57 protein-coding genes, 1 tRNA gene and 1 pseudogene (2 of these 59 running past the window's edge) are annotated in these 54,993 nt (G+C 64.3%); 38 read left to right on the top strand and 21 right to left on the bottom strand.

What is annotated here, in order from left to right; genetic code table 11:
* Positions 1–718: the 5' portion of a LysR family transcriptional regulator gene (locus tag ACM42_RS31335; protein ID WP_271531545.1), read on the bottom strand. It extends 170 nt beyond the left edge of the window; 718 of the gene's 888 nt are visible here — the first part of the coding sequence; its start codon is at positions 716–718; its stop codon lies beyond the left edge, outside the window.
* Between the two features lie 179 nt (positions 719–897).
* Here ACM42_RS31335 and ACM42_RS31330 point away from each other — a divergent pair, with 179 nt between their 5' ends.
* The 6 genes from ACM42_RS31330 to ACM42_RS31305 all read left to right on the top strand — a co-directional run bounded on the left by ACM42_RS31330 (position 898) and on the right by ACM42_RS31305 (position 8,417).
* On the top strand, positions 898–1,872 hold the full coding sequence (locus ACM42_RS31330; protein WP_271531544.1) for an NAD(P)H-dependent flavin oxidoreductase: 975 nt from the start codon (positions 898–900) through the stop codon (positions 1,870–1,872).
* A gap of 31 nt (positions 1,873–1,903) precedes the next feature.
* Positions 1,904–3,082, top strand: coding sequence for an ABC transporter substrate-binding protein (locus ACM42_RS31325; protein ID WP_271531542.1), 1,179 nt, complete (start codon positions 1,904–1,906; stop codon positions 3,080–3,082).
* 23 nt (positions 3,083–3,105) lie between these two features.
* The gene (locus tag ACM42_RS31320) at positions 3,106–4,632 is read left to right on the top strand and encodes an acyl-CoA synthetase (protein ID WP_271531540.1); all 1,527 of its coding nucleotides are present in this window, start codon (positions 3,106–3,108) and stop codon (positions 4,630–4,632) included.
* A gap of 160 nt (positions 4,633–4,792) precedes the next feature.
* Positions 4,793–6,556 carry a flavin-containing monooxygenase gene (locus ACM42_RS31315; RefSeq protein ID WP_271531538.1) on the top strand — a complete coding sequence of 588 codons (1,764 nt, stop codon included), beginning with the start codon at positions 4,793–4,795 and terminating at the stop codon, positions 6,554–6,556.
* Positions 6,557–6,678: 122 nt separating this feature from the next.
* Positions 6,679–7,656 (top strand): peptidyl-alpha-hydroxyglycine alpha-amidating lyase family protein, encoded by a 978-nt coding sequence (locus ACM42_RS31310; protein WP_271531536.1) that lies wholly within the window; start codon positions 6,679–6,681, stop codon positions 7,654–7,656.
* A gap of 203 nt (positions 7,657–7,859) precedes the next feature.
* Complete coding sequence (locus ACM42_RS31305) at positions 7,860–8,417, top strand: HNH endonuclease (RefSeq protein WP_028134115.1); 558 nt, start codon at positions 7,860–7,862, stop codon at positions 8,415–8,417.
* 17 nt (positions 8,418–8,434) lie between these two features.
* Here ACM42_RS31305 and ACM42_RS31300 read toward each other — a convergent pair whose 3' ends face one another.
* Complete coding sequence (locus tag ACM42_RS31300) at positions 8,435–9,316, bottom strand: DMT family transporter (protein WP_271531531.1); 882 nt, start codon at positions 9,314–9,316, stop codon at positions 8,435–8,437.
* Positions 9,317–9,463: 147 nt separating this feature from the next.
* Here ACM42_RS31300 and ACM42_RS31295 point away from each other — a divergent pair, with 147 nt between their 5' ends.
* From ACM42_RS31295 to ACM42_RS31265, 7 genes are all read left to right on the top strand, one after another.
* Positions 9,464–9,685, top strand: a complete 222-nt coding sequence (locus tag ACM42_RS31295) for a dodecin (protein WP_124161345.1) — start codon at positions 9,464–9,466, stop codon at positions 9,683–9,685.
* Positions 9,682–10,383, top strand: coding sequence for a phosphoribosylanthranilate isomerase (locus ACM42_RS31290; RefSeq protein ID WP_271531529.1), 702 nt, complete (start codon positions 9,682–9,684; stop codon positions 10,381–10,383). Before ACM42_RS31295 ends, ACM42_RS31290 begins: the two co-directional genes overlap by 4 nt.
* 313 nt (positions 10,384–10,696) lie before the next feature.
* Positions 10,697–11,824: a TRAP transporter substrate-binding protein gene (locus ACM42_RS31285; RefSeq protein WP_271531527.1), complete on the top strand. Its 1,128-nt coding sequence runs from the start codon at positions 10,697–10,699 to the stop codon at positions 11,822–11,824.
* 116 nt (positions 11,825–11,940) lie between these two features.
* On the top strand, positions 11,941–12,543 hold the full coding sequence (locus tag ACM42_RS31280; RefSeq protein WP_271531525.1) for a TRAP transporter small permease subunit: 603 nt from the start codon (positions 11,941–11,943) through the stop codon (positions 12,541–12,543).
* Positions 12,540–13,889 (top strand): TRAP transporter large permease, encoded by a 1,350-nt coding sequence (locus tag ACM42_RS31275; protein ID WP_271531523.1) that lies wholly within the window; start codon positions 12,540–12,542, stop codon positions 13,887–13,889. The genes ACM42_RS31280 and ACM42_RS31275 overlap by 4 nt, the downstream gene beginning before the upstream one ends.
* A 31-nt stretch (positions 13,890–13,920) precedes the next feature.
* Positions 13,921–15,321 carry an amidase gene (locus ACM42_RS31270; protein WP_271531521.1) on the top strand — a complete coding sequence of 467 codons (1,401 nt, stop codon included), beginning with the start codon at positions 13,921–13,923 and terminating at the stop codon, positions 15,319–15,321.
* A complete protein-coding gene (locus tag ACM42_RS31265) occupies positions 15,318–15,491 on the top strand; it encodes a hypothetical protein (protein WP_155251853.1) in 174 nt (57 codons plus the stop codon). The genes ACM42_RS31270 and ACM42_RS31265 overlap by 4 nt, the downstream gene beginning before the upstream one ends.
* Before the next feature lie 45 nt (positions 15,492–15,536).
* Here ACM42_RS31265 and ACM42_RS31260 read toward each other — a convergent pair whose 3' ends face one another.
* The 6 genes from ACM42_RS31260 to ACM42_RS31235 form a co-directional block, all read right to left on the bottom strand.
* A complete protein-coding gene (locus ACM42_RS31260; protein ID WP_271531519.1) occupies positions 15,537–16,505 on the bottom strand; it encodes an ABC transporter ATP-binding protein in 969 nt (322 codons plus the stop codon).
* On the bottom strand, positions 16,502–17,497 hold the full coding sequence (locus ACM42_RS31255) for an ABC transporter ATP-binding protein (protein WP_271531517.1): 996 nt from the start codon (positions 17,495–17,497) through the stop codon (positions 16,502–16,504). The genes ACM42_RS31260 and ACM42_RS31255 overlap by 4 nt, the downstream gene beginning before the upstream one ends.
* Positions 17,497–18,414: an ABC transporter permease gene (locus ACM42_RS31250; RefSeq protein WP_028178492.1), complete on the bottom strand. Its 918-nt coding sequence runs from the start codon at positions 18,412–18,414 to the stop codon at positions 17,497–17,499. The genes ACM42_RS31255 and ACM42_RS31250 overlap by 1 nt, the downstream gene beginning before the upstream one ends.
* Positions 18,380–19,339, bottom strand: a complete 960-nt coding sequence (locus tag ACM42_RS31245; RefSeq protein WP_271531515.1) for an ABC transporter permease — start codon at positions 19,337–19,339, stop codon at positions 18,380–18,382. The genes ACM42_RS31250 and ACM42_RS31245 overlap by 35 nt, the downstream gene beginning before the upstream one ends.
* 29 nt (positions 19,340–19,368) lie before the next feature.
* Positions 19,369–21,159, bottom strand: a complete 1,791-nt coding sequence (locus tag ACM42_RS31240; RefSeq protein WP_271531513.1) for a peptide ABC transporter substrate-binding protein — start codon at positions 21,157–21,159, stop codon at positions 19,369–19,371.
* A 261-nt stretch (positions 21,160–21,420) separates the two neighbouring features.
* Positions 21,421–22,839 carry a M20 family metallopeptidase gene (locus tag ACM42_RS31235; RefSeq protein ID WP_271531511.1) on the bottom strand — a complete coding sequence of 473 codons (1,419 nt, stop codon included), beginning with the start codon at positions 22,837–22,839 and terminating at the stop codon, positions 21,421–21,423.
* A gap of 278 nt (positions 22,840–23,117) precedes the next feature.
* On the opposite strand from ACM42_RS31235, the gene ACM42_RS31230 reads away from it, so the two are divergent.
* The 3 genes from ACM42_RS31230 (at position 23,118) to ACM42_RS31220 (ending at position 25,475) form a co-directional block, all read left to right on the top strand.
* On the top strand, positions 23,118–24,089 hold the full coding sequence (locus tag ACM42_RS31230; protein WP_271531510.1) for a S1C family serine protease: 972 nt from the start codon (positions 23,118–23,120) through the stop codon (positions 24,087–24,089).
* A 27-nt stretch (positions 24,090–24,116) separates the two neighbouring features.
* Positions 24,117–25,187 (top strand): phospholipase, encoded by a 1,071-nt coding sequence (locus ACM42_RS31225; RefSeq protein ID WP_271531508.1) that lies wholly within the window; start codon positions 24,117–24,119, stop codon positions 25,185–25,187.
* Positions 25,188–25,268: 81 nt separating this feature from the next.
* The gene (locus ACM42_RS31220) at positions 25,269–25,475 is read left to right on the top strand and encodes a hypothetical protein (RefSeq protein WP_018316294.1); all 207 of its coding nucleotides are present in this window, start codon (positions 25,269–25,271) and stop codon (positions 25,473–25,475) included.
* 81 nt (positions 25,476–25,556) lie between these two features.
* On the opposite strand, the gene ACM42_RS31215 is transcribed toward ACM42_RS31220, so the two are convergent.
* The 5 genes and pseudogenes from ACM42_RS31215 to ACM42_RS31195 all read right to left on the bottom strand — a co-directional run bounded on the left by ACM42_RS31215 (position 25,557) and on the right by ACM42_RS31195 (position 28,354).
* Positions 25,557–26,213, bottom strand: a complete 657-nt coding sequence (locus ACM42_RS31215) for a DsbA family protein (protein ID WP_271531505.1) — start codon at positions 26,211–26,213, stop codon at positions 25,557–25,559.
* A gap of 87 nt (positions 26,214–26,300) precedes the next feature.
* Positions 26,301–27,023, bottom strand: coding sequence for an LrgB family protein (locus ACM42_RS31210; protein WP_271531503.1), 723 nt, complete (start codon positions 27,021–27,023; stop codon positions 26,301–26,303).
* Positions 27,020–27,403: a CidA/LrgA family protein gene (locus ACM42_RS31205; RefSeq protein ID WP_271531501.1), complete on the bottom strand. Its 384-nt coding sequence runs from the start codon at positions 27,401–27,403 to the stop codon at positions 27,020–27,022. Before ACM42_RS31205 ends, ACM42_RS31210 begins: the two co-directional genes overlap by 4 nt.
* A 34-nt stretch (positions 27,404–27,437) precedes the next feature.
* A pseudogene (locus tag ACM42_RS31200) lies at positions 27,438–27,922 on the bottom strand (PaaI family thioesterase).
* A gap of 3 nt (positions 27,923–27,925) precedes the next feature.
* Positions 27,926–28,354, bottom strand: a complete 429-nt coding sequence (locus ACM42_RS31195) for an acyl-CoA thioesterase (RefSeq protein ID WP_124161330.1) — start codon at positions 28,352–28,354, stop codon at positions 27,926–27,928.
* A gap of 107 nt (positions 28,355–28,461) precedes the next feature.
* On the opposite strand from ACM42_RS31195, the gene ACM42_RS31190 reads away from it, so the two are divergent.
* Positions 28,462–29,010: a TetR/AcrR family transcriptional regulator gene (locus ACM42_RS31190; protein WP_271531498.1), complete on the top strand. Its 549-nt coding sequence runs from the start codon at positions 28,462–28,464 to the stop codon at positions 29,008–29,010.
* 102 nt (positions 29,011–29,112) lie between these two features.
* On the opposite strand, the gene ACM42_RS31185 is transcribed toward ACM42_RS31190, so the two are convergent.
* The gene (locus ACM42_RS31185) at positions 29,113–29,601 is read right to left on the bottom strand and encodes a hypothetical protein (protein ID WP_271531496.1); all 489 of its coding nucleotides are present in this window, start codon (positions 29,599–29,601) and stop codon (positions 29,113–29,115) included.
* Positions 29,602–29,801: 200 nt separating this feature from the next.
* On the opposite strand from ACM42_RS31185, the gene ACM42_RS31180 reads away from it, so the two are divergent.
* Complete coding sequence (locus ACM42_RS31180; RefSeq protein ID WP_271531494.1) at positions 29,802–30,104, top strand: PsiF family protein; 303 nt, start codon at positions 29,802–29,804, stop codon at positions 30,102–30,104.
* A 99-nt stretch (positions 30,105–30,203) separates the two neighbouring features.
* The gene (locus ACM42_RS31175) at positions 30,204–31,289 is read left to right on the top strand and encodes an AbrB family transcriptional regulator (protein WP_271531492.1); all 1,086 of its coding nucleotides are present in this window, start codon (positions 30,204–30,206) and stop codon (positions 31,287–31,289) included.
* Positions 31,290–31,412: 123 nt separating this feature from the next.
* Here ACM42_RS31175 and ACM42_RS31170 read toward each other — a convergent pair whose 3' ends face one another.
* Positions 31,413–31,955 (bottom strand): disulfide bond formation protein B, encoded by a 543-nt coding sequence (locus ACM42_RS31170; protein ID WP_271531490.1) that lies wholly within the window; start codon positions 31,953–31,955, stop codon positions 31,413–31,415.
* A gap of 155 nt (positions 31,956–32,110) precedes the next feature.
* Between ACM42_RS31170 and ACM42_RS31165 the strand changes: the two genes are divergently transcribed.
* From ACM42_RS31165 to ACM42_RS31145, 5 genes are all read left to right on the top strand, one after another.
* A tRNA-Leu gene (locus tag ACM42_RS31165) sits at positions 32,111–32,195 on the top strand.
* A gap of 171 nt (positions 32,196–32,366) precedes the next feature.
* Positions 32,367–32,669 carry a hypothetical protein gene (locus tag ACM42_RS31160; RefSeq protein ID WP_271531488.1) on the top strand — a complete coding sequence of 101 codons (303 nt, stop codon included), beginning with the start codon at positions 32,367–32,369 and terminating at the stop codon, positions 32,667–32,669.
* A gap of 953 nt (positions 32,670–33,622) precedes the next feature.
* On the top strand, positions 33,623–33,856 hold the full coding sequence (locus ACM42_RS31155; RefSeq protein ID WP_271531486.1) for a hypothetical protein: 234 nt from the start codon (positions 33,623–33,625) through the stop codon (positions 33,854–33,856).
* Positions 33,857–34,107: 251 nt separating this feature from the next.
* Positions 34,108–34,542 carry a serine hydrolase gene (locus tag ACM42_RS31150; RefSeq protein ID WP_271531484.1) on the top strand — a complete coding sequence of 145 codons (435 nt, stop codon included), beginning with the start codon at positions 34,108–34,110 and terminating at the stop codon, positions 34,540–34,542.
* Entirely contained in the window at positions 34,517–35,191 is a 675-nt protein-coding gene (locus ACM42_RS31145; RefSeq protein WP_271531482.1) for a serine hydrolase domain-containing protein, read from the top strand. Before ACM42_RS31150 ends, ACM42_RS31145 begins: the two co-directional genes overlap by 26 nt.
* Before the next feature lie 606 nt (positions 35,192–35,797).
* On the opposite strand, the gene ACM42_RS31140 is transcribed toward ACM42_RS31145, so the two are convergent.
* A complete protein-coding gene (locus ACM42_RS31140) occupies positions 35,798–36,037 on the bottom strand; it encodes a hypothetical protein (protein WP_028180112.1) in 240 nt (79 codons plus the stop codon).
* A 701-nt stretch (positions 36,038–36,738) separates the two neighbouring features.
* Positions 36,739–36,948: a cold-shock protein gene (locus ACM42_RS31135; RefSeq protein ID WP_028180113.1), complete on the bottom strand. Its 210-nt coding sequence runs from the start codon at positions 36,946–36,948 to the stop codon at positions 36,739–36,741.
* 980 nt (positions 36,949–37,928) lie between these two features.
* On the opposite strand from ACM42_RS31135, the gene ACM42_RS31130 reads away from it, so the two are divergent.
* Both ACM42_RS31130 and ACM42_RS31125 read left to right on the top strand, forming a co-directional pair.
* Positions 37,929–38,612 carry a response regulator gene (locus ACM42_RS31130; protein WP_271531479.1) on the top strand — a complete coding sequence of 228 codons (684 nt, stop codon included), beginning with the start codon at positions 37,929–37,931 and terminating at the stop codon, positions 38,610–38,612.
* Positions 38,609–40,546 (top strand): sensor histidine kinase, encoded by a 1,938-nt coding sequence (locus ACM42_RS31125; RefSeq protein WP_271531477.1) that lies wholly within the window; start codon positions 38,609–38,611, stop codon positions 40,544–40,546. The genes ACM42_RS31130 and ACM42_RS31125 overlap by 4 nt, the downstream gene beginning before the upstream one ends.
* Positions 40,547–40,682: 136 nt before the next feature.
* Here ACM42_RS31125 and ACM42_RS31120 read toward each other — a convergent pair whose 3' ends face one another.
* Positions 40,683–40,973 (bottom strand): hypothetical protein, encoded by a 291-nt coding sequence (locus ACM42_RS31120; RefSeq protein WP_060737488.1) that lies wholly within the window; start codon positions 40,971–40,973, stop codon positions 40,683–40,685.
* Positions 40,974–41,208: 235 nt separating this feature from the next.
* Between ACM42_RS31120 and ACM42_RS31115 the strand changes: the two genes are divergently transcribed.
* Positions 41,209–41,433 carry a cysteine rich repeat-containing protein gene (locus ACM42_RS31115; RefSeq protein WP_271531473.1) on the top strand — a complete coding sequence of 75 codons (225 nt, stop codon included), beginning with the start codon at positions 41,209–41,211 and terminating at the stop codon, positions 41,431–41,433.
* Positions 41,434–41,695: 262 nt separating this feature from the next.
* On the opposite strand, the gene ACM42_RS31110 is transcribed toward ACM42_RS31115, so the two are convergent.
* A complete protein-coding gene (locus tag ACM42_RS31110; protein WP_271531471.1) occupies positions 41,696–42,118 on the bottom strand; it encodes a GFA family protein in 423 nt (140 codons plus the stop codon).
* A 91-nt stretch (positions 42,119–42,209) separates the two neighbouring features.
* The gene (gene mddA / locus ACM42_RS31105) at positions 42,210–42,998 is read right to left on the bottom strand and encodes a methanethiol S-methyltransferase (RefSeq protein WP_271531469.1); all 789 of its coding nucleotides are present in this window, start codon (positions 42,996–42,998) and stop codon (positions 42,210–42,212) included.
* Between the two features lie 133 nt (positions 42,999–43,131).
* Here mddA and ACM42_RS31100 point away from each other — a divergent pair, with 133 nt between their 5' ends.
* Positions 43,132–44,679: a winged helix-turn-helix domain-containing tetratricopeptide repeat protein gene (locus ACM42_RS31100; protein WP_271531467.1), complete on the top strand. Its 1,548-nt coding sequence runs from the start codon at positions 43,132–43,134 to the stop codon at positions 44,677–44,679.
* A 19-nt stretch (positions 44,680–44,698) separates the two neighbouring features.
* Here the strand turns inward: ACM42_RS31100 and irr are convergent, their stop codons facing one another.
* Entirely contained in the window at positions 44,699–45,187 is a 489-nt protein-coding gene (gene irr, locus ACM42_RS31095) for a Fur family transcriptional regulator Irr (protein ID WP_271531465.1), read from the bottom strand.
* Between irr and ACM42_RS31090 the strand changes: the two genes are divergently transcribed.
* The 10 genes from ACM42_RS31090 to ACM42_RS31045 form a co-directional block, all read left to right on the top strand.
* Positions 45,186–45,443, top strand: coding sequence for a hypothetical protein (locus ACM42_RS31090; RefSeq protein ID WP_271531463.1), 258 nt, complete (start codon positions 45,186–45,188; stop codon positions 45,441–45,443). The genes irr and ACM42_RS31090 overlap by 2 nt on opposite strands.
* A 285-nt stretch (positions 45,444–45,728) precedes the next feature.
* Positions 45,729–47,279: an ABC transporter substrate-binding protein gene (locus ACM42_RS31085; RefSeq protein WP_271531461.1), complete on the top strand. Its 1,551-nt coding sequence runs from the start codon at positions 45,729–45,731 to the stop codon at positions 47,277–47,279.
* Positions 47,280–47,562: 283 nt separating this feature from the next.
* Complete coding sequence (locus tag ACM42_RS31080; RefSeq protein ID WP_271531459.1) at positions 47,563–48,534, top strand: ABC transporter permease; 972 nt, start codon at positions 47,563–47,565, stop codon at positions 48,532–48,534.
* A complete protein-coding gene (locus ACM42_RS31075; RefSeq protein ID WP_035669824.1) occupies positions 48,531–49,370 on the top strand; it encodes an ABC transporter permease in 840 nt (279 codons plus the stop codon). Before ACM42_RS31080 ends, ACM42_RS31075 begins: the two co-directional genes overlap by 4 nt.
* 1 nt (position 49,371) lies before the next feature.
* Entirely contained in the window at positions 49,372–50,991 is a 1,620-nt protein-coding gene (locus tag ACM42_RS31070) for an ABC transporter ATP-binding protein (RefSeq protein ID WP_271531457.1), read from the top strand.
* A gap of 372 nt (positions 50,992–51,363) precedes the next feature.
* Entirely contained in the window at positions 51,364–51,531 is a 168-nt protein-coding gene (locus ACM42_RS31065) for a hypothetical protein (protein ID WP_271531455.1), read from the top strand.
* A 6-nt stretch (positions 51,532–51,537) separates the two neighbouring features.
* Entirely contained in the window at positions 51,538–51,747 is a 210-nt protein-coding gene (locus ACM42_RS31060; RefSeq protein ID WP_028178134.1) for a hypothetical protein, read from the top strand.
* Between the two features lie 197 nt (positions 51,748–51,944).
* Complete coding sequence (locus ACM42_RS31055; protein ID WP_271531452.1) at positions 51,945–52,265, top strand: hypothetical protein; 321 nt, start codon at positions 51,945–51,947, stop codon at positions 52,263–52,265.
* A 226-nt stretch (positions 52,266–52,491) separates the two neighbouring features.
* Positions 52,492–53,217, top strand: coding sequence for an outer membrane protein (locus ACM42_RS31050; RefSeq protein WP_271531450.1), 726 nt, complete (start codon positions 52,492–52,494; stop codon positions 53,215–53,217).
* A gap of 164 nt (positions 53,218–53,381) precedes the next feature.
* On the top strand, positions 53,382–54,993 hold the 5' portion of the coding sequence (locus tag ACM42_RS31045) for a methyl-accepting chemotaxis protein (protein WP_271531448.1). It continues 545 nt past the right edge of the window; only the first 1,612 of its 2,157 coding nucleotides appear in the window; it begins with the start codon at positions 53,382–53,384; its stop codon lies off the right edge, out of view.

Below are 54,993 nucleotides of genomic sequence, written 5' to 3'. Positions count from 1 at the left end.
CGAAGCAAGAGAGCGCCGAAATTCCGATCCCGGCGCGGACCGCCGCCAGCATGTCCCCCTGCGACGAGCAGCGCATCACCACCCTCGCCTGCCGCGTGACGACGTCGCTCCAGCGCGCAAGCTGCGCATTGGATGACTGGTCGGCGAAGCCGATGACGCTGTGCTCCTTCCAATCGCCGCGCCGTTCAGGCAAGGGCCGCCCGGCGGCATAATCGCGCGAGGCATAGAATCCCGTGCCGAGACGGCCGATCTTGCGGCCGACCAGGTTCTCCTCGCCGCTGTCGAAGGGCCGCAGCACCACGTCCGCCTCACGCCGGCGCACGCTCGCCGGGAACGGATGGGTGATGATCTCCAGCTGGATATGATCGTGCGCACGCAGGAAGGCAGGCAAACGCGACATCAGCCAATGCGAGGCCAGCGTCGCGCCGATCGACAGCTTGACGATGCCGCGCGCCTTGTGTCCTCCCGCCGCGACCGCGGTCTCAGCCCGTAGCGCCGCGGCCGCCATTGCCTCGGCGTGTTCGCGCAACGTCCGTCCATCCGCAGTCAGCGCCAGGCCGTCGGCGGCGCGCGCCACCAATCGGGTGCCGAGCTGGGCTTCCAGCGCCGCGATCTTGCGGCTGACGGTGGGATGGCTGGTGTGCAGGCGGCGGGCGGCGGCCGTGAAGCTGCCGGTATCGGCGACCGCGACGAAGGTCTTGCAAAGGTCCCAGTCCACCGGCAGCCCCGTTCATATCTGAATGACGATCAGTTCATTATTGAACGGCCGGAGCGCGCCGTCCAACCTTATAGTGGGATCAAATCCGCCAACGCGGTCGGCAATCCGCCCGCGCGACAATCAACAGGGAAACGCCTCGTCATCCGCCCGCCGGCGGGGCCGCGTTTCAGGAGGACATGATGGCGCTGCCCACTCGCTTGAAGGATTCGCTCGAGCTGCCCGTGGTCGGCTCGCCCCTCTTCATCGTTTCCGGGCCGGAGCTGGTGATCGCCCAGTGCAAGGCGGGCGTTGTCGGCTCGTTTCCCGCGCTCAATGCCCGTCCGGTCGAGAAGCTGGACGAGTGGCTGAGCCGCATCGAGGACGAGCTCGGCGAATACAAATCGCGCAATCCCGGCAAGAAGGTTGCCCCCTACGCCGTCAACCAGATCTGCCATGCCTCCAATGACCGGCTGATGAAGGACATGGAGACCTGCGTAAAGCACAAGGCGCCCATCATCATCACCTCGCTGCGGCCGCCGGCGGAGATCGTCGAGGCCGCGCACTCCTATGGCGGGCTGGTGTTCCACGACGTCATCAACGTCAAGCATGCGCGCAAAGCCGCCGAGCAGGGGGTCGACGGCCTGATCCTGGTCTGCGCCGGTGCGGGCGGGCATGCCGGCACGCTGTCGCCCTTCGCGCTGGTGCGCGAGGTCAAGCAATGGTTCGGCGGCGCGATCCTGCTGTCGGGCGCGATCAGCGACGGCTTCGGCATCGCCTCCGCGCTGACGCTGGGCGCCGACCTCGCCTATATGGGCACGCGCTTCATCGCGACGCAGGAAGCCAATGCCGACGCAGCCTACAAGTCGGCGCTGACGCAGCACGCCGCGCACGACATCGTCTACACCAACCTGTTCACCGGCGTGCACGGCAACTATCTCGGCCCCTCCATCGCCGCCGCCGGATTGGACCCGGACAATCTCCCGGCCGCCGACAAATCGAAGATGAACTTCGGCTCCGGCGGCAACATGAAATCGAAAGCGTGGCGCGACATCTGGGGATCGGGCCAGGGCATCGGCCAGATCACCGATGTCCCTCCCGTCGCGGAGCTCGTCGACCGGATGAAGAGTGAATTCGATCAGGCCCGGCAGGATTTCCTGATGCGCGCGAGCGCCTGACGTCTCGGACTGGCAAGAAAGGGAGGATGCAATGAAGCTGGCAGCCGCACTGATCGGCCTGTCCCTGCTGGCGCTCGCCGGCGGGAGCGCCCATGGCAGCGACGAGATCCGTATCGGACAGACCCTGCCCTACAGCGGGCCGGCATCCGGCTTCGGCGCGATCGGGCGGACGCAGGAAGCCTTCTTCGAGAAGATCAATGCCGATGGCGGCATCAACGGCCGCAAGGTCAAGTTCATCACGCTGGACGATGCCTACTCGCCGCCGAAGACGGTCGAGCAGACCCGCAAGCTGGTGGAGCAGGACGAGGTGCTGATGATGTTCGGCTCGCTCGGCACCGCCACCAACAGCGCCGTGCAGCGCTACCTCAACGGCAAGAAGGTGCCCCAGCTCTTCGTGCTCTCCGGCGCGACGAAATGGGCCGATCCGCAGAAATATCCATGGACCATGCCCGGCATGGCCGCCTACGAGTCCGAGGGCGTGGTCTATGCCAAGCACGTGCTGCGGACCAAGCCCGGCGCCAAGATCGCCATCCTGTCCCAGAACGACGATTTCGGCCGCGACTATGTCGCCGGCTTCAAGCGCGCGCTCGGCGACAAGGCCGCGAGCATGATCATCGCCGAGCAGACCTACGAGACCAGCGCACCGACGATCAGCTCGCAGCTCTCGACCCTGAAGGCATCGGGTGCCGACGTGCTGTTCGGCGTCGTGCTCGGAAAGTTCACCTCGCAGATGATCAAGGGCGTCGCCGAGATCGGCTGGAAGCCCGAGCTGTTCTTCGTGCCGACCTCGGCCTCGTCGATCTCGTTCCTGGAGCCGGCAGGGCTCGACAACGCGGTCGGCCTGATCTCGTCGAGCAATCAGAAGGACACGATGGACCCGCAATGGGCCAGCGATCCCGGCGTGAAGGAGTACTTCGCCTTCATGAAGCAATACATGCCGAATGCGGACCTCTCCAACTCCAACTACGGGGCCGGCTACCACTACGCGACGCTTCTCATGACCGTGCTGAAGGCGTGCAAGGATGATTTCAGCCGCGAGAACATCATGCGCCAGGCGGCCGCGTTGAAGGACGTGAAGCTGCCGCTGCTGCTGCCGGGCATCACCGTTTCGACCGGGCCAGACGACTATCTGCCGTTCCAGCAGCTTCAGCTCCGGCGCTTCAACGGCAAGAGCTGGGTAGGATTCGGCGACGTGCTCGACGATCGCTGACTCCAGCAGAATAAGGACAGACCATGATCATCAGCGGCGAACGCCGGATCGGCTATGACGAGATCCAGGCGCGCATCAAACGCGCCGCGAGCGGGCTTCGCGCTCTCGGCGTTGCCGAAGGCGCGCCGGTCGCGATGATGCTGCGCAACGACTTCGCCCTGTTCGAGGTGGTTGCGGCCTCGGCCGCACTGGGCAGCCCGGTGGTGCCGATCAACTGGCACCTCAAGGCCGAGGAGGTCCGTTACATCCTGACCGACAGCGGCGCGACGATTCTTGTCTGCCACGCTGATCTGCTGCCGCAGATTTGCGGCGGCATTCCGGAGGATGTCCGCCTGCTCGTTGTCGCGACCCCACCCGAGCTCGCGGCAACCTTCGCAATTCCCCCTGAGCTGACCGAGGTCCCGGCGGGGTCGATGGATTGGGACCGCTGGCGCGATGGCCATCCGGAATCGCAGGAGCCGCCGCGCCGGGCCGCCGCGATGATCTACACCTCGGGGACCACCGGCATGCCGAAAGGCGTGCGGCGCATGCCGATGCAGCCCGAGCAAGCGGCCGCTTCCGAGCGCGTCGGCGCAATCGCCTATGGCATCAAGCCGCGCGAGGACCAGGTCGTGCTGATCAACGGGCCGATGTATCATTCGGCGCCGCATTCCTACGGCATGATGGCCTTTCGCAACGGCTGCACCATCGTTCTCCAGGCCCGGTTCGTCGCCGAGGAGCTCTTGGCGCTGATCGAACGCCACCGTGTGACGCATATCCACATGGTGCCGACCATGTTCGTGCGCCTGTTGCGTTTGCCCGAGGCCGTCAGGCAGCGTTACGACCTGTCGTCGCTGCGCTTCGTCGTGCACGGCGCGGCGCCCTGCCCGCCCGAGGTGAAGCGGGCCATGATCGAGTGGTGGGGACCGGTCATCAACGAATATTTCGGCTCGACCGAGACCGGCATCCCGGTGTGGCACTCGGCCGAGGAGGCCCTGAAGAAGCCCGGCACGGTCGGCCGCGCCATCGAAGGCGGCATCGTCAAGATCTTCCGCGACGACGGCAGCCTCTGCGGCGCTGGCGAGGTCGGCGAGATCTACATGCGCCAGACGGCGGTGCCCGATTTCGACTATCACGGCAAGGCGCAGGCGCGCGCCGAGGCCGGCCGCGACGGTCTCGTCAGCGTGGGCGACGTCGGCTATCTCGACGAGGACGGCTATCTGTTCTTGTGCGACCGCAAGCGCGACATGGTGATCTCGGGCGGCGTCAACATCTACCCGGCCGAGATCGAGAATGTGCTGATCACCATGCCCGGCGTGCGCGATTGCGCCGTGTTCGGGATCCCGGACGCGGAATATGGCGAGCGGCTGTGCGCCTGCATCGAGCCCGATTCGGCCGAAGAGCTCTCCGCCGCTGCAGTGCAGGCTTTTCTGCGCGAGCGATTGGCCAATTTCAAGGTGCCGAAGGAGATCCAGTTCCTGGATGCGCTGCCACGGGAGGCAACCGGGAAGATCTTCAAGCGCAAGCTGCGCGATCCCTATTGGGCGGACCGGAGGCCGGGCGGGCCTTAGCCGGCCGCCACCGAATCCGGGCTTGAAGCATCCCCCGGCATATTCCGTCCAAGCAGGGCCGCATGCCTGCCTCGCTCGGGTCGCCCGCTTTTGGCGGTCCGCGAAACCGTATAGCGTCGGCCCCAGAGGAAACGCCGCGAAGACGGCCATGAGGTCGCGCATGCTGGACAAGACCAAGGATATTTCCGTCTCCGCACAGGCCTGGCTCGATGAATTCGAGCGCGCCCTGGGCAAGCCTGATAGCGCCACCCTGAGCCGCCTCTTCCTCGCCGACGGTTTTTGGCGCGATGTGCTGGCGTTGAGCTGGAACCTGCAAACAATCGCAGGCAGCGATACGATCGTGCAGCAGCTGACGGCGCTCGCGCCCAAAGCTGCGCCGTCTCATTTCACGATCGCGCCCAACCGCGCGCCGCCGCGCTGGGTGACGCGCGCCGGTACCAACACCATCGAAGCCATCTTCGATTTCGAAACCGCGCTCGGCCGCGGCAGCGGTATCCTGCGGCTCGTACCTGACAGCACCGACGGCGACCGGTTGAAAGCATGGACGCTGCTGACAGCGCTCGATGAGCTCAAGGGCTTCGAGGAGCAGCTCGGCACCTCGCGGCCCCGCGGCCAGGCCTATTCGCGCGACTTTCGCGGGCCGAACTGGCTCGACCTGCGCAACGCCTCGCGCGACTATGCCGACCGTAATCCAGCCGTGCTGGTGGTCGGCGGCGGCCAGGCCGGGCTCGCGATTGCGGCGCGGCTGAAGCAGTTGAAGGTCGACACGCTGATCGTCGATCGCGAGGCGCGGATCGGCGACAACTGGCGCAGGCGTTACCACGCGCTGACGCTGCACAATCAGGTGCAGGTCAATCACCTGCCCTACATGCCGTTCCCGCCGAGCTGGCCGACCTATATTCCAAAGGACAAGCTCGCCAACTGGTTCGAAGCCTATGTCGATGCCATGGAGCTGAACTTCTGGACCGGCACCGAGCTCGAAGGCGGCGCCTATGACGAGGCCAGCGGCCACTGGACAGTGACGCTGCGGCGGGCCGACGGCAGCCGGCGCACCATGCATCCGCGCCACGTGGTGATGGCGACCGGCGTCAGCGGTATCGCCAATGTGCCCGACATTCCGACCCTCGACAATTTCAAGGGCGCGCTGGTGCATTCCAGCCGCTACGAGGACGGCGAGAACTGGACAGGCAAGCGCGCCATCGTCATCGGCACCGGCAACAGCGGCCACGACATCGCGCAGGATCTCTATTCCAGCGGCGCCGAAGTGACGCTGGTGCAGCGCTCGTCGACACTGGTCACCAATATCGAGCCGTCGGCGCAGCTCGCCTACGCGACCTACAATGAAGGCACGCTCGAGGACAATGATCTGATCGCGGCCTCGATGCCGACGCCGCTGGCGAAGAAGACGCATGTGATGTTGACCGAGCAATCCAGGCAGCTCGACAAGGAGCTGCTCGACGGCCTCCGTCGCGTCGGCTTCAAGCTCGACTTCGGCGAGGCCGGCACCGGCTGGCAGTTCAAGTACCTCACCCGCGGCGGCGGTTATTATTTCAATGTCGGCTGCTCCAACCTGATCGTCGAGGGCAAGATCAAGCTCAGACAGTTTTCCGACATCGAAAGCTTCGTCACGAACGGCGCGCGGATGAAGGACGGCTCGACCATTGCAGCCGACCTCATCGTGCTCTCGACCGGCTACAAGCCGCAGGAATATCTGGTGCGTCAGCTGTTCGGCGATACCATCGCCGACCGGGTCGGTCCGATCTGGGGCTTTGGCGAGGGCTTCGAGCTACGCAACATGTATGCACGTACGAAGCAGCCCGGCCTCTGGTTCATCGCCGGCAGCCTCGCACAATGCCGGATCAACTCGAAATATCTTGCGCTCCAGATCAAGGCGGTCGAGGAAGGGATTTTGGGGCGGACCTAGCCACAGCCGTCATTCCGGGGCGCGCGTCAGCGCGAGCCCGGAATCCATTCATCCGCGAAATGCCGTAAGATGGATTCCGGGTTCACGCTTCGCGTGCCCCGGAATGACAAGAGGAGAAATCAATGCCAGCCATTCTCGGCAGCGGCGAACACCGCTACCGCGTCGTCGAAAACTTCGCGAAACTTCCCGACGGCTGGCAGCTCACCGACGTCGCCTCGGTCGCGGTCGACAGCAAGGATCGCGTCTACGTCTTCAACCGCGGCGCCCATCCGATGGTGGTGCTGGACCGCGACGGCAATTTCCTGCGCAGCTGGGGCGAAGGACTGTTCTCCCGTGCGCATGGCCTGCACGTCGATGCCGACGACAACCTCTATTGCACCGATGACGGCGACCACACGGTGCGCAAATGCACCACCGACGGTAAGGTCCTGCTCACGATCGGCATCCCCGCAAAGCCGGCGCCGTTCATGAGCGGCGAGCCGTTCCACCGCTGCACCCACACCGCGCTGTCGCCGAGGGGCGAGATCTACGTCTCCGACGGCTACGGCAATGCGCGCGTGCACAAGTTCACCCCTGACGGGAAGCTGATCAAAAGCTGGGGCGAGCCCGGCACCGACCCCGGCCAGTTCAACATCGTGCACAATATCGCGACCGATGCCGACGGCTGGGTCTATGTCGCCGACCGCGAGAACCATCGCGTGCAGGTCTTCAACGGAGAGGGCGAGTATGAGGCGCAGTGGAACAATCTGCACCGGCCCTGTGCGCTGTGCTGCGGCGGCGGGGCTAAGAGCCCGACCTTCGTCATCGGCGAGCTCGGCCCCGGCCTCGCCATCAACCGCAAGGTGCCCAATCTCGGCCCGCGACTATCGATCGTCGACGCCAAGGGAAATCGCATCGCGCGACTTGGCGGCGAGGAGGGCCCGGGCGTTGCCAGCGGCAAATTCCTGGCGCCGCACGGCATCGCGCTGGACTCGAAGGGCGATATCTATGTCGGCGAGGTCGGCGTCACCAACTGGGAGACGAGCTTTCCGGACGAGGAGATGCCCGCCGCGGTGCGCATGACGCGGTGCCTGCAGAAGCTGGAGCGGGTACGGGAGTAGCTGTCGCGAAAGGGCGATCACGACGTTGGGGCGGGCGGTTCCGCGCCCCCCGGATCGCGGCATTTTGAGCGCTTTTGCCACCCCGCCGCCGCATTGCTTGCGCCTGAATAAGTCGCTCAACGGGCTTCACAATCCCGTCACGCTGCATGTAGTATGTCAGTACATGCTGCTTCGCAGCGTATATTGGAGGCCGGGAGCGTTACTTGAACGCACATGTCTCGCAAGGCAGTTGGCCGGTATTGGTGCTGAATGCGGACTTCCGGCCGCTGAGTTACTACCCACTGTCGTTGTGGTCGTGGCAGGACGCGATCAAGGCGGTGTTCCTCGACCGCGTCAATATCGTCGCTCACTACGATCAGGCGGTCCACAGTCCCACCCTGCAGATGCAGCTGCCGAGCGTCGTCTCGCTCAAATCCTTCGTCAAGCCGACCACGCACCCCGCCTTCACCCGGTTCAACGTGTTCCTGCGCGATCGTTTCGCCTGCCAATATTGCGGCTCGCCGGAAGACCTCACTTTCGATCACATCATCCCGCGCAGCAAAGGCGGCCAGACCACCTGGGAGAACGTGGTCGCGGCGTGCTCGCCGTGTAACCTGCGCAAGGGCAATCTCACCCCGGCCCAGGCAAAGATGTTTCCGCGCCAGAACGCGTTCGCACCCACCGTGCACCAGCTGCACCGCAACGGCCGTCTCTTCCCGCCGAATTACCTGCACGATAGCTGGCTCGACTATCTGTACTGGGATACGGAACTGGATCCGTAGGCGCGAACCTCCGCGCGTTATCCCCGCTGCAACGCCAGCGTCACGCCGCCGAGCGTGAGCGCCATCGCCGTCCATTCGCGCAGGCCCAGCGGCTCGCCCAGGATGATGGCGGCGGAGACCACGCCGATCACGGGAACGATCAGCATGCCGGTCGAGGCCGAGGTCGGTGGCAGACGGCGCAGCGTCTCGAACCAGGTGACGTAGCAGATGCCCATCGGCACCAGCGTCATATAGACGAAGCAACCGAGCCCCAGCGGGGTAATCGCGGTGATATCAGGACGCTCGAACAGGACGCCGAGGATCAGCATCGCGGCGCAGCCGAGACCGACCTGCCAGGCGACGACGACCAGCGGCGGCATCGGCAGCGGCTTGCGGTTGAGCACGTTGCCGAGCGCGAACAGGATGGCGCAGAGCAGCGCCAGCACGATGCCCAGCAGCTTGTCGGCGCCGAACGCAAAGCCGTTGCCGCTCAGGAGCAGCGTGACGCCGGCAACGCCAAGGATCAGCCCGAAAATATCCCGTGCGGCCGGCCGCGTATGCAGCGCCGGCCAGGCAAACAGCATCGCCCAGATCGGCATTGTATAGGCGAGCAGAGCGCCCTCGCTCACGGTCACATACTTCATGGCGACCGTGCCGAGACCCATCCAGGCAAAGACGTTGGTGAAGGTCGCGAACAGCAGCCGCGGGACCGCCTCACGCGGCACGGCGAACGATTCCTTCCGGCTCAGCACCAGGGCGCCGAGAATGAGGGAGGCGCAGACCCCGGCAAGGCCACGTGCGAACAGGGGCGGCCATTGCTGGAGCAACAGCTTCATGAGCGGCCAGTTCAACGCCCAGCCGAACGCCGTCACGCAGAGGCAGAGAGAGCCGATCGTCCTGTCGCGCCGCGCCGAATCCATGGATAGCGCTTAGCAGGCGGACGCCGGCCGCTCCACCTCGGCTGGTGCATGCGGGCCATCGCGCAGGACGGAACCGGACCGCCTGGCGCTCGTTCAGATGGGAGCCCACGCGACGACGCGTGCCGCAGCGCAACCAGGGAGGCCATCATGCCTGCAGCCGAGAAAGACCATGTCTACAAGATCCTGGACCTGGTCGGATCGTCCGAGACCTCGATCGAGGACGCGATCAAGAACGCGATCAGCCGCGCGTCGAAGACCATTCGCGAGATGAAATGGTTCGAGGTGGTGCAGACGCGCGGCCACATCGAGAATGGCGCGGTTCGGCACTATCAGGTGACCTTGCGTGTCGGATTCACGCTGGAAGAGTGATTTCATCTTCGCTGTTGCGGCCGAACTTCACCATGCTGACCCAGATCTACGAAATTTCCAGCCCGGACGAAGCACGCGCCGTCTCGGAGATCGGAATTGATCACGTCGGTATCCTGGTCGGCGACGGCGAATTTCCGCGCGAGCAGCCGCTCGCTCTGGCGGCGGAGATCGCCGCTGCGATCGTGACGCCGGCAAGATTTTCGGCGCTGTTTCTCACGGCGCGAGCGGCGTCGATCATCGAATGGGCAAGGATGTTGAAGCCTGCGATCGTTCATCTCGGAGCGGCACCTGAACTGCTCGGGCCCGCAGAGGTCGCCATGATCAAGGCCGCGCTGCCCGATCGTCAGATCATGCGGAGCGTGCCGGTTTATGGCGAGGAGAGCGTCGAGATTGCCCGGAGCTATGAGCACATTGCGGACTATCTTCTGCTGGACAGTCATCGCCCCTCCGACAGGCAGATCGGTGCGATCGGCGTGCCGCACGACTGGAGCATCAGCCGCCGGATCGTCGAGCTGGTCGGCATCCCCATCATCCTGGCCGGAGGCTTGGGTCCTGACAACGTCGCACAGGCCATCCGCGTGGTCGGGCCGGCCGGCGTGGATTCGAAGACAAGGACAGACAAGGAAGGCACGCACGCCAAGGATCTGGCGCGCGTGCGGCTATTCCATGAAGCTGCACGAGCGGCCGGGGAAAATTAGTCAGCCAACCCTTCCGTCCCGCCTGCCGCGCTTGCGAGCTTCTCTTCGGCGGTGCACGCAGCTTTCCGAAGCTGAGAGTCCGAAGGTTGAGAGAACGTCTGCATATTTGCTGCGCTGCGACACGCGACGACTGTGCGGCTCCTGCAAACCAAAAGCTCGCCGACATCCAAAATGCGACATCGCGCAGCTTGTCGGATGCCGACAATGCGTCCAAACTGTGATCAAAGTCGCTGGATTGCGGCATACCCCCAGCGGTTAAAAACGAAGCGCACCGAAACGCGTTCGAACAACCAGGCCGCCAGGGAGGACGTCCATGACTGCTAAGTCTGAAAAGACCAGAACAACTCGTCGCAAATTCCTGCTGGCCGCCGGGGCGACCGGCGCTGCTGTCATCGCCATGCCGCAAGTCAGCCGGGCGCAGACGGTGACCATGAAGATGCAGGGCTCGTGGGGCAAGGCCGATGTCTTCAACGAGATGGCCGAAGACTACGTGAAGCGCGTCAACGATATGGCCGGGGGCCGGCTCCGCATAGACTATCTGGTCGGCGGCTCAGTCGTGCATCCGTTCCAGGTGTTCGACGGCGTTCATGGCGGCCAGATCGACGCGGCACATACGGTGACGGTCTACTGGTACGGCAAGCACAAGGCAGCATCGCTGTTCGGGACAGGTCCCGTGTTCGGCTTCAACGCCAACGAAGGCCTCGGCTGGATCCACAACGGCGGCGGCAAGGAGCTATTCGAGGAGCTCCAGACCAAGATCATGAACGTCAACATCAAGAGCTTCTTCGCCATGCCGATGCCGACGCAGCCGCTCGGCTGGTTCAAGAAGCCGATCACCAGCGACGCTGATCTCAAGGGCTTGAAGTATCGCACGGTGGGCCTTGCCGCCGATCTCTTCCAGGCGATGGGTGCATCCGTCGCGCAGCTGCCCGGCGGCGAGATCGTGCCCGCGATGGAGCGCGGCGTGATCGACGGATTCGAGTTCAACAATCCGACCTCGGACCGGCGCTTCGGCGCGCAGGATGTCGCAAAGAACTACATGATGGGCAGCCATCATCAGGCGACGGAATATTTCGAGATCATGTTCAACCGGACCAAATTCAACGCGCTGCCGAAGGAACAGCAGGCGATCCTGCAATATGCCGCCGAAGCCGTGTCCTCCGCCAACGAATGGAAGGCCATGGACTATTATTCCAAGGACCTGCAGGAGCTGATCAACAAGGACAAGGTCAACGTCCAGCGGACGCCGAAGTCGGTGTTCGACGCGCAGATCAAGGCGTGGGACGGTCTGATCGCCCAGCTCGGCTCCGATCCGTTCATGAAGAAGGTGATGGACTCGCAGAAGGAATGGGTACGCCGCGTGGTTTACTACAACATGAACAACGCGACGGACTACCGCGGCGCCTTCGAGCATCACTTCCCGGGCGTGCTCAAGGTCTGACGGCCGTCGCGACGCATCGCGTGAGGCCGTATCGTGAGGGGCGGCGCAATTGAAGCGCCGCCCGCGAGTTGGGAGGGGGACATCCGGATGTACTGCTCGCAGCGAGTTCAGCTCGCATGACGAAATTCCTGTTCTTCATCGATGAGCTCAGCACGTGGGTCGGCAAGGCGTTCGCCTGGCTGATTCTCGTCCTGACCCTGGGTGTCAGCTACGAGGTGTTCGTGCGCTACGTGCTGCGTGCGCCGACCACCTGGGCTTTCGACATCAGCTACATCACCTATGGCGCGATGTTCCTGATGGCCGGCGCGTATACGCTCTCGCGCAACGGCCATGTGCGCGCCGACGTGGTCTACCGCCTCTGGTCGCCGCGCACCCAGGCGACGATGGACCTCGTCCTGTATATCCTGTTCTTCCTGCCGGCGATCGCCGCGCTGATGTATTCGGGCTGGAACTACGCCCAGATGTCGGTGCGCTTCCGCGAAGTCAGTATCTTCAGTCCGGCCGGCGTGCCGGTGTTTCCGCTGAAGGCGCTGATCCCGCTCACCGGTTTCCTTCTGTTTCTGCAAGGGTTCGCTGAAATCATTCGCTGTGTGCTGTGCATCCGCACCGGCCGATGGCCGCAACGACTGCACGACGTGGAAGAGACCGAGAGCCTCATCATCCGCGAACATCAGCAGCACGCGGCTGAGCCGCAGAGCGAGAAGGGACCAGGCGCATGACCGATCCTCAACTCGGCATGCTGATGCTGGGCCTCTTCATCTTCATCATCATGCTCGGCTTCCCGATCGCGTTCACGCTGATGGCGATGGGCGTCTCGTTCGGCTACTATGCCTACTACACCCCCGGTCAGGACTTCTTCCAGAACCGCGTCTTCACGCTTCTGGTGCAGAAGACGTTCGAGGTGACATCCAGCGATGTGCTGGTTGCGGTTCCGCTGTTCCTGTTCATGGGCTATTTGATCGAACGCGCAAACATTCTCGACCGGCTGTTCTACTCGCTGCAATTGTCGATGAAGAACGTGCCGGGCGCGCTGGCGGTGGCAACGCTGATCACCTGCGCGATGTTCGCGACCGCGACCGGCATCGTCGGCGCGGTTGTCACGCTGATGGGCCTGCTGGCCTTGCCGGCGATGCTGCGCGCCGGTTACGACGTCAAGCTGTCGGCAGGCGTCGTCTGCGCCGGCGGCTGCCTCGGCATCCTGATTCCGCCGAGCATTCTGCTGATCGTCTATGCGGCAACCGCCGGCGTTTCGGCGGTCAAGCTTTATGCGGCCGCTTTCTTTCCGGGGTTCCTGTTGGCCGGCCTCTACGTCCTCTATGCGATGGCGCGCGCGATCATCAATCCCGCGCTGGCGCCGAAGCTGCCGCCCGAGCAGACCAACGTGCCGCTCAGCACGGTAATCTGGGCGCTCGCCACATCGTTCCTGCCGCTGGCGTTGCTGATCGTTTCGGTGCTCGGCGCGATCCTGTTCGGCCTGGCGACGCCATCCGAGGCGGCCGCGGTGGGTGCCCTCATGAGCATCGTTCTGGCCGCCGCCTATCGTTCGCTCAACTTCACGATGATGCGCGAATCGGTCTATCTGACCGTGCGTGCCACCGCGATGGTCTGTTACCTGTTCATCGGGTCGTGGACGTTCTCCGCGGTGTTTGCCGTCCTCGGCGGACAGACGGTGGTCGAGCAGTTCTTCGCCGCGATGAACCTGTCGCCGATCGGGTTCCTGCTGTTGACCCAGGTGATCATCTTCCTGCTCGGCTGGCCGCTGGAATGGACCGAGATCATCATCATCTTCGTGCCGATCTTCCTGCCGCTGCTGCCCCAATACGGCATCGATCCGATCTTCTTCGGCATCCTGGTGGCACTGAACACGCAGACGGCGTTCAACACGCCGCCGGTCGCGATGGCGGCCTTCTATCTGAAGGGCGTCGCGCCGCCTCAAGTGAAGCTGACCGACATCTTCTCCGGCGCGCTTCCCTTTGTCGGTCTGGTCTTCCTCACCATGGCACTGGTCTACATCTTCCCGGGGATCGCATTGTGGTTGCCCACCTATCTCTATGGATCGCGATGAGCGCGCCCGGCAAACCGCCGAAAGGCTGCGCATGAGTCTCAACGCGCTCGGCCTCATGGAAGCTGCGGCCGGCATCCGCGACGGCCGGCTCAGTTCGGCGGAGCTCGTCGGCGACTGCCTCAAGCGCGTCGATGAGATCGATCGCGATATCCATGCGTGGGCGTTTCTCGATCGCGACCACGCGATGCGGCAGGCCGAGGCTGCTGACGATCGTCGTAAGCAGGGCAAGGCTGTCGGCCCGCTGCATGGCGTGCCCGTCGGCATCAAGGATATATTCGACACCGGCGACATGCCGACGGAATTCGGATCAGACCTGTGGGCCGGACGCACGCCGCGGCGCGATGCGGCGGCCGTGGCGCGTCTGCGGGCGTCCGGCGCCGTGATCCTCGGCAAGACGGTGACCACCGAGTACGCGTACTACAATCCGGGCAAGACCCGAAATCCGCACAACCCAGATCACACGCCCGGCGGATCGTCCTCGGGCTCCGCCGCGGCCGTCGCGGCGCTGATGGTGCCAGGTGCCGTCGGCTCGCAAACCAACGGCTCGGTGATTCGTCCCGCCGCCTTCTGCGGCGTGGTCGGTTTCAAGCCTTCGCATGGCCTCATTCCGCGCAGCGGCGCGCTCGAACTGTCGCGCACACTCGATCATGTCGGCGTGTTCGGGCGCAGCGTGGAGGACGTGGCCCTGCTGGCCGAGGTCATGGTCGACTTCGACCGGGAGGATCTGGACACGCGGCCTGTTGCGCGCCCGCCATTCTCTGCGGTAGCGGCGAGCGAGCCGCCGTTGCCGCCGCGATTTGCCTTCGTGCGCTCTCCGGTCTGGGATCAGGCCGAGCCAGTGACGCGTAAGGCCTTTGCTGAGCTTGTCGAGGCTTTGGGCGAGGCGTGCAGCGAAGTCGAGCTTGGGCCGAGCTTCGATAGAGCCGTCGATATGCACCGTATCATCATGGAAGTTGATATGGCGCACAATCTGCGGCGCGACTACCAGCGAGGCGGCGACAAGCTGAGCACGCGTCTACGCCAGGCGATCGAGCGCGGCCGCGCACATCTTGCGGTGGATTACTGCGGCGCTCTGGCCGGGATTGCGCCGCTCAACCAGGCTCTGGACCATATTTTCGACGAATACGACGCCGTCTTGACGCCTGCGGCGCCGGGTGCCGCGCCCGGCATTGAAACGACCGGCAACCCGGTTTTCTGCACGCTCTGGACCTATCTCGGCGTGCCCGCCATCAGCCTGCCGTTGATGCGTTCCGAAGCCGGCCTTCCGCTGGGCGTCCAGCTCGTCGGCCGCCGCGGCAACGATGCCCGCCTCTTGCGCACGGCGCACTGGCTCGTCAGGAATATCGGGCGCACTCGTGGCAGCGCTCGGCGCAACGTCCCGAGCGCTGGGTCGAACTCGGCTCCCGGCGCGGAGAAAAGGAAAGTGCGATGACCAATCTGATCACCGGGCTCATCGGCCTCGCGCTGATGATGACATTCCTTGGAATCCTGGTGGTCTGGATCAAGGCCATCCCGCTCATCGTCATTGTGGTTGGCGTGGTGATCCTGGCGGTGGTCGATTTCGTCCATTCACTGCGGACGCCGAACGGCACGCTTCGCTGAGTGCCAGCGCAAAATCGTCCTCGCATGGCATGTCGCGCCGCACCATCACACCAGATGGCACGCCACGAAGTGGCCGTTCGCCCCCTCCTTCAGCGCCGGAGCGCTTTCCGCGCAGCGCGGCTGGGCGATCGGGCAGCGGGTGTGGAAGTGACAGCCGGAGGGCGGCTTCATCGGGCTTGGCACGTCGCCCTTGAGGCGGATGCGCTCGCGCTTGAGCTTGGGGTCGGGCACCGGCACCGCCGACAACAGCGCCCTGGTGTAGGGATGCTGCGGGTTGCGGTAGAGGTCGCTCGCCTTCGCCAGTTCGACGATGCGGCCGAGATACATCACCGCGACGCGATCGGAGATGTGCTCGACCACCGAGAGATCGTGCGCGACGAAGAGATAGGTCAGGTTCAACTCGGCCTGGAGATCTTCCAGGAGGTTGATCACCTGGGCCTGGATCGACACGTCGAGCGCGGACACCGGCTCGTCGCAGACGATCAGCTTCGGCTCGACCGCGAGCGCGCGCGCGATCACGATGCGCTGGCGCTGACCGCCGGAGAATTCGTGCGGATAGCGCCGCATGTGCTCGGCCTTGAGCCCGACCTTGACCAACAGGCTCGCGACGCGCTCCTCGCGCTCCTTGGCGGAGGTCGCGAGATTGTGGATGGTGAAGGCCTCGCCGAGGATGGCGCCGACCGTCATGCGCGGATTGAGCGAAGCGAAGGGGTCCTGGAACACCAGCTGCATGTTCCGCCGCATCGCGCGCAGATCGTTGCCGCCGAGCTTGCGCACGTCCTGGCCGTCGAAGGTGACCTCGCCGTCGGTCGGCTCGATCAGGCGCAGCACGCAACGCCCCGTCGTCGACTTGCCGCAACCGGATTCGCCGACGAGACCGAGCGTCTCGCCGCGATTGACCGAGAACGACACGCCGTCGACAGCATAGACGGTGCCGACCTGGCGCGACAGCAAGCCGCCGAGCACGGGGAAGTGTTTCTTCAGGCCGCTGACGCGCAGCAACGGTTCGCTCATGCCGCGCCTCCCAGGCTGGTATCTCCCAAGTGACAGGCCATGCGATGGCCGGGCGCGACCTCGCGCAGCAGCGGTTCCTTCTCGCTGCAGACGTTCATCGCGAACTTGCAGCGCGGGGCAAAACGGCAGCCGACCGGCGGATTGATCAGGATTGGTACCGAGCCGCCGATCGCCTCCAGCCGCGTCTTGTGCTCGCTGTCGAGGTCGATGCGCGGGATCGAGCGGATCAACCCTTGCGTATAGGGATGGCGGGGATCGCCGAAGAGCTCGTCGACGGCCGCCTCCTCCACCACCTTGCCGGCATACATCACGACGACGCGCTGCGCCGTCTCGGCGACGACGCCCATGGCATGGGTGATCAACATCACCGCCATGCCGAAGCGTTCCTTCATGTCCTGCAAGAGGTCGAGGATCTGCGCCTGGATGGTGACGTCGAGCGCGGTGGTCGGCTCGTCGGCGATGATCAGCTTCGGCTTGCAGGCGAGCGCCATCGCGATCATCACGCGCTGCCGCATGCCGCCGGAGAACTGGTGCGGATAATTGTGCACGCGGCCTTCGGCGTTGGGAATCTGCACCAGCTTCAGCATCTCGATGGTGCGTTCCAGGGCCTGTTTTCTCGTCACCGCCTCGTGGCGGCGCAGGCTCTCGGCGATCTGCTCGCCGATGGTGAGCACCGGATTGAGCGAGGTCATCGGCTCCTGGAAGATGAAGCCGATCTCCTTGGCGCGGATCTCGTCGAGCTGATTGCTGGTCAGCGGCACGAGATCGCGACCCTCGAAAATGATCTGGCCCGCCGCGATCCGGCCCGGCGGCATCGCGATCAGCTTCAGGATCGACATTGCGGTGACGGTCTTGCCGCAGCCGGACTCGCCGACGACGCAGAGCGTCTCCCCCCTGTTGATGGAGATGTCGACGCCGTCGACGGCCTGGAGGATGCCGTCGTCGGTTGAAAAGTGGGTTTTCAGGCCCTTGATCTCGAGCAGCGGTGCCATCAGATCACCCGTCGCGCATCGAGCGCGTCACGCAGGCCGTCGCCGATGAAGTTGATGGCGACCACCGCGATGAAGATCGCGCCGCCCGGAAACAGCGCCCAGTGCGGGCCGATATCGAGGAAATCCTTGGCATCGTACAGCAGTCGGCCCCAGGTCGGGGTGTCAGGCGGGAAGCCCAGGCCGAGGAAGGACAGCGTCGATTCCGCGATGATGGCGGCCGCAACGTCGATGGTGCCGGCGATGATCACCGGACCGAGCGCATTTGGCAGGATGTGCTTGACCACCTGCCGCAGCGGACTTGCACCGAGCGCACGTGCAGCCTCCACGAATTCCTTTTCGCGGATCGACAGGAATTGCGCGCGCACCAGGCGCGCGACCGGCATCCAGCGGAGCCCCCCGATCACCAGCACGATCAGGATGAAGATGCCGCCCTCGGGGCCGAACACCTGCTTCAGCCCATCGCGGAAGAGATAGATCAGCAGCAAGAGCAGCGGCAGTTGCGGCAGCGACAGGAACAGATCCGTGAGCCACATCAGGCCATGGCCGAGCGCGCCGCGCGACATGCCGGCCAGCGCGCCGATCAGCACGCCGATAAAGACCGAGACCAGCATCGCGGCAAGGCCGACGGCGAGCGAGATGCGCCCGCCATAGATCATGCGGGCGAGGATGTCCTGCCCGAGATCGTCGGTGCCGAACGGATGGGCCAGCGACGGCCCCTGCATACCCGCCACAATGTCGATCTCGTCGATCTTGACCCGCCAGACGAACGGACCGAGCACCACCGCCAGGACAAGAACCAGGAGCAGGAACGCGCTGACAACGGCAAGCTTGTGGCGGCTGTAGCGCCGCCACGTCTCGCGCCAGGGCGAGTAGACCCGCCGCTCAGCGGAGGGAGATGCGAGGGTCAAGCCAGCCATAGAGGACGTCCGCGATGAGATTGAACAGCACGACCAGGCACGCGAAGACGAAGGTGACGGCCATCACCACCGGCGTGTCGTTGGAAAGGATGGAGGAGATCAGCAGCGAGCCGATGCCGGGAATGCGGAATATCTGCTCGGTGACGATGGCGCCGCCGAACACCGCGGGCATCTGCAACGCAATCAGCGTCACGACCGGGATCATGGCGTTGCGCATCACGTGCTTGACGATGACCGTGGCCTGGCCAAGCCCCTTGGCACGCGCCGTGGTCACGTAATCGAGCCGGATCACGTCGAGCATCGCCGAACGGACAAAGCGCGTCATTGACGCCGCCTGGAACAGACCGAGCACCGCCACCGGCATGATCGCCTGCCTGATCATCTCCAGCACCCAGCGGATGCCGGTTGCCTTGATGTCGGTCGTATAGACGAAAGGCAGCCAGTCCAGCGTGACCGAAAAGATCAGGATGAACAGAATGCCGGTGAAGAAGGTCGGCAGCGAGAAGCCGACGAAGGCGAGCGTATTCGCGATCTGGTCGAACAGCGAATACGGCTTGGTCGCGGCATAGACCCCGACGGGGATCGCGATCAAGAGCGCCAGGATCTGCGCCGAGCCGATCACGTAGAGCGTGGCCGGCAGGCGCTGGAGGATCAACTGGTCGACGTCCATCCGGCTCACGAAGGAGAAGCCCCAGTCGCCGTGCAGCATGGCGTTGAGCCAGTGCAGGTAACGAAGGTAGATCGGATCGTCGAGGCCGAACTTGGCCCGAAGCGCGGCCTGCACTTCGGGGGGCACGTTCGGGTTGGTCGCCAGTTCAGAGAACGGATCGCCGGGAGCGAGCGCAAGCACGACGAACAGCACGACCGAGATTCCGAGCAAGCTCGGAATCGCGATCAGGAGGCGACGCAGGACGTATTGACTCATGAGGGAAGGCCCCGTCTAGAGCTGGGGGATCATTCCTCGCGGTACCAGTCGAACAGGTTGTCGGTCTCGTTGGCCCACCCCGAGATCACCGGACGCAGCGAGTTCGACGCCGCTTCCACCTTGAGCCGGTGCTGCGCCGGAATGAACACGGTCTCCTGGAACAGGATGTCGTTGGCCTTGATGTAGAGCGCCACACGCTTCACCGGATCCATCTCGCCGTCCGCGGCATCGATCGCCGCGTCATAGTCCTTGTTGACAAAGCGCGGGAAGTTCGTGCCCTGCCACTTGTTTTCCTTCGTCGCGACGTTGCTCGAATGGTAACGGCGCATGTGCTGGGCCGGATCCGGCTGGCTCATCGGGATCTGGAACATCTCGATGTCGGCGTAGAACTTCGCATAAGTGTCGGGATTGGCGACGTCGGACGAGAAGAACACCGAGGCCACGACCGACTTCAGTTCGACATCGATGCCGGCCTTCTGGCAGGCCTGCTTGACGATCGCCTGCGTCTTCTGGCGCGGACCGTTGATCGAGGTCTGATAGAGCAGCTTCAGCTTCTTGCCGTCCTTCTCGCGGATGCCGTCCGCACCCGGCTTCCAGCCGGCATCGTCCAGAATCTTCGAGGCCTTCTCGACGCTGAACTCCCACGAGGTGTTCTTGGAGACGAACTTTTCGGGTCCGTTGAGGAAGTTCGCGGTGGTGCGGCCGGCGCGGCCGTAGATCGCCTTCTTGATCGAATCACGATCGACCAGCAGCGACAGCGCCTTGCGCACGGCGGGGTCGGAGAACAGCGGATGCTTGGTCTTCATCGAGGAGCGCTCGCCATCGACCTCGGTGTTGGGATCGGTGAAGTTGAGCGCGATGAACTCGGTGTCGCCGCCGACGGCGTAGATGGTCTTGCCCTTGCCGCCCTTCTCCAGGCGCAACAGCACGTCGTCCTCGACCTGGATGTTCCAGCCGAAATCGTATTCGCCGGTCTGGATCACCGCACGTGCGGCCGAGACCGCGTCGCCGCCGCCCTTCATCTCGAGCGTGTCGAAATAGGGCCGGTTCGGCATGTGATAGTCTTTGTTGATCTCGCCACGGATCAGATCGCCGGGCTTGAACTCAAGGAACTTGTAAGGGCCGGTGCCGACCGGCGCGAGGTTGTTCGGTGCTTCGCGGGACTTGGATCCCTTGTACTCGGCGAACAGGTGCCTGGGCAGAATTTGTCCGGTTGCACCGACGAAGGCGTCCGCCCAGAACGGCGTCGGCTTCTTGAAGGTGATGCGGACCGTCAGGTCATCTACCTTCTCGACCGTGATGTCGCGGTAGGTCGCTACGGTGATCGCGGCCGTCGCCGGATCGCTGATGTACTGCCAGGTGAAGACGACGTCGTCGGCCGAGAACGGCTTGCCGTCATGCCACTTCACGCCGGGCTTCAGCTTCCACGTCACCGACTTGCCGTCGGCGGCTAGCAGGCCGTTCTGGGTCGAGGGAATTTCGGACGCCAGCACCAGCTTCATGTTGCCGTCCGGATCCCAGCAGGCGAGCGGTTCATAGAACAGGCGCGAGCCGTCCTGGTCCTTGGTGCCGGTGGCGAAATGCGGATTGAGCAAGGTCGGGCCCTGCCACCACAACAGCTTCAGCGCACCGCCGCCGCCGCGTTTGGTAGGCTTGTAGGTGGACGCGCCCTGGGCCATGGCGACACCGCCGAGCGCGAGGATCTGGTTGGCCAGCGGTGCGGTCAGGCCAACGGCGGCCATGCGCTGGATGAAGGCGCGGCGGTTCATCCGCCCGTCCTTCACCTGGCCGATCATCGAACGCAGTTCTTTATCCAGCATGGTTGTCCCCCCGTCTGGTTCCGACATGGATGCAGGCGGCCGCAGGAGGCGACCGCCGGGTTTGGCTGGCGGTAGATGGCACACCGAATGGGGTGCACGTCAACTGGGACCGTGTGTATGCAAACGGTCTTCTGGCTGTCGGTTGGGCAAAATTGCGTTCCGCAGCCCATCCGTTCGGCAATCCAGCGTCAAAACGTGCTGGATTGCGCGCTGCAGTGCGGAAAATTTGTTCGCTGCATCCGACGAAGTATCGAGGTGAAATTACCCGACGGACATGTCGAGCGGCGGCGCGACGTGATCCGGCAGCGGACAGACGTAAGGTGTCTTGGCCGTCCGCTTTTGAAGGTCCGCCTTGGCAGCCTTGATCAGCTCCGGTTCCATCAGCGCCTTGATGCCGAGGCCGGCCATCGCCTTGGCCGCCTGCACCATGGCCTTGTGGGCATGCGGGCTCTTGCCCTGCGCCACCACCTGCCAGGTGTGGAAGGGCGTGCCAATCGCAACCGTGGGTGCGTGCACCTGCGCGGTCGGCACCACCCAGCTCACGTCACCGACATCGGTCGAGCCGACCAGCGGGTTGCGCTTGGCATCGAGCGGCACCAGGAAGTCGGCCAGCGGCCGATCGGTCGGCTCCATGCCGATCGCGTAATAGACGGACGCGACGTCCTTGTCGGTGAGCGTCGCACGGATCTGGCTGGCAAAGCTCTTGTCCGCGTCGTCGAAGTGCGGCGGTCCGAGTTCTTCCATCACCTGGTGCAGCGCCTGTTCCAGCGGCGCATTCGGCAGGATGTTGGAGACCGCGGAGATGATCTTCATCTCGACTTTGGTCTCGGTCATCAACGCGGCGCCCTGCGCGATCTTGGACACGCGCTCGACCAGCTCGTTCATGCCGGGAAGGTCACGGGCGCGAATCGAATAACGCACGCGCGCATGCGCCTGCACCACATTCGGCGCGATGCCGCCGGTATCGAGCAAAGCGTAGTGCACGCGGGCATCGCTCGGCATGTGCTCACGCATGTAGTTCACGCCGACATTCATCAATTCCACCGCGTCGAGCGCCGAGCGGCCGAGATGCGGCGAGGCGGCCGCATGCGAGGTACGGCCGGTGAAAATGAAATCCGCGCGCGTGTTGGCGAGCGACGGCGTCACCGCGACTTCCCAGAAGCTGTGCGGATGCCAGGTGATGGCGATGTCGGCGTCCTCGAACGCGCCGGAGCGCACCATGAAGGCCTTTGCCGCGCCGCCTTCTTCGGCGGGGCAGCCGTAATAGCGCACGCGGCCCGGCACCTTGTTCTCGGCCAGCCAGTCCTTCACCGCGGTCGCGGCGAGCAGTGCGGCGGAACCGAGCAGATTGTGACCGCAACCATGGCCATGGCCGCCGGTCTCGATCGGACGATGCTCGGCGACACCCGCCTCCTGGCTGAGGCCCGGCAGCGCGTCGTATTCACCCATGAAGGCGATGACAGGACCGCCCTCGCCCCACTCGCCCATCACCGCAGTCGGGATGCCGGCGACGTTCTCGGTGATCCGGAATCCCTGATGGCGCAGCTCGGCGAGATGCTCGGCGGCGGACCGCGCCTCGGTGTAGCAGACCTCAGGCATGCCCCAGACCCTGTCGCTGAGGTCGATGAAACGTGCCTTGATCGTATCGATGCCACGCCAGATGTCGCTGCGGTTGTCCATGCTTGTCGTCCGTGATCCCAAGGTCAAACGAAGCGGCAATGGTTAGCAGCTTCGCTATGCGGCGCCTAGCATTCCGCCGGACAGCAGCCATGCGGCCATGCCGGATCGCACGGACGCCCAACCCGCGAGGTATCTCTCGCGCCTTTCGAAGATTTCACGCGGCGTTCTCCGGAATAGTTGGCAACGAGGCTTTCAAGACGGCCTGCTCCGGCCTAAATTATGCTTGCTCGTCGTTCCGCTAGCCATGCCGGAGCGATGCTCTCAGCCAGGAGAACTCCATGCCCGCTCTGACCGAATGGAGAGTGCCGCCGGCGAACCAGCCGCGGGCGAGCGACTACGGCTTCGATCTCGATCGCGCCCTCGCGTCCATCGTCGGCCTGCACGCCATCGTCCCGCCGGACGCTTTCAGCGCGGAGACGCTGGGCACCGAGCGCGCCGGCAACGGCGTCGTGATCGACGACGGGCTGGTGCTCACGATAGGTTATCTCATCACTGAGGCAGAGACGGTTTGGCTGCACCGCGCCGATGGACGCGTGGTGGAGGGTCATGCGCTCGGCTTCGATTCCGAGACCGGGTTCGGGCTGGTGCAGGCGCTCGGCCAGCTCGACGTCGCGCCGCTATCGCTCGGCTCGTCGGCGGCAACCCGGATCGGCGATCGCGTCGTGGTCGGCGGCGCCGGCGGGCGCACGCGCTCGGTCGCAAGCCAAATCGTGGCCAAGCAGGAATTCGCCGGCTACTGGGAATATCTGCTGGATGAGGCCATCTTCACCTGTCCCGCACATCCGAACTGGGGCGGCACGGCCCTTCTCAACGAACGTGGCGAGTTGATCGGCATCGGCTCGCTCCAGCTCGAGCGGGAACGTGACGGCAAGGCCGAGCACGTCAATATGATCGTGCCGATCGACCTCTTGAAGCCGATCCTCGAGGACTTGCGCAAATTCGGCCGCGTCAACAGGCCGGCGCGGCCCTGGCTCGGGCTCTTCTCGACCGAGATCGACAACCGCGTGGTGGTGATCGGGATCTCCAACAACGGCCCGGCCGCCCGCGCCGAGCTCAAGACCGGCGATGTCATCCTCGCCGTGGACGGCGAGAAGGTCACGAGCCAGACCGCGTTCTACAGAAAGATGTGGACGCTCGGCGCCGCCGGCGTCGACGTGCCGCTCACCGTGCATCATGAAGGCGTCACCTTCGACGTCACGGTGACGTCGACCGATCGCTTCAAGCTCCTGAAGGCGCCGAAGCTGCACTGACCCCAAGGCTTGAGGAAGAAGCGGGCGATGACCGAGGCCGTGGTGGACGACATCGTTGCCGTGCTGCCACCACTGCTCAATGCGCTGGAAGCGCTCGGCTTCTTCCAGCGGCATTTGCACCCGCCGGCCTTCGCCTCGGTGATGAACGCAATCGGCACACCGGACGAGGCGCTGCAAGCAGCACGAGCGGCGATCGGCGACTGGCCTGAACAGTTCGCCGGCTTGCGCGAGCGGCTCGATCGCGCCTGCGACGAGGCCCTCGCCGCCTTTGCCGGCATCCGCGAGGTCGAGCGTGGCAATGGCGACCTCGTCGCGGTGTTCCGGGCCCTGCGCCATGTCCCGCGCGCGCAGGAAGCGCTCTATCCGCTGGCGGTGCAGTTCCCGCCCGTGAGCGGCTTCTTTCTCAACGCCGCCAATCGCGAGAATCACGATCTGCTGTCGCGACTGGAAGCCGGCGCAGGCGAACACACCAGCGTCTTCCACGATCACAACGAACCCGGTAGCCGCGGCGGCTTCTCGGTCTATGTCCCGGAATACTACACGCCCGATCGCGCCATGCCGCTGGTGATGGCGCTGCATGGCGGCAGCGGCAACGGGCGCGGTTTTCTGTGGAGCTGGCTGCGCGACGCGCGCAGTCTTGGCGCGGTCCTTGTGGCACCGACCGCGACCGGCCCGACCTGGGCGCTGATGGGCGACGACACCGACACGCCGAACCTCATGCGCATCCTCGAGACGGTGCGCGGACGCTGGAGCATCGACCCCTCGCGCATGCTTCTGACCGGCATGAGCGACGGCGGCACCTTCTGCTACGTCACCGGGCTCGACGGCGCCTCGCCCTTCACCCACCTTGCGCCTGTTGCGGCGACCTTTCATCCGCTGATGGCGGAAATGGCGGATGCAAGGCGCCTGCAAGGTCTGCCGGTCTTCATCACTCACGGCAAGCTCGACTGGATGTTTCCGGTGCAGACCGCACGGCAGACGCAGGCGGCGCTCTCCGCCGCCGGCGCCAATGTCACCTATCGCGAGATCGACGACCTCAGCCACACCTATCCGCGCGAGATCAATGCGGAATTGCTGCAGTGGCTGAATGGAGAATGAACGACCTCTCCTTAGATGCGCCGCATGGCCGGGGAACCATCGCTCCGGGCGCACGTTATCGCCCGTCATCGGAGGTTCGCCATGCAGACTTTTTTCGGAATGATCCTGGGCGCACTGCTGCTTGCGGGCGGCGTTTATGTCTATGATTCCATGCAGACGTCGTCGGTCGCCAATGGCGAGGTCGCAACCACCAATCGCACCATCGTGAACTGGGATGTCGCCAAGGCCGATTGGGACGCACTGCGCGACCGCGCGCACAAGGACTGGGTCCGGATCTCGTCGAAGTAATATCGCCCCGACCACGTGAATGAGGCGCCGTCGCGAACTCCGCGGCGGCGCCTTTGTGTTGACTGCGATCGACGAAACGCGTCAGTTCATCTTGGCCTTGCGGGCGTCGGCGATGACCTGCTCGAACTCGGCCATGCTGAGCACGCCGGGTACGCGGTACTTGCCGACGATGAATGACGGGGTGCCACGGAAACCGAAAGCTTCAGCCTGCTCGTTGTTGCGCTTGAGGATGGCGTCGATGTCCTTGGCATGGCCGGTGAGATCGCGCTTCAACCGGTCCATGTCGACGCCGGCGGCCGCGAGCAGCTCGTTGATGCGCGGCTCGGTCAGGCGCGAGCTGACGCCCATCATGGCGTCATGGGCCTGATGGTACTTGTCCTGGAATTTCGCCGCTAGCGCAGTCCGCGCCGCCGTGACCGAAACCGGCCCGAGGATCGGCCAGTCCTTCATCACCAGCCGCACCTTCCCATCGTCCTGGACGACCTGGCGCAGCTCGGGCTCGAGCTTGCGGCAATAGGGACAATTGTAGTCGGACCATTCGACGATCGTGATGTTGCCGTCGGGATTGCCTGCGACGGGCGTGTCGGGATCGCGCAGCACCTTGGCTTCGGTCAGCACCTCGTCCCCGCCCGTCGCCGCGCGCGCCGAAGTGACCTCACCCATCGCGAGCGCACCTGCCCCGATCAGCGCCAACGCCGCGCGCCGCGTCGCAAGGCCATTGTTCACAAATCCAGTCATATTTCGTCCCGTTCCGGCCCCATCTACGTACATACGCCGGGGGATCGGCGGTTGTTACGGATCATATAGAGTGTTGCGACGGTCATGTCATCGCACCAGTAGTGTGACCGCCAGAGGGACCAGGAACGAGGTCACCAGGGCGTTCAGGCTCATGGCGATGCCGGAAAAGACGCCGGCAATCTCGTCGACCTGGAACGCGCGCGCGGTGCCGATGCCGTGTGCGGCAAGGCCGGCGGCAAAGCCGCGAGCCCGGTAGTCGGTGACGCCGGTGCGGTTCATCAGCGGCGTCACGATGATGGCGCCCATGATGCCGGTGAGGATGACAGCGACCGCCGCGAGTGAAGGATCGGCATGCAGGGATTCGGCGATGCCCATGGCAACGCCGGCGGTGACTGATTTCGGCGCCAGCGACAGCACCACGTCGCGCGGCAGGCCGGCAAGCTCGGCCAGCAGCACGACCGACACTACCGCGGTGACCGAGCCCGCGACCAGCGCCACCAGCATCGGAACGATCGATGAGACGACGCGCCTGCGGTTCTCGTAGAGCGGGACCGCGAGCGCGACTGTCGCCGGCCCCAGCAGGAAGTGCACGAACTGTGCGCCGGCGAAGTAGGTCGTGTAGGAGGTGCCGGTCAACAGCAGGAACGCGCCGATGATCCACATCGCATGCAGCACGGGATTGGCCAGCGGATGACGCCGCGTCGCCAGCGAGACCGCGTCCGTCGTTGCATAGACCAGCAGCGTCACGGTCAGCCAGAGCAGCGGCGATTGCGAGAGATAGACCCAGAGCGAGAACGGATTGTCCTTCATCGCGCGTCCTGTTGCTTCAGCAGGCGGCTGACGAGGCGAAAGGTCAGCACGGTCGCGAGCAGCGTGACGACCACGGACAGCGCGAGCACGAGGACGATGGCGATGCCGTGAGACGCGAGCAGATCGAGCTCCTGCACGACGCCGACGCCGGCCGGTACGAATAGTAACGAGAGATGGGCCAGCAGGCCCTTGCTCGCCGTCTCGACACCGTCATTGCGCAGCGGCCCGTGCGCGAGCAGCGCAAAGCGGTCGCGGGCGAGCAGCAGGACCAGAAGCAGCAGCAGACCGAGCACGGGTCCCGGCAACGGCAGGCCGAGACCGCGCACGACGGCTTCGCCGATCAATTGGCAGAGCAGGATGAGGCCGAGACTTGCAAGCATGGCCATCGCATCAAGGGATGCGCTGGCATGCTTGTCAATCGCCGCCATGCGCAGACGTGCGCGGCACGTCCGAGGCCGCAATGCGGGGCAGCATCGCCATCAAGGTCCCGGTCATGGTCGCGATCAGCGTGGTCTTGCCGTCATGCTCGGCAAACGCCTTGGCCTCGCAGAAAGTCAGCGTGCGGCCGGGCTTGACGACTTCGGCCCTGAAGACGAAGAGCTCGCCCCGGGCCGGCGCAAGCAACGTGGTCTTGAACTCGACGGTGAGGATGTCGGCCTCACGCGGCATCAGGGTGAAGGCGGCGACGCCGCAGGCATTGTCCAGGCCAGCCGTGATGATACCGGCGTGGACAAAGCCGTTCTGCTGCGCAAAAGCGGACGCATACGGCATCGCCAGTTCGACCTGGCCCGGCCCCAGAGAGACGATCGATATGCCCAGCGTGCGCATGGCTGGCTGGGCGGCGAACATCGCGGTCGCGGCCGTGCGGTCTCGGGGTTTCTCGGCTCGAATGTGGCCATCGCTCATGCCTCCGCCGGCTCGGAAAGGTGCTTCACGGCGATCTCCCGGATCGCATCGGCGAATGGTGCGGACTTCCGCAATTGACGGTCCATGTGCACGCCGGTGATCTCGCACGTCGCTGCGAGTTCGCCGGTCTCCGCATTCGTCATGTCGTGCCGGAAGCGGATCGACTTGTCGCGAAGCTCGAGCAGATGGCTGCGGATCTCGACGATGTCGCCGGCCAGCAGCTCGCGCCGGTAGGCGATATTCTGCTGCACGGCGGCCATGCCGCGACCGGAGCTGCGCAGATAGCTCGGCGTCAGGCCCAGGCGGGCGAACAGATTCCAGTTGGCTTCGTCGAACTTGCCGACATACCACATGATGTTCATGTGGCCGACGTGATCGCATTGCCACGGATAGACCGTGCCGCGATAGGTCGCCTCCTGCTCCATCGCACTTCCTCCCGCAATTTCGTCTTTGATCGTTGATACGGTAGCGTATCAAACCCGTGTCGCGTTAGCAATACGGTACCGTATCAAGAGCCGGTGGGGTTTCCTTCATGAGTGACGGCAAGGGCGATGTCTGGGTCGAGGCAGGGTTTGCCGAGCTCGCCCGCGCGGGGGTCGAGGGCGTGCGGGTCGAGGTGCTCGCCAAGAATCTTGGCGTCACCAAGGGCGGCTTCTACCGCCGCTTTGCCGACCGCGCCGCGCTGCTCGATGCCATGCTGGAAGGCTGGCGCGAGGGACGCGTCGCCGCAATCGCGCAGCAGACGAGTCTCGACGGGCAAGAGCCCCGCGAACGGTTGAGAGCGGTGATCCAGCTCTATTCCGAGCGCCTCAATCCGGAGGGCATGGCGATCGAGCTCGCGATCCGGCAATGGGCCCGCTCGGACGCGAACGCCGCGGCGGCGGTGGCGAGCGTCGACGCGGCGCGGCTCAAGCACGTCAGCGAACTCTATCGCGCGACCGGCCTTGCGGCCGAGGAGGCCGAGGCGCAGGCCTTCCTGTTCTACTGCTTCATCTTCGGCCAGAGCTTGTTGTTCGTCGAGAGCGGTCCGCGGAAGCGGTCGCAGCTCGTGGCGAGGTCGGCCGAGAAGCTGCTCGACTGAGCATAATCCGGAAAAGTGTGCAGCGGTTTTCCGGAAGATTGTGCTCGAACAATTCAAGCAAATGGCCGGAGCGCTGCTCCGGCCATCGTCTCGATTCGAAGCTCAGGCGGCGCCCTTCAGCTTCTTGGTGCATTCGCTGTAATAGCCGCCGCCCTTCTGGATCCACTTCAAGCCGCCATTGCCGTTGGTGGCCTTGTTGGCATTGTACTGGTCGACGCAGGTGTGCAGCCGCGCCTTGCCGGGGGTCTCCTTGGCATATTTCGGATCGACAGCGTTCGGATAGACCGCCGGTCCGGCCGGCAGGGCCGGCGCGGCGGCGGGTGCCGCCTCCTTCGCCGCCTGCTTCGGCTCAGCAGGAGCCGCGGCAGCCGGAGCAGCTGCCGCCGGTGCAGCGGCGGGCTTCGCATCGGCACCGCACTGGGCCTTGCGGAAGTCATTCCACTTCATGGTCCCGAGCGAGCCGTCCTTCTTGGCGGCCTGATATTTCGCGCTGCACTCCTGCGCGGTCAGTGCCTGCGCCGGCGCGCTCGCCAGCAATGCCGCAACACCGGACGCTGCAATCGCGCACAACAATCTTGTCTGAATGATCATCCCTGGGTCTCCTGCTTGGTCTTCCCCGACGGAAGTGAAACGAGGATTGCTATCCTAGCGTGTCGGCCGCTTGCGACAAGGATGCGATGGCGATCGCCGGCAAAATATAGTGATCCCATCGCTCAGCTCATTCATGTCGCGTTCAGCAATGCAGGCCGACGTTCCAGCCCTTCGCCATTCTCCCAAGCAGAGTGCAACACATGACCTTCACGTCTCGCCTCGCCGCCGTCGCCCTCGCCTCCCTGCTCGTCACCGGCACCGCCTTTGCACAGACCGCAGCGCCGGCTGCCAAGACCGAAACAAAGACCGATGCCGCTGCCACCGCCGACAAGAAGGCGCCGAAGGAGCGTTCGGCCGAGTCGCTCGAATGCTCCAGGCAGGCGGACGCCAAGGGATTGAAAGGCAAGGAGCGCAAGAAGTTTCGCCGTGAGTGCAAGAAGGAAGCGAGGGCCGGCACCGTGGCTCCCGCCGCGCCCACCGCCCCCGCCGCAGACAAGAAATAAGTCCGTCACGATCCTCCGCGAGCATCCGCGAGAGGCGCGCGCATTGCGGCATGACGAGCCTGCAATTGTGCGCCTCCCGCCGATTTGCGATAAGGTGGCGTGAAGCAGATCACCGCCTCCCTGACGTTCGAATGGCCGAGCCGTGCCAGCATATTGAGCACGGTGGAGACGCTCGTCATCGGCACCGCCGGCGGCCTCGTGTTTCTCGTCGCGAACCTTCCCGGCGGGCTGATCTCGGGCTCGATGATCGCGGTCGGGATCGCCGCGATCGCCGGCCGCCAGCTGACGCTGCCGCCGATCCTGACCCAGACCGTGCTGGTGCTGCTCGGCATCTCGCTGGGCTCGGTCGTCTCGCGCCATTTGCTTCAGCAGGTCGGCGCCTATCCCCTCACCATCGGGCTGCTCGCGCTCGCCACCTTCTGCTCGACGTTCGGCTCGAGCTACTATCTCCAGCGGATCCATGGCTGGGACCGCACCTCGGCTTTCCTGGCCGGCAGTCCCGGCGCGCTGTCGCAGATCACCATCCTGGCGGTCGAGCGCGGCGCCGACCTGCCGGGCATTGCGGTGGTGCAGACCATGCGCGTCATCATCCTGACCGCCGCGCTGCCGATGGTGCTGGCGATTGCGGGCGTGGCGTCCTCTGCTGCGCCGTCGCTGACGACGACGATCGCCTCGCCGCTGGACCTCCTCGAGCTGGCCGCGGCCTCGCTGGCCGCTGCGCTCGTCTTGCGGCTGATCAGGTTTCCGGCGAGCTGGATGTTCGGCGCGATGATCGCCTCCAGCGTGCTGCACGGTGCCGGATGGGTCGAGGGCGGCCTGCCGGACTGGGTCCGCGGCGTGGCGCTGGTCGGGATCGGCGCGCTGATCGGCAGCCGTTTCGCGCGGATGCGGATCAAGACGCTCGCCGGCCACCTCAGCGCGGCACTGGGCTCGTTTGCGGTGGCCATCGCCGTCTCCGCCATCTTCGTCGGGATCGTGGCGGTGACCACGCAGGTGAAATTCTCCGACGTCGTCGTCGCCTTCGCGCCGGGCGCGATGGATGCGATGCTGGCGCTGGCGCTGACATTGCACATCGACCCGATCTTCGTCGGCGCCCATCACTTGTCGCGTTTCGTCTTCGTGACGATCGCGACGCCGGGCATCGTGCACCTGTTCGGGCGCACGCAGGACGACGTGGACGATTGATTGCTCTCCTCAGCCTGAGGAGCGAGCTCCTGTAGGGTGGGCAAAGCGAAGCGTGCCCACCAACGACTGATGCGAACATCGATAAATGGTGGGCACAGCGCGCCTTTGCCCACCCTGCCGCAGCTATGTCCGCCTCGTCGTCCGTACCAATCCCCACGCCGCGATCGCGGCCATCAGCAGCGAGATCAGCACGTTGTAGCCGGCGAGCGAAAGGCCGAGGAAGCGCCACTGCACCTCGTCGCAGCGCACCACCTTGACGGTGTCGAGCTTCGACAGCAGATCAGCGGCGCTGCCGAGATTGACGACGGGCCCGGAGCAATCGGTCGGCCCTTTCCAGAAACCCCATTCGACGCCGGCGTGATAGGTGCCGAGGCCGGCATTGGCGAGCGTCGCCAGCGCGAGGATCGCGAGCCCCGCCAGCAGCAGCGGCCGCGGCGCGCCGTTCCTCGTCGCCAGCGCCGTCAGCGCACCGAGCGGGATCGCGAGGTAATAGGCGTAGCGCTGCTCCAGGCAGAGCGGACAGGGCAGGATCTCCAGCACGAGCTGGAAGAACCAGGCGCCGGCGATCGTGACTGCGGCGATCAGCGTGACCAGCAGCGAGGCGGTCAGCGCGGGGCCCGCACTGGCCTGCTTGAACGCTGGTATGGCGGCACTCTGGGTCGTCACGGCAGCCTCTTTCCGGTGGTCGCACCCTCAAGCCTCTAGCCCCGGCCCATGCGGCTGTCGAGAACGGCCGGGATCACTTTGGCGCGGGTTGACCCCGTCTTGTCCATGGCTATAGTCCGCCGGCTTCGCGACGCCCCCTTTAGGGCCGACCGGGGGCCCCTGTGGCGGAACTGGTAGACGCGCTCGACTCAAAATCGAGTTCCGCAAGGAGTGCTGGTTCGATTCCGGCCAGGGGCACCACGCTTCGCCCTTCGGGCTTCGCGTGGCGCAGCCATGCTAGACCGAAGGGCGAAGCGTGTCCGTCCGGCGAAGCCACTTGGCGAAGACGGACTGGCGACAATCCCTCCCTAGCCATCTCCCCATCCCCCCTGTATAAACCGTCAGCTTCTTCCGTCACTCGAAGGAGCTCACATGAACGACCTGCACGCGTGGCTTTCGCAGCAACACCACGGCTTGCGGACCTTCCAGACCTTTCAGCAAAAGCTCGAGACGCTCGGCCGGGACGATCCCGCCCAGCGCGGACTATGCCGTCTGTTGAGCGGCCTTGTCGGCACCTATGTCGAGGCCTTTGACGAGGCCCCGCTGCCGGTCGACGTCGCCGATCGCGCTTACCGACGCCTGCTGACACTGCTCGACAGCCTCGATCCGCACGGAAACGCCGACCGCCGCCTCGCCGACATCAACCGCGTGGCGACCTGCGAGTTGTGGCGGTGATCGGCAGGACGAGCTGGCACAGCTCTATTTTCAAGCAACAAGACACGCCAGTACAGCCTCGCGACGCATGACGCCCGAGCCTTGTGCTTCTCTCGACGCCCCTTCGTTGGAAAGGGCGCAGGGAAGACCAGGCGCCGGCTGGCACCCGCGGTCCGCTGTGCGCAAATTGCGCGAAGACAGATGCACAGCGGCATACAGGGCAGCCTGGACATCCCGGCCTTCCCTGCGCAGTGGTTTGACGGCTTATGGCGCGCTCTCCCCGGGGAGCGATGCACTATTGCCCCCGTCGCCTTGCGGATGACTGATGCGCGAGCCCGGTCGGGCCGCCACATCACCGCAAGCCTTGACGCACAGACCCCGGGCGTCAGGACCACACGCTTTTGCCGTACGCTGGAATCGCACCGGTCGCGTGCGCGCCGCTCAACCGCTCACGGGCCAAACCCGCCCTGCGATTGCATGCGCGCCGATGCGCTCCACGCCCACCGCCACCCGGCCCGCGTATCGTGACGATCGCGAAACGCCCCGTCTTTGGGCCGGGGTACGCGACACATACGATATTTCCGAATTTCGGTCAATCGGAATTTTCGAGTCACGAAGCGGCGAGCGTTCGGACAGACCTTGTTCCGGCTGAGAATCATCTTCTGCAGCCCGATAGCTTCATTCTTGCCCCCGCGTGTCTCCGTCATTGCGAGCGCAGCCACGCAATCCAGGAATGCATCCGCGGAGATAGTCTGGATTGCTTCGTCGCAGAGCTCCTCGCAATGACGAGGAGGAGAGATTACGCGTCCGACTGCCGTGTCGGCGCGGAGACCCCCCAGGAGCGAAGTGAGCACCTGCTGCTCGAGCGTCGAACTATCGATAGGGATTAGATGCCGTACCGCCGCGAGGCATTCGACTTCTCACGGCCGCTCCCTATATCCTCTCGCAAACGATGGATGCAGCGGACAGCTTTGATGGCCAGGCGACGCACGACGGACAGGGACGCTGACGACCTTCCCCGCTATTTCGTCTGGGTTCGAGGGCTCGAAGGGCCCGAGCCGCAGAAATGGACGGCGATGGATTTCGGCATCGGCGACTGGAAGCGGCCGCTGGTGCTGGCTTATCTGGAGCTGCCGGAAGACGAGCGGCGTCTATCCCTGTCGGTGTTGGCCCGGCGCTATCCGCCGCCGCGGGTGGATCTTTCGTGAGCGGGGCTAAGGTGTGTGCTCACAAACGTCGGCTCTGCAAGGCAAAGCGGAAGTCACCTCGCTTGAGCGTGATCGACGGCTTGTGTGAAGGGCTTCGGATGCCGGCCGCGCGAGGGACGGCGCCGCGAGTTCTCTCACCCGAAGCGGACATTCACGGGTAGGCCCTCGCCTGATATAGAGGGTCCTTCCCAGATGGGGTGTCGCCCGTGCTAAATCGTCGCCAGATGCTCTCAGGATTAGGAGCAGCAGCAATGGGTTCGCCGATCCTGCCTGTTTTGGGGCAGCAACGGCCTCCGCTCGTTCCAGAAAACTTCGCCGCTGACGTGATCCGACGACTCGATCAAGCGGTCGCCGAGCGGCGCGTATGGAATATTCATGGTCTTGTTGTTCTCCAGAACGGAAAGCTGATCGTCGAGCGCTATTTTGCTGGTCAAGATCGCGAGAGAGGCGTCGGCGACCTGGGGACGGTCACGTTTTCGGCGGAGACGCCCCATGATCTGCGATCCTGCTCGAAGAGCGTCGTGGCCTTGCTTTATGGGATCGCTCTTCAGCAAGGTAAGGTGCCCGCGCCGGAGACGAGCCTGCTTTCCAGTTTCCCGGAGTATCGTGATCTTGCCAACGAGGAACACTCGCGTGTGACCATCCCACCATGCGCTCTCAATGACCATGGGAACGGACTGGGATGAGAGCACCTTACCTTATGGCGATCCTCGCAACAGCGAAACGGCAATGGACGACGCTCCCGACCGTTATCGTTACATTTTGGAGCGCCCGGTCGTCGATAGGCCCGGTGCGCACTGGACCTATTGCGGCGGAGCAACAGCGTTGCTCGCCCGCTTGATCGCAAAAGGGTCAGGCAAGTCACTGCACGACTTCGCACGTGAGTCTCTTTTCGATCCGCTCGGGATGGGACCAACGCAATGGGCCGCCGGGCCTGATGGCGAGCCATTTGCCGCTTCAGGCGCCCGGATGTCGGTTCGCGACCTGTCGCGGATCGGAACGTTGATGCTCTCCGATGGGCAGCTCGACGGCAAACAGATCGTTCCTGCGGAGTGGATCATGCGTTGCACGACGCCGGTGGTCAGTTCCGACGAGCTGCGTCGCTACGGCTATCAATGGTTTCTTCTCGACGTGGCCTTCGGCAGGCCGAAGGGATGGGCTCCCGGGCGCTTGGAGCGCATGTGGATGGCGCAAGCGGAAGGCGGCCAACGCCTGTTCATCATTCCCGCCTTGCAGCTCGTCATCGCTTTGACCGCTGGAAACTACTCTTCCGAAGATCAGTGGATTCCACCAACCCGCGTGCTGCGGGAGATTGTTTTGGCAAGCGTCTCCTAGCTTGCCATGTGTCGGCAGTTGGCCCGGGGCTGACTTCCGTTCTTGGTCTAACGCTGTCCGCTACCCTGAGCTGAGCGGAACACCGTCATAGAGCCGCCGAAGCCAGCCGTTGACCCATTGCAGACGATCGGTGTTCATTCAAAATTGAGCATCTGGTGGGCCGGCTGATTGACCCGCCAGCGTGCCGCCACGTCCGAAAAGGGTAAACCGGATCTCACAGATGCCGTCCAAGTCGGCCCGAATGACCCCGAGACCACATCCGCCCCCCGTCAGAATCTCTTGTCAGGTGTTGTTTCGGTCGGAAGGTTATTGAAAATGCGAAAGTTGATCTTCCGTAACGACTCGCTCGATCTTCTCGGACTTGCCCCTGATGCGGTATCGAACTCGTCCATCGGACTCGATGGGCATATGTTGAATGATGGTATAGATCATCGGCGGTTCAGCGGTGGCACGTCCTTGTGGACCTTGGGGTTGGTGGCGAACGTCTTCATTCAACTTATAAGCATACGACATGTGTGACCTCAATGTTTGCTGCTGCTAGCTTGGAGTGACGTAACGCGTACTGTCGCCTTCGGCTCTGGCTCGTAAAATCGAATCCGAGATGCTCTAGTCCTCGAGAATGGACTTTGTACCCTCGAATATCTGCTCCGCTGTGCCTTTGATCGTGCCCTTGGCCCAGGCCTGAAACACGGTCACGTAGGCGTTCTTGTAAGCCTCTTCGTCTGCAGAGAAGTAGACCTCATCTGTGGCGGTATCTAAGACAAGCGCTCCTTTATCGATGCAAATTTCTTCGATCAGAACCAGTCGCTCTTCTTGCTCGGCGAGATGCCGCTTGACAATGCTCATTGAATCTCCTGCTTTGCGCGGATCCACGTTCTTCGGATGCACCGCCGCCCAATGCATACGCGAATGACTTCATAGAGAGCTGCAACAAGTCGCTGCAGAAGTGAGCGACATCACTTAAGGAATGACGCGCCTAGCACGAGACAAACATGGGTCAGCCGAGGGAGTTGGCGGACGAATGCGCCATGAACGTCCGATTGCCGGCTACTGGTCCAATCTGCCAGTTGCATCATCCTTCGGACGGGGAATTCCGTACGGGACCGACAATCAACCTGTAGGTGGGCACCGAAGCAGAGTTCCACGATACTAGGGTCGTGCTGCAAACCGAGCACTCGAAGCCGGCGATCTGCCGACTGGGGCTATTTCCTCGGTTCGACCAAAGACGGCGCCGCTCCGACAGGATCGGTGATTAGATTCGAGCATGCCGGTCTATGCGCACGAGAGACAAAATAAGCCACTTCGAAATTCGATTTGGCTATTTAGCTCCGAGACCGAGACACGCCGTCGTTTTACCTTTTCGGTCCGTTCAAGTTTTTAGCTGAGCAACCGCCGGGCCGAATGTCGAAGACAAGCCACGGCAAGCTCACTTGACGATCGCCTTCACGGATTGAAGCAAAAACCCCGCCCCTGATGACTCAGGCGCGGGGGACCACAAGCTCTGCCAGTACATCCGTGGCTAGAGCGACAGGTCTGTCGTGCCTCAACTAAGCAGCACGAAGATTTTCGGCAGCGGACTTGCCCGTACGGCGGTCTGCGACGACGTCGTAAGACAGCGTCTGACCTTCGTTCAGGGTGCCCATTCCGGCGCGTTCGACCGCGCTGATATGAACGAAAACGTCGTTGCTGCCGTTTGCCGGCTGGATAAAGCCGAAGCCCTTTTGGGTGTTAAACCATTTCACTGTACCTGTGTTCATCGGGTCTTCCTTTCGCATACGCGCGGGAGCTGGCGCGCGGACTTGCGGCCAGTGTTCCAGTTTGTCGATGTTGGAGAATGTCTGAAACGTGCGCGCCGTCAGGACGTGAGGCGAAAGCGGAACAGTTGTTCGGCCAGTATCGATGCTTGAGACCATACATCAGTAGTTGCGAGACCACAAGAAGAAGCCAATAGCTCTTCTCATCATGGTTGGTGTATTTGTCCGTAGCTGAAGCCCGTGGTAACTGATGCGGAAGCGACCTCGTGCGCTCGGAATTATAAAAGGCTCTTCCTCTGCCCGACAGAACTAACCGCCGGCCGGGGCTGGCGACTAGTTGCTCGAAATGCTTCCCTCAGGTTCCCTTTTCGCGCGCTTTCCTGCATAGTTCGGCATGGCAAAAGTAAAAGTGAGCTTCAAACCACTCCGTAACTCAGAGGGCGACTGGACTATTGTTGCCGAGTACCCCGGCGCAGAACCCCGAGAAATCACGGGCTTCACGAGCAAAGCCGAAATCGATGATTGGATGAACGGGGAGCGCCGTATCGCTTGGCTCCGATCACAGGGCTACGCGAAGTGACATGATGATCCTTTCTTCCAGCCATCGCGTTGTCACTTTCGGCTTGTGGTGAAGGTCTGGCCGTCATCTCTATTCTAGCCTGCTTAATTGGCTGGCGTTATCGCTGACGGTCGAAGTTCTCGTCGCGGCAAGGTAGGCGCATCACCGCTTCTGGCCCAACGGACATCTGGTGAGATGCCTTAATGGGCCGGTGCCAGAGGCAGAGCAGACCGCATACGCGCCCCGAGTACAGCGCGGATTATGAGCACGCGCTCTAGCTTAGATGCAATCCTACGATGGCCCATCCGCGCCTGGCGCGGGACCAACTTATCGCCGCCCCCATGATTATGGGTGTCACGGCATCAGCGCTGCGGTTAAACTTGCTTCGCGCCGCGGGGGACACGCGGGTCGCGGGACGATGATCATGACCGAACAGGGCGAGATGGGTGAAGCCATCACCATCCTCCTCGTCGAGGACGACGCGCCGACCTGCTGGCGGCTCCAGGACGCGCTGGTCAAGGCCGGTTACGAGGTGCGAAGCGCCGGTACGCTCGCGGAGGCGCGGCAGGCGCTGAGCGTCGCCGCGCCGCGCGTGCTGCTGACCGACCTGCGGCTGCCCGACGGCCACGGCGTCGAGCTGATCCGCGAGACCCGGCGGCGCCTTCCCGACACGGAGATCATGGTGATCTCCGCGCTCGGCGACGAGGAGAGCGTGATCTCCGCGATCACGGTCGGCGCCACCGGCTATCTGCTCAAGGACGCCTTCCCCACCGACATCGCCACCACCGTGCGCGACCTGGTCGCCGGCCATTCGCCGATCTCGGCCTCGATCGCCCGCTTCATCGTGCGCAGAACGCAGGGTGCCGCACAGAATTCGGCGGAGCCGCCGCCCGGGCCCGCGCTCAACACGGCCAGGCTGACCCCGCGCGAGATCGACATCCTGTGGGGCATCGCGAAGGGCTTCAGCTATGCCGAGATCGCGAGCCATCTCGGCCTATCCAGGCAGACCGTGCCCGGCCACATCAAGAACATCTACCGCAAGCTCGAAGTGCACACGCGCAGCGAGGCGGTGTTCGAGGCGGTGCAGCAGGGCCTGATCAAGCTGTGAGCGAGCTCGCGGCCAAAGCACCTACGGAGGCACCGGCCACACCCGCGCGGCGCCGGCTGCTGGCCTCGCGCCTCGTGCCCTATCTGCTGTTCCAGGCGCTGATCGTGATCGCCACCATTCTCGGCTTGCGGCTGCTCCAGCCGAGCGACCCCGAGGATTTTGCGCTCAGCGGATTCGCGCTGCGGGAGGACGGCGTGACGCGCTCCGTGACGCTGCCGCATTTCACGTCGTCGCGCTACTCCCTGGCCGACCCGCCGTTCTACACCGGCACCTTCGCCTTCCGGAGCGACGATGCGGCCTCGGGCTGGTCGGCGTTCCTGCCGCGCTTCAGCAACGCGGTGGAGGTCGCCGTCAACGGCGTCGTCGTGCTCGACTCCCGGCGCGATGCCAACGCCAACCGGCCCGACCGCAACACGCCGCAGATCGCACTCATCCCCGCTTCGCTGCTGCGCGAGGGCGGAAACGAGATCACGGTGCGGCTGTTCGTGTGGGGACCGCTCAAGGGCTTCCTCGACACCGTCTATGTCGGACCGGATGCCGCCTTGCGCCCGGCCTATGAGACACGCACGCTGCTGTTCGTCACACTGCCGGTGGTGTTCTCCGCCTGGCAGGCGATCCTGGCCGTCATCCTCGCGATCATGTGGCTGATGCGGCGCCGCGAGCCGGTCTATGGCGTGCTGGCGGTGGCGATGGTGCTCGGCGTGGTGCAGGCATTCGCGCAGGCGCCGGTGCCGCCGGCCACCGCATCCCGGCTCGCCGCGGTGCTGCTGGCGTCCGCGCCGATCGAGAGCGCGCTGGTCGTCGTGTTCGGCGTGCTGTTCTTCGGCTGGCGCTGGCCGCGCTACGGCACGCTGCTGTTCGCGCCCGGCGTCGTCGTGTTCGTGGTCGGGCTGATCGGGGGCCCGCCGCTGCCGCGCATCCTATTCCTGGTGCTCGGCATTCCCACCGTCGGCCTCTGCCTGTTCCTGATGGCCTGCGTCACGGCAGCCGCGGTGGTACGGCGGCAGGACGCGGCGAGCTTCATGATCGGCTGCGCGGTGACGATCGTGCTGGTCTGCTGGATCCAGGACATGCTCACAGTGCTCGAGATCGAGACCAACGATCGCATCTTCGTCTCGCGCCTGTCCTATTCGGCGATGCTGGTCGCGATCGGCGCCGGGCTGACCTGGCGCTTTGCCCGCGCGTTGAACCAGGTCGACAGCTTTGCCGGCCAGCTCGTGACGCGCGTGCGTGAAGCCGAGGAACGGCTGAAGGCGAGCTTCGCCCGCGAGGAGGAGCGCGCCCGCGCCGCTGCGCTCGCCAACGAGCGCACGCGCCTGATGCGGGACCTGCATGACGGCCTCGGCGGGCAACTCGTGAGCATCGTCGCATTGTCCGAGCGCGGCAGTGAGGGCACGACCATTACGGACGCCGCCCGCGCGGCGTTGAAAGATCTGCGCCTCGTCATCGATTCCATGGACGACATCGGCGGCGACCTGATGCTCGCGCTCGGCTCCTGGCGCGAGCGCGCCACGGCGCAATTGCGGCCGCACGACATCGCGCTCGACTGGCGCGTGGCGACGCCGCAGGGCCTGCCGCTGCATCCCGAGCTCAGGCCGTGGCACGTCATCCAGATCGTGCGTATCCTCGACGAGGCCGTGACCAACGCGGTCAAGCACGCACAGGCCCGCCACGTCGCGGTCACCATCGAGACGCATGACGGAAGCCAGGGGCCTTACGGCGTGATCAGCGTCACGGACGACGGCCGGGGGTTTGCGCTGGCCGGCAATTGCGAGGCCGCGAGCGCGGGCCAGACCGCGCGCGGCCTGCGCAACATGAGAAGCCGTGCCGCGCGCTGCGGCGCGGTGCTTGACCTGAGCTCGGATGCCTCCGGCACGCGCGTGCGGCTGCAATTGCCGCAGCGTTTTCCCGACAGCGACATGGCTGCAGGCTGAAAGGCCCCCTCTCCGGACGTGTGGGGCGCACGGAGAGAGGGGACGGGCCGGGTGATTGCCTGCGGAGGACGGGGGGTGTTCGTCCGCAGGCTCCGTTGGCCCGAAGCAATGCAATCAAAATCAATCGAATGAAATATCAGCGCACGCCGACGCGATTGACCGGGCCGCCGCGATTCATCGGCGTACCCGCGCGCACGCCGACGCCGGGCGCGCCGACACCGGGGGTCGCGACCGCAGCCCGCGCAACCGGAGCTCCCGGTGCGACCACTACCGCCGCAGTCGGCCGCACCACGCAGCCCTTGGGCACCCCGACGGTCTTGCAATAGACCACCGCCTGCGCCGGGCTCGTGCCCAGTGAGACCATCGCCGCGCCCGCCAGGGCCATGATCGTCAGCCCGGCGCTCAGCGCTCCAGCTCTCTTCGACATCTTGCTCTCCTGCTTCCCGTTCGGCGTCCCGGTGCAATCACCGGGTTTCGCAGCCGAGGTGCAGCCTGAATGGCAAAAGTCGGCGCTGGGATACATGCCATGAAGATGGGGGTACGGCGCTCGGGACACCGAGCCGGTGCCATGAATATGGCATGGACCCACGCCTGGGCTTCGCGAGATGGTCCGGCCCGCGTGATCCCGGTCGGGACCAACGACGATTCCAAAGAGGTGCTTTATGAAGATTTCGGTTCTTGCCGCGCTGCTGCTCACTGCTGCCGCCCTGCCCGCTGTTGCACAGTCCGGCCCATCGATCCAGGAGCAAATGGCCTGCCGCGGCGACGCCAGCAAATTCTGCGCCGAACATGTCGGCAAGCCGCCGCAGATGAACGCCTGTCTGCGCGAGAACAAGTCGAAGCTCTCGGACTCCTGCCGCAAGGTCGTTGAATCCCGCGGCGGCTAGTCCTTCGTCCTTCTCCCATTGGAGAAGGCAGCGAGGGCGGCGCTCTGCCGCCCTCTCGAGAGACAGCTTCGGCATTGGGAGAGGCCTCAACGCACGCCTCGTCCTTCGAGACGGCGCTTACGCGCCTCCTCAGGATGAGGCTCATCGGCGCGGGCGCCCGTTGAAGCTGCTGCCGTACACTCCGTCCTCATCCTGAGGAGCCCGCCTGAAGCGGGCGTCTCGAAGGATGGCCGCAGGGAGGAGCCTTCAACTGAAGGCGCCGCTACTCCTGCATCATCTCGCCGCTGCCGCCGAACTCGGCCGGAAAATCCTTCAGCTTGGGCAGGCCGTCGCGCATCGGCAGCACGGTTTCGGCATAGTTGACGTGGACGCCGGGCGTGAACGCGAGCGTCGGGATGGTGGCGGCGAAGACGTCGACCAGACCGAGCGGCGGATGGTTGGTCATGAGATGGCCGCCGCACTTCCTGCAATATTTGCGCTGGCTGGCCGGCGTCTTGACGAAGGTCTCGACATTCTGGGCACCTTCGGTGATGCGCACCGCTTCCGGCTTCCAAAGGCTGAAGGCGTTGACCGGACCGCCCGACCAGGAGCGGCAGGAGCGGCAATGGCAATAGCCCATCGCCTCCGGTGCACCCGTGGCCTCGACCGTGACCGCGCCACAGAAGCAGTTTCCGACATGTTTCATTTGGGCGTCTCCGTTCTTTTTTTGGGATCATCATTGCGCGTCGGCGCCCCGCGCGTCCTCCTTTCGGTGGACGCGCGGGACGAGGCCGAGACTATACCGACCGGCGCCAGGGGATAAGCATGGAGACGCGTTGCCTGTATTGCCGATACTCCTCGCCGAAGAGATCGACGAGATCGTTCTCCTCAAGCGCGATGCCGACGAAGATGTAGAGCGTGGTCACGGCCGCGAACAGCAGATGGCCCGCGGTCATGGTCGGCGCCGCCCAGAACGCGATGATGAAGCCGAGATAGATCGGATGGCGGACGAACTTGTAGAGCAGCGGCGTCTTGAAGCGCGGCGGCGCCGTCTCCTTGCCGGCGAGATGGTCGGTCACCTGATGCAGTCCGAACAATTCGAAATGGTTGATCATGAAAGTCGAGGTGAACACCAGCACCCAGCCGGCGAAGGACATGGTGACCAGTGTCACGGCAAGATCCGGATTCTCGACGTTCCATATGACCGACGGCAGCGGGCGCCATTGCCAGAACAGGAGCAGCAATGACAGGCTCGCGAACAGAACATAGGTCGAGCGCTCAACCGCCTTGGGCACGAATTGCGTCCACCAGGCCTTGAACTGCTTGCGTGCCATCACGCTGTGCTGAAGGGCGAACAGCGTCATCAGGAGGAGATTGACGATGAGGGCCTCGACCGTCGACGAGTCGCTTCCGGTGTCGATGGTCTTGGGCACCATCACTCCCATGACGAAGCCGATGGCGTAGAGAATGGTGACGAAAAACACGAGATATGCCGCAATTCCGTACAGAAAGGCGATGAACTTGAAAATGCGAGAGCCCGTCACCTCCGGGCCGATGGAATGAACGTTTTGATCAAGTTGGGTCATGAAATGCTCCGTTGTGCCGAGACATCGACACGGTTTGGTCGTCGCACCATGCCGGATCGGACGTCCCGGGACTTTCGCGGACGGTTGATTTTCGCCTGAGACGACTTTGATTTTTGCTTGAGACGACGAAAACGTGCGATTTCGCTTTGAAAACAACGTGCTCGACAGTGACCTGCGGGAGCTCACTTGCGACGGGGCGGCCGTTCCATTGCAGCCGCAAGTGTTCGATCTGTTGCTTTATCTGGTCGCGCAACGCGCGCGTATGGTCAGCAAGGATGACCTGATCAGCCAGATCTGGGCCGACCGCATCATCTCGGATTCCGCCCTGAACAGCCGGATCAACGCCGCGCGCAAGGCGATTGGCGACGACGGCGCGACCCAGCGGCTGATCAAGACCATTCCGCGCAAGGGCTTTCGTTTCGTCGGCGAGGTCCGGGAAGAAGCGGCAGCGTCCCCCGCGCGGGCGGGAACCAAGCTCACTCCCCCGCGCGCGGCGGACCGCCCGGCGATCGCGGTGCTCGCCTTCGAGAACATGAGTGGCGATCCCGCGCAGGACTATTTCGGCGACGGGATCAGCGAAGACATCCTCACCGCGCTGTCGAAGCAGCGCTGGTTCATGGTGATCGCCCGCAACTCGTCCTTCACCTACAAGGGACGCGCGGTCCACATCAGGCAGATCGCCGAGGAGCTCGGCGTCCGCTACGTCGTCGAAGGCAGTGTGCGCAAGGCGGACAACCGGGTGCGCATCACCGCGCAGCTCAACGACGCCGTGTCGGGAAATCATCTCTGGGCGGAGCGCTATGACCGCGAGCTCGTCGACGTCTTCGCCGTGCAGGACGAGATCACCAACGCGATCGCCGCGGCGATCGAGCCGCAGATCCACGCGGCGGAGAATTTTCGTGCCCATCGCAAGCCGCCTGCGAGCTTGGACGCCTGGGATCTGCTGATGCGCGCGCTGTCGCATTATTGGCGCGTGACCCGGCAGGATCACGACGCCGCACGAGCGCTGCTCGAGCGCGCGATTGCAATCGATCCGAACTACGGCCAGGCGCTGTCGGTGCTGGCCGTGAACGACATGTTCGGCGTGCATCTCGGCTGGGCCGAGCTGGCCGCAGTTGCTCCGGTCGCGGAAGCCGCCGCGCTCGCCGCGGTGCGCTGCGACCACGAGGACGCCTGGGCGCATGCCGCGCTCGGCAGCGTCTGCTTCTCGACACGCAGGCTTGCGGACGCGCTGTCCGAATTCGAGCAGGCGCTCGCGCTCAATCCGAACTTCTCGCTGGCGCAGGGCTATTACGCGCTGGCGCTGTCCTATGCCGGACGCTCCCAGGATTCGTTCGGGGCCGCGCAAAGGGCGATCCGGCTGTCACCGCGCGATCCGTCACTGGCGATCTATCACGGCATCGCAGCCTATGCCCGCTTCACCGAGCGGCATTATGACGAGGCCATCGCGCTGGCGCGCGAGGCGATCCGCCACCGCGGCGACCTCACCGGCGCCTACCGCGTGCTGGCGGTCTCCGCCGGCATGACGGGCGACGGAGTGCTTGCGGAGATGGCGCTCGGCGAGCTCCGTCGCACCCAACCCAACATCTCGCTGCACTGGATCGCGACGCAACTGCCGTGGGCCAATGACGGGGATCGCGAACACTATCTGGAGGGATTTCGGCGCGCGGGGTTGCGGTAGGAGATTCGCCAGGCCCGGGTTACGCCATGCGCTTGCGGCGCAGGTGGACGATGACGTCGAGCCGCGCGATCTCATGGCCGGGAAGCGCCTCGGGCACTTTTGAGAAGGCCAGGCCGTCGGCAACGTCGATCAGCATATCCTCGCCTTCGAGATAGAAGTGCGGATGCAAGGATGTGTCGGTGTCGAAGAACGACTTGATGCCGTCGGCCGCGATCCGGCGCAGCAGGCCGGCTTCGGTGAACTGGTTCAGCGTGTTGTAGACGGTCGCGAGCGACAGATAGGCGTTCGCCGCCATCGCCTCTTCGTAGAGGCTCTCCGCGGTGACGTGACGGTGGCCACCCAGGAACAGCAACTGGCCGAGCGCCAGACGCTGGCGCGTCGGACGCAGGCCGGCATTGCTCAGCAATCGCAGGCAGTGCTGCACGCCCGCCTCCGACGAGGGATCGAGGCCGGCGACATCAGGTCCGCTATCGTCATCCGCAGGGTTCGTCGTGGCCTGAATGTCCATGGATCGTCTCACGGCTCAAGGAAACGGGACGCGCAATGCCGCATCCCGCCAGTTGCCATTCGATCGCAAAAGCGGCGGCTCGGCTTTGATCCGGATCAAATTCACAGCGGATCCGCCACTGACCGATCGCGAGGGCGGTCATGAGCTCACCGGCAACGTCGCGGCCCTTTCCAAGGACGATATTTCGTACTGCGGACAAATTGGCAGAGGTGCTTGCGGAGCTGCAGCGGGCGCTCGGCGTAGAATGAAGGCCTGATGCTTTTGGTCGCAGGCGCAGGCTTGTGCAATCGCGACCGGCATGGCCGCGAGGCCGCCTGGTCGCCCGGCGCGAGCCAGCCTGACGTCGCAGAAGGACCCGCGGCAAAAACAGGACGCGCTGTACATTTTTTGTGCGAACACTGTCGAGACTTTCATCTTGCGGCGCCGAACGAGACTGTGTGAGCCTCGATATCGGATGGGGACTGGGATGGGCCGACCGTCGCTTTGCGCGCCAGGACGTTGCGAAGCGTTTGTGGCTGGCCTCGCTTGAGAAAGATACGACATGTCAAAACGAGTGTTGCTTGGTCTTCTCCTGGCTTGCGGCCTCACGGCCTCGGCGCTGGCGCAAGAGCCGAAAACAGGGGGCACGATCAATGCCGTGATCCAGCCCGAGCCACCCGGCCTGATGCTTGCGCAGATCCAGAACGGCCCGACCCAGATGGTGTCGGGCAACATCTTCGAAGGCCTGCTGCGCTACAGCCCCAAGCTCGAGCCGCAGCCGGAGCTTGCCGAGAGCTGGAGCGTCAGCGAGGACGCCAAGATCTACACCTTCAAGCTCAAGAAGGGCGTGACCTGGCATGACGGCAAGCCCTTCACCGCCGCCGACGTTCTGTTTTCGATCGAGATGCTGAAGCAGACCCACGCGCGCGCCCGCAACAATCTCGTGCAGGTCGAGAAGGTCGAGGCGCCCGATGATCACACGGTGGTGTTCACGCTGAAGCAGCCGTTCGGCCCCTTCCTCGGCATCTTCGAGGTCGGCTCGATGCCGATGGTGCCGAAGCATCTCTACGAAGGCACCGACTGGAAGACCAATCCCTACAACAACGCGCCGGTGGGCACCGGCCCCTTCATGTTCAAGGAATGGCAGAAGGGCTCGTTCATCCGCCTGGTCAAGAACCCGAACTACCACGAGAAGGGCAAGCCCTATCTCGACGAGATCTACTGGCAGATCATTCCGGACGCCGCCGCCCGGTCGGTCGCGTACGAGACCGGCAAGGTCGACGTGCTGCCCGGCGGCTCGGTCGAGAATTTCGACGTGCCGCGGCTGTCCAAGCTCAAGGACACCTGCGTCACCGGCGCCGGCTGGGAGTTCTTCTCGCCGCTGGCCTGGCTGTGGCTGAACAACCGCCAGGGGCCGCTCGCGGACAAGCGGGTGCGGCAGGCGATCATGTACGCGATCGACCGCGACTTCGCCAAGGACGTGATCTGGAACGGGCTCGGCAAGGTCGCGACCGGCCCGTCAGCCTCGACCATCAAGTACTACACCGACGACGTGAAGAAATATCCGTACGATCCGGCCAAGGCCAAGGCGCTGCTGAAGGAAGCCGGCTACAAGGGCGAGAAGATCCGCCTCCTGCCGCTCGCTTATGGCGAGACCTGGCAGCGCTGGGGCGAAGCGGTGAAGCAGAATCTCCAGGACGTCGGCATGACCATCGAGACGATCGCCACGGACGTTGCCGGCGGCAACCAGAAGATCGCGGAGTGGGACTACGACATCGCCTTCACCTATCTGTACCAGTACGGCGATCCCGCGCTCGGGGTGGGGCGTAACTACGTCTCCAGTGCCATCGCCAAGGGCCAGATGTTCAACAATGTCGAGGGCTATTCCAACCCGGAGATCGACAAGCTGTTCGCCGACGGCGCGGTCGCGACGCCGGATTCCAAGCGCAAGGAGATCTACGAGAAGGCGCAGAAGATCCTGGTCGAGGACGTGCCGGTGGCCTGGATGCTCGAGCTGCAGTTCCCGACCATCATGCGCTGCAAGGTCAAGAACCTGATCACCACGGGGATCGGGGTCAATGACGGCTTCAAGGACGCATGGCTCGACAAGTGACGAGGTTGCATGCGACACCGCGATAAATCTCAGTCGCGGCGTCGCGCTCCAGGGTACGAACTGATTCACGATGAAATCATATCGAGACGCTGAGGCATCGGCGGTGCCCACCTTTCCCATAGGGAGAGATGGGATCGCATCGTCAGATGCGATCCGGGTGAGGGGTTGCACTCCCTCGTGGGACCAGATCCCCCTCACCCGCGCCTTCGGCGCGACCTCTCCCCGTCGGGGAGAGGTGTTCCTCGCGGCGAGACCGCCTCGATCAACTGACATACGAGTCTAGATGCTCTCCTTTGTTGCCCAGCGTGTCGTGAAGGGCGTGATCGTCCTGCTCGCGATCGTCGTCCTCAATTTCTTCCTGATTCGCCTTGCGCCCGGCGACCCCGCGGTGGTGATGGCGGGCGAGGCCGGGGCCAGCGATCAGGTCTTCGTCAAGCAGCTCAGGGAGAAGTTCGGGCTCGACAAGCCATTGCCCGAGCAGCTCTTCATCTACGTCAAGGGCGTCGTGACGCTCGACCTCGGCTTCTCCTTCCGCCAGCAGGCCCCGGTCACAAAGCTGATCGGCGAGCGGCTGCCGGCGACGCTGCTGCTGACACTGACCGCCTTCGCGATCTCGCTCGCGCTCGGCATCCTGTTCGGCACCTTCGCGGCGCGCTTTGCCGGCACCTTCCTCGATACCGGCATCACCGTGTTCGCGCTGATCTTCTACGCCATGCCGATCTTCTGGGTGGCGCTGATGGGCATCCTGTTGTTCTCGGTCACCTTCGACTGGCTGCCGAGCTTCGGCTACGACACGGTCGGCGGCAACTATACGGGCCTTGCCCATGTGATCGACGTCGCCAAGCACCTGGTCATGCCGGCGATGACCCTCGGCCTGTTCTTCATGGCGACCTATACCCGCATGACGCGCGCCTCGATGCTGGAGGTGAAACGCCTCGACTTCGTCAAGACGGCGCGCGCGAAAGGTCTCTCCGACGCCGTGATCCAGCGCCGCCACGTGCTGCGCAATGCGCTGCTTCCCGTCGTGACGCTCGCCGGCGTCCATTCGGGCACGCTGATCGGCGGCGCCGTCATCACCGAGACCGTGTTCGCCTGGCCGGGCATCGGGCGCCTGATGTACGACGCGCTGCTGCAGCGGGACTACAATCTGCTGCTCGGCGTCTTCGTGATCTGCTCCGCCATGGTCCTGATCTTCAACCTCATCACCGACCTGGTCTACCGACTGGTCGACCCACGCATCGAATTCGCCTCATGAAACAGTTCTGGAAATCGATGCTGAAAAGCCCGAGCGGCGTCATCGGGCTCATCATCCTCCTGCTTGCGATCTCCGTCGCGGTGTTCGGACCGATGCTGTTCCCGAACTCGCCGTGGCGCATGGTGCAGCGGCCGTTCCTGCCGCCCTTCACGCTCTCGACCGTGCCGCTCGGCACCGACGCGCTCGGTCGCGACGTGTTCGCCGGCATGATCTTCGGCGCACGGGTATCGCTACTGGTCGGCCTCGTCTCCACGCTGGTCGCACTGATCGTCGGCGTGCCGATCGGCGCCATGGCCGGCTATTTCGGCGGCAGGGTCGATGACGCCTTGATGCGCTTCACCGAGTTCTTCCAGACCATTCCGAGCTTCGCGCTCGCGATCGTGCTGGTCGCGATCCTGCAGCCCTCGATCTATTCGATCGTGGCCTCGATCGCGGTGGTGAGCTGGCCGCCGGTGGCCCGCCTCGTCCGCGGCGAGGTGCTGTCGTTGCGCACGCGCGAATATGTCCAGGCCGCCGTGGTCACCGGCCAGAGCAACAGCTGGATCATCCTGCGCGAGATCCTGCCGAACGCGTTGTCGCCCGTGATCGTGCTCGCCTCGCTGATGGTGGCGACCGCGATCCTCCTGGAATCCTCGCTGTCCTTCCTCGGCCTCGGCGATCCCAATCTGATTTCCTGGGGCTACATGGTCGGCGCCGGCCGTACCGTGATCCGCCAGGCGTGGTGGATCACGGTGTTTCCCGGCATCGCCATCCTGATTTCGGTGCTCGGCCTCAATCTGATCGGCGAAGGCCTCAACGACGCGCTCAATCCGCGCCTGTCGCGCGAGGGACGCTGACATGACCGCCCCCGCCACCGTCTCCATCAAGAACCTGCGGATCGCGCTGCCCAAGAGCGCCGAGCGGCCGTACGCCGTCGACGGCATCTCGCTGGACCTGCGGGCCGGCAAGATCGTCTGCGTGGTCGGCGAATCCGGTTCCGGCAAATCGATGTGCGCGCACGCGCTGATGGGCCTCTTGCCCGATACGGTCGACGTCACGGCCGGCGAGATCATGTTCGAGGGCCGCGACCTGCTCAAGCTCGACGACGACGGCTGGCGCGATCTGCGCGGCCGCCGGCTGGCGATGATCTTCCAGGAGCCGATGACGGCGCTCAATCCGTTGATGCGGATCGGCGACCAGATGGCGGAGATGTTCGAGGCGCACGGCCTGCTGACGCCGAGGGAACGGCGCGCGAGGGCGCTCGCATTGGCACGCGAAGTCGGCCTGCCCGATCCTGAACGAATCGTGCGCGCCTACCCGCACCAGCTCTCCGGCGGCCAGCGCCAGCGCGCCATGATCGCGATGGCGCTCGCGCTCGAGCCCGCGGTTCTGGTTGCGGACGAGCCGACGACCGCACTCGACGTCACCACGCAGGCGCAGATCCTGAAGCTGATCCGCAACCTCCAGCGCAACCGCAACATGGCGGTGATGTTCATCACCCATGATTTCGGCGTCGTCGCCGACATTGCCGACCAGGTCGTGGTGCTCAGGCACGGCAAGGTCGTGGAAGAAGGTCCCGCCGCGGCCGTCTTCAGCGCACCGCAGCACGACTACACCAAGGCGCTGCTCGCCGCCGTGCCGTCGATGGATCCGCCGGCGCGCGCTCCTCTCGACGATCGGACCAGGGCCGTCGAGGTGATCGGGCTGGACAAGACCTACGTCACCTCGGGCGGCTGGTTTCGCGAGGACCGCCGCGTCGATGCGGCGCGCGCGGTCAATTTCAACATCCTCAAGGGCGAGACGCTCGGCCTCGTCGGCGAATCCGGCTCCGGAAAATCGTCCGTGGCGCGGCTGGTGATGCGGCTGATCGAGGCCGACCGCGGCACGGTGCGGATCGGTGAGACCGACCTGACCTCGCTTTCCGGCAAGGCGCTGCGCGCCGAGCGTCATCGCATCCAGATGATCTTTCAGGATCCATTCGCCTCGCTCAATCCGCGCCGCAAGATCGGTCACATCATCGCGGACGGCCCGATCGCGGCCGGCATCGATTCGAAGGTCGCGTTCGACCGCGCCCGCGATCTCCTCAAGATGGTCGGCCTGGACGCCGGCGCGCTCGAACGCTATCCGCACGAATTCTCCGGCGGCCAGCGTCAGCGCATCGGCATTGCGCGCGCGCTTGCGCTCGAGCCGGAGATCATCGTCGCCGACGAGGCCGTCTCCGCGCTCGACGTCTCGGTGCAGGCGCAGGTATTGAAGCTGCTCGAAGACCTCAAGGCGCGCCTCGGCCTCTCGATGCTGTTCATCACCCACGACCTGCGCGTCGCAGCCCAGATCTGCGACCGCATCGCGGTGATGCAACGTGGCGCCATCGTCGAGCTGAAGCCGACCGCGCAGCTGTTTGCCGCGCCTGAGCATGCCTATACGCGCGAGCTGCTCGCGGCGGTGCCGGGACGAAAGGAGCAAGCCCCGGCGGCCTGAGGGATTGGTCGGGCGGTTTCACCGGATTTTCGAGATCGTTCCAAGAACTTGCACGCCGCAAGAGGCGAAACATATTCGCTCCGGCAGCATTTGCTTCGTGAGACCTTCGTTGCCGACGAGCGCAAGGACAGGCCGACACAAGCATTCCCCCGCTCGGCTGCTGAAGCCGCGCAACTGACATGAGGTGGTGCGCGGCCTTGCAACCCAGCGCGTGAGATACACCGGGACGTTGGGGTGCAGCAGCGCGGTCACGCGCTTTTTATTCGGTCGTGACTGCCGCGCCGCTTCAAGGTCGACGGCGGCACCATAGATGATGATTGAATGTTTTGCGTCATCTCATGACAGTCTCATGAGTTGAAATTTGGAGCCACCATGGGCGAAGTCATTCGATTTGTCTCGAAATCCGAGCGTGAGCGAGCGCGTCTCATCCAGGAGGCGCGCGCCATCTACGACAGCATCTTCCCTCCGGCGAACCCGGCCGACGAGGAGCAGGACGAACCGGCGATCGGTCGCACGTTCATCCGCCGCGACGGGGAGTAACGTATCGTGATCAAGATCATCGCCGTGCTTTGCAGTCTCGCCTCTCCCGCCAACTGTCACGAGCAGATCGTCACCACTTCGGACTTTGCGCAAATCTCGGTGCAGTCCTGCCTGATGGGTGCCCCGCAACTCGCCGAATGGATGAACCAGCATCCGGCCGAGCGACTGGCCGCATGGCGCTGCGTGATTGGCAACCAGGGTGGCAGGGGCATCTGAGGCCTAAGGCGGCAGCGCATCCGCCCACCGCCTTCGGATGGACCCGAATCAGCGCTAAAGAGCGATGCGATGAGGATGAATCGTCATCGCGCTTCAGGTTATTGTTTGGGCATGATCTCTCTCGGAAAACCGCTGCACACTTTTTCGGATCATGCGGTAGCGCTTTGCGTTCGGCGACTTCCCTGGACGCAAGCAGCATGACCGGCCCCGAACTGAAGCAGCTCCGCGCCGACCTCTCCGATGCCCTCGAGCGGAAGCTCACCGCGGCCGACATGGCCAAGCTTTGCGGATTGCCGGAGACAGGCGGCGCCGACACCATCCGGCGCTGGGAGGTCAGTGGCCCGACGCCAGCGGCGACCAGGGTTCTGCGCGTGCTCGCGATGGCGAGCGAGCGCTATCCGATCCTGGAGAAGTTCGACATCTTCGATCGTCATGACGTGCGCGAGGAAGACCGGCCGGCAAAGCGCGCGGCCTTTCGCCAACAGATGCGCGATGAGGTGCGGCGGCGTCTTGGTTAACAAGAGGCGCGCACAAGTTACCCGGGATGCGCGAAGTTAAGCCTTCCTTCACCACTTCTTAAGCCGCCATTAAGCACGAAAATCATTTACAGCCCAACAAGTTAGGTTGGCTGTCGCTGTGCCACGCATGTGACAGCATTTTCATCAAAAGCGAGCTATCTGCAAAGCCAACGACGGCGCGGGAAAGAGCGCCTGCCGGGGACCTTACGTGTTGGAGTTCAAGACAATGAAGAAGATTCTGTTTGCGACCGTGGCGCTGCTCGTGGTGGGCGCGGCTGCGCCGGCCGTCGGCGCCGATCTCGGCAACCGCAACTACTACAAGTCGCCGGCGCCGGCCTACGCCGCGCCGATCTACAATTGGACGGGCTTCTATCTCGGCGCCCATATCGGCGGCGCGTTCTCCAGCGACAACAATTTCAACGGCCTCTCCACCGGCAACAACGGCAACGGCCGCTTCCTCGGCGGCGTGCAGGTCGGCGCGGACTGGCAGTTCAACCCGAACTTCGTGGTCGGCGTCGAAGGCCAGTATTCCTGGCTCACGGGCAGCGTCGGCGCAGTGTTTCCGGGCAGCATCGCCTATACCAATGACCAGCGCGGCCTCGGCTCGATCACCGGCCGCGTCGGCTATACCTGGGGCCCCGGCCTGCTCTACGTGAAGGGCGGCTACGCCTATTCGGACAACAACGAGAAGGTGACTGTGGGCGGCGTGCCGACCGGCTTCATCATCGATGGCGATCACCGCAATGGCTACACCGTCGGCGCCGGCCTGGAATACATGTTCGCCCCGAACTGGTCGGCCAAGGCCGAGTACCAGTACTACAATTTCGGCGACGCGCACTTTACGGCGGGCCCGCTGGTGGGCACCGGCAACTTCACCACCGACGACCATACCTTCAAGGCAGGCGTCAACTACCGCTTCAACTGGGCAGGCCCGGCGGCCGCGCCCTACTGATCGGTTATCAAAACCTTATCACGATGAAGGGCCGGCCTCGTTGCCGGCCCTTCTTTTTTCGCTCTGCGGAACATGCGCAACCAATTGTGCGAAGTGCGATTTTTTAACCGGTACTGCCGATACTGCGCTCACAAACAGAAGCAAGAACATTGGGGGAATTTTCGATGGCGATCCGTCTGGGCCTTGGCCGTTTCCTTGGCCGTTTCCGTCCTCGTTTCAGAATGCCGAAATGGGGCGTGCGCGGCAGCCTGTTCGCGGCCTTCGCGGTGATCGCGGGCATGGGCCTCGTGATCGCGGCCGGCGCCGGCCTGGCGCTGCAGAATCTCGGCGGACGCATGACCGAACTGAGCGGCCGGGACATTCCGCGCCTTTCCGCCAGCCTGCAATTGTCGGCGCTGAGCGCCAGCCTTGCGGCGCAGGGACCGGCGCTGCTTGCGGCGCAAAGCGACGACGCCCTGAACGAGCGCACCAAGAAGCTCTTGGAATTGCAGGAGCAGACGCAGCAGAAGCTCACGGAGATCATCGATCTCGGCGGCGACAAGAGCGTCGTCTCCGGGCTCAGCGACACGATGAAGAGCATCAACGAGGCGGCTCAGAGCCTGGCGAAGGCCGCCCGCGAACGGCTCGACATCGCGGCCCTCCACGAGAAGCAATATGATGCGCTTCGCAACGCGCAGGGCGCGTTCGTCGGCGCGGCGAGCCCGGCGATGCTGGAGGCGCAGACCCGGGTCAACGCCATTCTCGGCTCAGCCGACCTGTCCGCCGCAGATGCAACCGAGGCCGCGCAGACCGTCGGTCAGCTCGGCAACGTCGTCGCCAGCGGCAACCTCGCCGCCGCCAACATGAGCGCGGCACTATCGGCGAGCACGAGCGACAAGCTCGACGACATCCAGAAGGAATTCAAGACGGCGCAGGGACGCCTGCGTTCCAACCTCGACCTGTTGCCGGACAACCAGGGCAACAAGATGCTGCGCGAGACGGCGGAAAAGCTGCTCGCGCTCGGCACCGGCAAGACCGGCGTGTTCAATCTGCGCGAGAAGGAGCTCGACTCCATCGACTACGGCCAGACCATCCTGGACGAGACCCGCAAGCTCAATGTCGGCCTCGGCATCAGCGTGCAGCAGCTCGTCGACGGTGTGCAGAAGGAGACCAACGCCTCGACCTTCCAGGCACGGCAGGAGATTTCGCTCGCTACGTCGGTCATGCTGGCGATGGGCGCGTTGATGCTGGTCGGCTCGGCGCTGTTCGTCTGGCTCTATGTCGGACGCAGCATCCTGCGCCGGATCGGCGCCTTGCATCAATCGATGCAGCTGCTCGCGAACGGCGACCTCGAAACCGACATCTACCGCTCGAAGAACCACGACGACGAGATCTCGGTGATGGCGAACACGCTGCAAGTGTTCCGGGAGAGCATGATCGAGGCCCGCGCGCTGACGAGCGAGCAGGACAGGGACCGTATCGCCAAGGCCGAGCGTGCTGCGCGCATGGAAGCGAAGATCGCCGAATTCGAAAGCACGGTGCGCTCCGCGCTCGACAATCTCGCGCAGTCGGCCAATTCGATGCAATCGACCGCGCAGAGCATGTCGAACACCGCCGACCAGTCCAACGCGCTGGTGAACGCGGTCGCCTCCGCCGCGGAGGAAACGTCGGTCAACGTGCAGACCGTGTCGGCCGGCACCGAGCAGCTGTCCTCCTCGATCCAGGAGATCAGCCGTCAGGTCGTGACCTCCGCCGAGATCGCCAAGAAGGCGGTCGACGAAGCGGGGGCGACCGACG

Source organism: Bradyrhizobium sp. CCBAU 25338, from assembly GCF_028128965.1.
In the GTDB taxonomy this organism is placed as follows: domain Bacteria; phylum Pseudomonadota; class Alphaproteobacteria; order Rhizobiales; family Xanthobacteraceae; genus Bradyrhizobium; species Bradyrhizobium liaoningense.
The sequence above is the reverse complement of the archived record's forward strand: the minus strand, read 5'-3'. Positions and strand labels throughout refer to the sequence as shown.

Excerpts from the sequence above, each read along its gene's own strand:
- ACM42_RS31330 (WP_271531544.1), top strand. The coding sequence starts at position 898 with ATGGCGCTGCCCACTCGCTTGAAGGATTCGCTCGAGCTGCCCGTGGTC.
- ACM42_RS31325 (WP_271531542.1), top strand. The coding sequence starts at position 1,904 with ATGAAGCTGGCAGCCGCACTGATCGGCCTGTCCCTGCTGGCGCTCGCC.
- ACM42_RS31320 (WP_271531540.1), top strand. The coding sequence starts at position 3,106 with ATGATCATCAGCGGCGAACGCCGGATCGGCTATGACGAGATCCAGGCG.
- ACM42_RS31315 (WP_271531538.1), top strand. The coding sequence starts at position 4,793 with ATGCTGGACAAGACCAAGGATATTTCCGTCTCCGCACAGGCCTGGCTC.
- ACM42_RS31310 (WP_271531536.1), top strand. The coding sequence starts at position 6,679 with ATGCCAGCCATTCTCGGCAGCGGCGAACACCGCTACCGCGTCGTCGAA.
- ACM42_RS31300 (WP_271531531.1), bottom strand. The coding sequence starts at position 9,316 with ATGGATTCGGCGCGGCGCGACAGGACGATCGGCTCTCTCTGCCTCTGC.
- ACM42_RS31295 (WP_124161345.1), top strand. The coding sequence starts at position 9,464 with ATGCCTGCAGCCGAGAAAGACCATGTCTACAAGATCCTGGACCTGGTC.
- ACM42_RS31285 (WP_271531527.1), top strand. The coding sequence starts at position 10,697 with ATGACTGCTAAGTCTGAAAAGACCAGAACAACTCGTCGCAAATTCCTG.
- ACM42_RS31280 (WP_271531525.1), top strand. The coding sequence starts at position 11,941 with ATGACGAAATTCCTGTTCTTCATCGATGAGCTCAGCACGTGGGTCGGC.
- ACM42_RS31275 (WP_271531523.1), top strand. The coding sequence starts at position 12,540 with ATGACCGATCCTCAACTCGGCATGCTGATGCTGGGCCTCTTCATCTTC.
- ACM42_RS31270 (WP_271531521.1), top strand. The coding sequence starts at position 13,921 with ATGAGTCTCAACGCGCTCGGCCTCATGGAAGCTGCGGCCGGCATCCGC.
- ACM42_RS31265 (WP_155251853.1), top strand. The coding sequence starts at position 15,318 with ATGACCAATCTGATCACCGGGCTCATCGGCCTCGCGCTGATGATGACA.
- ACM42_RS31260 (WP_271531519.1), bottom strand. The coding sequence starts at position 16,505 with ATGAGCGAACCGTTGCTGCGCGTCAGCGGCCTGAAGAAACACTTCCCC.
- ACM42_RS31255 (WP_271531517.1), bottom strand. The coding sequence starts at position 17,497 with ATGGCACCGCTGCTCGAGATCAAGGGCCTGAAAACCCACTTTTCAACC.
- ACM42_RS31250 (WP_028178492.1), bottom strand. The coding sequence starts at position 18,414 with ATGGCTGGCTTGACCCTCGCATCTCCCTCCGCTGAGCGGCGGGTCTAC.
- ACM42_RS31245 (WP_271531515.1), bottom strand. The coding sequence starts at position 19,339 with ATGAGTCAATACGTCCTGCGTCGCCTCCTGATCGCGATTCCGAGCTTG.
- ACM42_RS31240 (WP_271531513.1), bottom strand. The coding sequence starts at position 21,159 with ATGCTGGATAAAGAACTGCGTTCGATGATCGGCCAGGTGAAGGACGGG.
- ACM42_RS31235 (WP_271531511.1), bottom strand. The coding sequence starts at position 22,839 with ATGGACAACCGCAGCGACATCTGGCGTGGCATCGATACGATCAAGGCA.
- ACM42_RS31230 (WP_271531510.1), top strand. The coding sequence starts at position 23,118 with ATGCCCGCTCTGACCGAATGGAGAGTGCCGCCGGCGAACCAGCCGCGG.
- ACM42_RS31225 (WP_271531508.1), top strand. The coding sequence starts at position 24,117 with ATGACCGAGGCCGTGGTGGACGACATCGTTGCCGTGCTGCCACCACTG.
- ACM42_RS31220 (WP_018316294.1), top strand. The coding sequence starts at position 25,269 with ATGCAGACTTTTTTCGGAATGATCCTGGGCGCACTGCTGCTTGCGGGC.
- ACM42_RS31215 (WP_271531505.1), bottom strand. The coding sequence starts at position 26,213 with ATGACTGGATTTGTGAACAATGGCCTTGCGACGCGGCGCGCGGCGTTG.
- ACM42_RS31210 (WP_271531503.1), bottom strand. The coding sequence starts at position 27,023 with ATGAAGGACAATCCGTTCTCGCTCTGGGTCTATCTCTCGCAATCGCCG.
- ACM42_RS31205 (WP_271531501.1), bottom strand. The coding sequence starts at position 27,403 with ATGCTTGCAAGTCTCGGCCTCATCCTGCTCTGCCAATTGATCGGCGAA.
- ACM42_RS31195 (WP_124161330.1), bottom strand. The coding sequence starts at position 28,354 with ATGGAGCAGGAGGCGACCTATCGCGGCACGGTCTATCCGTGGCAATGC.
- ACM42_RS31190 (WP_271531498.1), top strand. The coding sequence starts at position 28,462 with ATGAGTGACGGCAAGGGCGATGTCTGGGTCGAGGCAGGGTTTGCCGAG.
- ACM42_RS31185 (WP_271531496.1), bottom strand. The coding sequence starts at position 29,601 with ATGATCATTCAGACAAGATTGTTGTGCGCGATTGCAGCGTCCGGTGTT.
- ACM42_RS31180 (WP_271531494.1), top strand. The coding sequence starts at position 29,802 with ATGACCTTCACGTCTCGCCTCGCCGCCGTCGCCCTCGCCTCCCTGCTC.
- ACM42_RS31160 (WP_271531488.1), top strand. The coding sequence starts at position 32,367 with ATGAACGACCTGCACGCGTGGCTTTCGCAGCAACACCACGGCTTGCGG.
- ACM42_RS31155 (WP_271531486.1), top strand. The coding sequence starts at position 33,623 with ATGGCCAGGCGACGCACGACGGACAGGGACGCTGACGACCTTCCCCGC.
- ACM42_RS31150 (WP_271531484.1), top strand. The coding sequence starts at position 34,108 with ATGGGTTCGCCGATCCTGCCTGTTTTGGGGCAGCAACGGCCTCCGCTC.
- ACM42_RS31145 (WP_271531482.1), top strand. The coding sequence starts at position 34,517 with ATGACCATGGGAACGGACTGGGATGAGAGCACCTTACCTTATGGCGAT.
- ACM42_RS31140 (WP_028180112.1), bottom strand. The coding sequence starts at position 36,037 with ATGAGCATTGTCAAGCGGCATCTCGCCGAGCAAGAAGAGCGACTGGTT.
- ACM42_RS31135 (WP_028180113.1), bottom strand. The coding sequence starts at position 36,948 with ATGAACACAGGTACAGTGAAATGGTTTAACACCCAAAAGGGCTTCGGC.
- ACM42_RS31130 (WP_271531479.1), top strand. The coding sequence starts at position 37,929 with ATGACCGAACAGGGCGAGATGGGTGAAGCCATCACCATCCTCCTCGTC.
- ACM42_RS31120 (WP_060737488.1), bottom strand. The coding sequence starts at position 40,973 with ATGTCGAAGAGAGCTGGAGCGCTGAGCGCCGGGCTGACGATCATGGCC.
- ACM42_RS31115 (WP_271531473.1), top strand. The coding sequence starts at position 41,209 with ATGAAGATTTCGGTTCTTGCCGCGCTGCTGCTCACTGCTGCCGCCCTG.
- ACM42_RS31110 (WP_271531471.1), bottom strand. The coding sequence starts at position 42,118 with ATGAAACATGTCGGAAACTGCTTCTGTGGCGCGGTCACGGTCGAGGCC.
- mddA (WP_271531469.1), bottom strand. The coding sequence starts at position 42,998 with ATGACCCAACTTGATCAAAACGTTCATTCCATCGGCCCGGAGGTGACG.
- ACM42_RS31090 (WP_271531463.1), top strand. The coding sequence starts at position 45,186 with ATGGATCGTCTCACGGCTCAAGGAAACGGGACGCGCAATGCCGCATCC.
- irr (WP_271531465.1), bottom strand. The coding sequence starts at position 45,187 with ATGGACATTCAGGCCACGACGAACCCTGCGGATGACGATAGCGGACCT.
- ACM42_RS31085 (WP_271531461.1), top strand. The coding sequence starts at position 45,729 with ATGTCAAAACGAGTGTTGCTTGGTCTTCTCCTGGCTTGCGGCCTCACG.
- ACM42_RS31080 (WP_271531459.1), top strand. The coding sequence starts at position 47,563 with ATGCTCTCCTTTGTTGCCCAGCGTGTCGTGAAGGGCGTGATCGTCCTG.
- ACM42_RS31075 (WP_035669824.1), top strand. The coding sequence starts at position 48,531 with ATGAAACAGTTCTGGAAATCGATGCTGAAAAGCCCGAGCGGCGTCATC.
- ACM42_RS31070 (WP_271531457.1), top strand. The coding sequence starts at position 49,372 with ATGACCGCCCCCGCCACCGTCTCCATCAAGAACCTGCGGATCGCGCTG.
- ACM42_RS31065 (WP_271531455.1), top strand. The coding sequence starts at position 51,364 with ATGGGCGAAGTCATTCGATTTGTCTCGAAATCCGAGCGTGAGCGAGCG.
- ACM42_RS31055 (WP_271531452.1), top strand. The coding sequence starts at position 51,945 with ATGACCGGCCCCGAACTGAAGCAGCTCCGCGCCGACCTCTCCGATGCC.
- ACM42_RS31050 (WP_271531450.1), top strand. The coding sequence starts at position 52,492 with ATGAAGAAGATTCTGTTTGCGACCGTGGCGCTGCTCGTGGTGGGCGCG.